The sequence below is a fragment of the Polaribacter sp. YIW18 genome (genome assembly GCF_057219325.1).
Genome location: NZ_JBXVVE010000007.1, coordinates 115,344 through 173,014, shown reverse-complemented (window position 1 = coordinate 173,014; position 57,671 = coordinate 115,344). Strand labels below are relative to the sequence as shown.

The window sequence follows — 57,671 nt, the reverse complement described above, 5'->3', positions numbered from 1 at the left end:
TTTAGAACCACCTGCTGCTTTTAAGATTACATCAAATTCTGTTTGCTCATCTGCACCACCGTCAGCACCACCTGCTGCTGGTCCTGCTACTGCTACTGCTGCTGCTGCAGGCTCAATACCATACTCATCTTTTAAGATAGTAGCTAATTCGTTAACTTCTTTTACTGTTAAGTTAACTAATTGTTCTGCGAAATCTTTTAAATCTGCCATTTTAATTGTTTTTAAAAATTTTGTTTATTTTAGTTTATTTGTGCGCGTAATTATTTTTCAGATAAAGTTTTAATAATACCTGAAAGTGTTTGTCCACCTGATTGTAATGCTGAAACAACATTTTTAGCAGGAGACTGTAATAATCCAATGATTTCTCCAATAAGTTCTTCTCTAGATTTAATATCTACTAAAGCATCTAATTGTTCATCTCCAATATAAATAGACTCTTCTGCAAAAGCCCCTTTTAATAATGGTCTATCTTTAGATTTTTTTCTAAATTCTTTGATTAATTTTGCAGGAGCATTTGCTGCTTCTGAAATCATCATAGAAGTGTTTCCTTTTAATACTGTTGGTAAGTCTCCAAAATCTTTGTCTGAAGCTTCCATTGCTTTTGCAAGTAAAGTATTTTTTACAACTGATAGCTGAATACCTGCTTTAAAACAAGCTCTACGTAAATTAGAGGTAGTTCCTGCATCTAAACCAGAAATATCTGCTAAATATAAAGTATTAGTATCTGCTAATGTTGCTGTTAAATCTTGTATTACTTGTGATTTCTCTTCTCTAGTCATAATTATAAGTTTTAACGTATTAAACAGATTTAAACTCAACAGCTACACTAGGACTCATTGTACTAGACATAAATACACTTTTTACATATGTACCCTTTGCAGTTGTAGGTTTCAATTTCATAATTGTTTGTAATAATTCATTTGCATTTTCTTCAATTTTCTTTGCATCAAAAGATACTTTTCCAATTGCCGCATGAACAATACCTGTTTTATCAACTTTAAAGTCGATTTTACCAGCTTTTACATCTTGAACAGCTTTTGCAACATCCATTGTTACAGTACCTGTTTTTGGGTTAGGCATTAAACCTCTAGGACCTAAAACTCTACCTAAAGGACCTAATTTACCCATAACACTAGGCATTGTTATAATAACGTCTACATCTGTCCATCCTCCTTTAATTTTTTGAAGGTATTCATCTAATCCCACATAATCTGCGCCAGCTGCTGTAGCTTCTGCTTCTTTATCTGGAGTTACCAATGCTAAAACTTTTACATCTTTACCAGTTCCGTGAGGTAATGTTACTACACCTCTAACCATTTGATTAGCTTTACGTGGATCTACTCCTAAACGTATTGCCAAATCTACAGATGCATCAAACTTTACATTAGTAATGTTTTTGACTAGCGCTGAAGCAGCAGCTAAATCATAAGATTTAGAGCTATCTAACTTTGCGTAAGCTTCTTTTTGCTTTTTTGTTAATTTTGCCATTTTACTACTTTTTATAAAGTTTATGCTGGTGCATTACCTTTTACTGTTAATCCCATAGAACGTGCTGTACCTGCAATCATTTTCATAGCTGAAGTAACTTCAAAGGCATTTAAATCTACCATTTTGTCTTCTGCGATTACTTTAATTTGATCCCAAGTAACAGATGCTACTTTTTTTCTGTTTGGTTCTCCTGAACCTTTTTTAATTTTGGCCGCTTCTAGTAACTGAACTGCTGCAGGAGGAGTTTTTACAACAAAATCAAACGATTTGTCTTTGAAAACAGTAATAACAACAGGTAAAACTTTACCTTGTTTGTCTTGCGTTCTTGCATTAAACTGTTTACAGAACTCCATAATGTTAACACCAGCAGCACCTAAAGCGGGTCCAACCGGCGGCGATGGATTCGCTGCGCCTCCCCTTACTTGTAACTTAACTACTTTACTAACTTCTTTTGCCATTTTAAAAATGTTTAATGATTTATTTTAAGTTGGAAGCCAAAAAATAAATCGATATATATTTGTGTAACAATTATATCTTTTCTACTTGCATATAGCTTAATTCTAATGGTGTTTTTCTTCCGAATATTTTCACCATTACCTCAAGCTTACGCTTTTCTTCATTTACTTTTTCTATAGTTCCGTCAAATCCGTTAAATGGACCATCTACAACTTTTACTGTTTCTCCAACGTTAAATGGAATTGCAATATTTTCATCTTGCACAGAAAGTTCATCAACTTTACCTAGCATTCTATTCACTTCTGATTTTCTCATTGGAACAGGTTCACCACCTTTGGTTTCACCTAAAAAACCAATAACACCAGTTATTGCTTTTATAACGTGAGGTACTTCTCCTGAAAGATTAGCCTCTACCATTATGTACCCTGGAAAATAAACTCTTTCTCTGTTTACTTTTTTACCATTTCTAATTTGTACAACTTTTTCTGTTGGTACAATTACTTGGTTTACGTAATCTGATAAACCTACTCTAGAAATTTCTGTTTCTATGTAAGCTTTCACTTTATTTTCTTGTCCTCCAATGGCTCTAACAACATACCATTTCATCACTGAATCAGCCATAATTTATTATTAAAATAATTTGAAAAAGTTATCTAACCCAGTTTGAAAAACATAATCTATACCTGCTACAGCTAATGCAAATAATATTGTAAAAACAGCTACAGTTACAGTAGTTTTTTGAGCTTCTTCTTTTGAGATCCAAGTCATGTGATTATTTAACTCTTCAAAAGAATCTTTGATATATTGTATAAAGTTCATCTTACTTTTATATTTTGCACGGATTGAGAGACTCGAACTCCCGACACCTGGTTTTGGAGACCAGTGCTCTACCAACTGAGCTAAACCCGTTTATTATTTCATTTATAAAGGCATCCCGAAAAAATCGGGACACCCTTTTAAATTATAATTAGTAAATTAAGTTACTCTTAATCTAATAATTCAGTTACTTGACCAGCTCCTACAGTTCTACCACCTTCACGGATAGCGAAACGTAAACCTACATTTAATGCAATCGGCTGTATTAAGTCTACTGTTATTGTTAAGTTATCACCTGGCATTACCATTTCAACTCCATCAGGTAAGTTAATAGTACCTGTTACATCTGTAGTTCTTACATAGAACTGTGGACGGTAGTTATTATGGAATGGCGTATGACGACCACCTTCTTCTTTCTTTAAAACATAAACCTCTGCTTTGAATTTAGCGTGTGGAGTTACAGAACCTGGCTTACAGATTACCATTCCTCTTTTGATTTGTGTTTTTTCTATACCTCTTAACAAGATACCTGCGTTATCTCCTGCCTCACCTCTATCTAGGATTTGACGGAACATTTCGATACCTGTAATTGTAGAAGTTAATTTTTCTGCACCCATACCAATAATCTCAACTGGATCACCTGTGTTTGCAATACCTGTTTCGATACGACCTGTAGCTACAGTTCCACGACCAGTAATAGAGAATACATCTTCAATTGGCATCAAGAAATCTTTATCAACTTCTCTTGTTGGCTCTTCAATCCAAGCATCACAAGATTCCATTAATTCTAAAACAGTATCAACCCATTTTTGCTCACCATTTAAAGCTCCTAAAGCAGAACCAGAAACAACAGGACCATTATCTCCATCATAATCATAGAAAGATAATAATTCTCTAACCTCCATATCTACTAATTCTAAAAGCTCCTCATCGTCTACCATATCAACTTTGTTTAAGAAAACAACGATACGTGGAATACCTACCTGACGACCTAATAAAATATGCTCTCTAGTTTGTGGCATAGGACCATCTGTAGCCGCAACTACTAATATAGCACCATCCATTTGAGCAGCACCTGTTACCATGTTCTTTACATAATCCGCGTGACCTGGACAGTCTACGTGAGCATAGTGACGGTTAGCTGTTTGATATTCTACGTGAGAAGTGTTAATTGTAATACCTCTTTCTTTTTCTTCTGGAGCATTATCAATCTGATCAAAAGATCTAGCTTCAGAGAAACCTGCATCAGCTAATACTTTAGTAATAGCCGCAGTTAAAGTAGTTTTACCGTGATCTACGTGTCCGATAGTACCAATGTTTAAGTGTGGTTTCGAACGGTCAAAAGTTCCTTTTGCCATAATTATTAATTTTAATTCTTAGTTTAAATATATTTAGTGTCTAATAATACTTTTTAAAGTGAGCCAATGATGGGATTTGAACCCATGACCTCATCCCTACCAAGGATGCGCTCTACCAACTGAGCTACATCGGCAATTAATTTACTACTGCCGATTTAGATTTACGATTTGTATTTCTTGTTTCGTAACTCGTAAATTATTTGAGCGAAAGACCGGGTTCGAACCGGCGACATTCAGCTTGGAAGGCTGACGCTCTACCAACTGAGCTACTTTCGCAATATGTAAATTGTGGGGAGAGCAGGATTCGAACCTGCGAAGACATAGTCAACGGAGTTACAGTCCGTCCTCGTTGGCCGCTTGAGTATCTCCCCTTTCATTTACTATTTCAATGAACTAAATTGCATTTGCAATTTATTTTACTTTAGAGCCGATGGAGGGACTCGAACCCACGACCTGCTGATTACAAATCAGCTGCTCTAGCCAGCTGAGCTACATCGGCTGTTTTAACAAAAAAACAATCCGCTATTTCTAACGGACTGCAAATGTATAAAGTTTTTTTATATTCTAAAACTTTTTATAATTTTTTTTTACTTTTTTTTATCATTTTATGATATTAATGAATCTCTTTGTTTTTCTTTGGATCTTTTGAGCTGTCTTTTAAGGTTTTCTACAGCTAAATTAATACCTTCTTCAAAAGTCTTTGTTTCTCTTTTTATGATTAATTCTTTACCTGGAATATTTATTTTAACTTCTGTAATTTTATTTTCTTTATCGCTTGTATTTTGAACTTTTAAAAAAACTTCTGCATCTACAATTTTGTCGTGAAATTTTGATAAGGCTGAAACTTTTGTTTTTACAAACTCAATTAACTTGTGATCTGCATTAAAATTTACGGATTGGGAGAATACTTTCATACGTTATCTTTTTTTTACGCTCTTTGGATGAGCTTGGTTATACACTTTTTTTATTGCATCAAGACTATTGTGCGTATAGACTTGTGTTGAGGCTAAGGACGAATGCCCTAGTAGTTCTTTTACAGAATTTAAATCTGCACCTTCGTTTAAAAGGTGGGTTGCAAAAGAGTGTCTTAATATATGAGGACTCTTTTTTACCTTTTCTGAGACTCTACTAAAATAAGAATTTATAATTCTATAAACAAGTGTTTCGTATATTTTATTTCCTTTTGATGTTATAAATAGGTATTCTGATTTTACTGAAATTTTATTTTTTTCTTCTTGATAACTCTTTAATAGTTGAATTACTGAAGCTAACAAAGGCACATACCTTTCTTTATTTCTTTTTCCTAGAACTTTTATTGTTTTGTCTATAAGGTTTATATCTCTTTCTTTTAAGTTAATGAGTTCTATTCTTCTAATTCCTGTAGAGTATAAAAGTTCTATTAAAAGTTTATTTCTTAAGCTTGTAAAATTGTCTTCTTCTGTAAAACTATTTATAGCATTATTTACTTCTTTTACTGTAAATGGTACTTGTACTTTTTTGGGTGTTTTTAAGGATTTATGTTTTGCTAATGGATTTTTTTCTATATGTGCTGTTTTTTGAAGAAATTTATAGAATGATTTTAGCGAACTAATTTTTCTATTTATGCTTCTATTAGTTATTTTTTGATTTACCAAAGCAACTATCCAAGTTCTAATTTGTGGATAATGCACCTCTGCTAAATCTTCTACCTTATACTCTGTTTCTATAAAATCTTTAAACGCTAGTAAATCGTTTTTATAGGCTGTTATAGTATGTGTAGCATATTTTTTTTCTAAAGACAAATATTCTAAGAAAGACTGTATCACAGTATTTGTTGTTGTTTGTGTAAAGCTACAAAATTTTGTATATAAAAAAATCCCTAGAAATAAATTCTACGGATTATTATTTTAAGCTAAAACTCTGATGTAAAACCGGGATTAGTTCAACTTACAATTTTGAATACGACCTTTGGTCTTTTTAAATTAGACACAAGAAAAAACCTCATACAAATTTTGTATGAGGTTTATATTTATAGATCCCGATGTAAAATCGGGATTAGTTCAACTTACAATTTTGAATGCGACCTTTGGTCTTTTCAAAATAAATGCAAAAAAAAATCTCATACATGTTGTGCATGAGATTTATTTGTATAAATCCCGATGTAAAATCGGGATTAGTTCAACTTACAATTTTGAATGCGACCTTTGGTCTTTTCAAAATTGAGTTTCACTAACCTACTTCTTCTTGTGTTCTTAATCTTTGAACGTAAGATGCTTTGATTCTTTGAGCTCTTTTAGCTACAGACGGCTTTGTAAAGTTTTTTCTGTTACGTAAGTTTTTCATTGTTTTTGTTCTGTCAAACTTTCTTTTGTAACGCTTTAACGCTCTATCTATATTCTCTCCATCTTTTACTGGTATAATTAACATAAGTTGGCACCTCCCTTCATAAGTATCTTTATATTTTTATAGTAATTAAACTATTTGTTTTTATTTTTTGGACTGCAAATGTAGTTATTAATTATGAATTACAATTTTTTTATTGATTTTATTTTAAAAACGTTACGCGTTAGGGATTGAAGTGGCATCCTTTTTTTTTATAAAATATAAAAGTTGCAATTCACATGACAATAAGCTTTTTAATAAAAAAATACTAAAATAAGTTCAAATTAAAAAAAAGATATAACGTAAAGCCCGACCTTTAGGGAACGCCCAAATAATTAGTTGTTAGTTGTTACTTTTTAGTTTTTAGTTTTTAGTTTTTAGTTTTTAGTTTTTAGTTTTTAGGAAGATGAAAATTACCTCACTAACATGAACTTTTTACACTAAATTACCATTTTTGCGATAACATAAGAATTATTTTCGCAAAAAGGCTAATTATAAAAACTAGGTTGCTGGCTTATACTCTTTACCATCAATTACCATTTTTGCGATAACGTAAGAATTATTTTCGCAAAAAGGCTAATTATGAAAACTACGTTGCTGGCTTATACTCTTTACCATCAATTACCATTTTTGCGATAATTTCTTTTAAAATTTCAGAAGTACCTCCTCCTATTGGGCCTAACCTACTATCTCTTAACAAACGAGCCATTGGATATTCTTCCATATAACCATAACCACCTAATAACTGTAAGGCATCGTAAATAACTTCGTCTGCCATTTTTGTTGATAATAGCTTAGACATACTTGCTTCTTTTACAACATAGTTACCTTGGTCTAATCTTTTTGCTATAGAGTAGTTGTACTCTCTACACATATCTACTCTACTTGCCATTTCTGCAATTTTGTGCCTAAGTGCTTGAAATTTATCTAAAGACTTACCAAACGCAACTCTTTCTTGCATGTATTTAATAACGTAATCTACTGCAAACTCTGCTCTTGCATGTGCATTTACTCCCATTAAAAGCCTTTCTAAGGCAAAATGTTGCATAATATATGGAAAGCCTTTCCCTTCTTCGCCTAATAAATTTTCTTGGGGAATTTCTACGTTATCGAAAGCAATTTCTCCGGTGTCTGATGCACGCCAACCTAATTTGTCTAGTTTGGTTGCAGATACACCTTTCGTATTTCTATCTACCACAAAAATACTAATCCCTTTATATTTTTCTGATGGGTCTGTTTTTGCAGCTACAATTAAATAGTCTGAATAAACACCATTTGTAATAAATGTTTTAGAGCCATTTAAAATATATTTATCTCCTTTTTTTATAGCTGTAGAACGCATGCCTGCAACGTCTGAACCACCAAATGGTTCTGTTACACATAAACAACCGATTTTATCACCCTCTACACTTGGTACTAAATATTTTTGTTTTATTGCTTCGCTTGCTTCTTTGTTTAAGTGCGTCATTGCTAAATACTCATGAGCCCACATTGCTGCAGCAAAACCCCCTGAATTTATTTTTTGCATTTCTTCTAAAAAAACAACTGTGTAAAAAAGGTCTAGATTTAAACCACCATATTCTTCTGGAGTAGATAAACCAAAGTAGCCCATTTCTCCAAATTTTTTCCAAATGAAACGTTCTATACTTCCGGTTTTCTCCCATTTTTCTACATAAGGAACTACTTCTTTTTGTAAAAAATCTTTGAAACTTGCACGAAAAGCTTCATGCTCTTCTGTAAAATACATACTTTTCATTCAGTGCTTTTTTTAGTTGTTTATTCAGCCACCAAATATAAGACTATTCTGTCATATTTATCTACAGGAAAACCCTTGATATTTATTAATTCTTTTATATCTTGAAGTTCAGCAACTTGATCTCTGTAATCTAAAATCTTTTTACAAAGCTCGTAATCTATATATGGATTTTTTAATAATTGCCTGAATGTTACTATGTTTACGTTCTCTTTTTTTATGATTGGCTTTTCTATAATTTTAAAAGTTTTTAATACCTTTTCTGCCACTTCTTTTTTTAAACCCCACACTTCAAAGAGTTGACTGTTCAAAGAAAATCCTTGTAATTTAGAACGATACTTAATAATTCTTTCTGACAACTTCTCTCCTACACCATATATAGTTTTAAAATCTTCTTGTGAAGCCTTATTAATATCTGCTGATGTTATTATATGTTTAGGGGTATTGTGGTATGAATTTCCTCTATATTTTTTTGTTTTACTAGTAATTGTATTTATACCGCTCTGTAGATTTTTATTTCTTTCCACTACCCAATCTGGAAATTTAAAATATGGAGCAATTTTATTTAGTAAGGTGTCTGAGACTTTGGTTACTTTTTGAAATTCTTCTTTTGAATTTATAAACTTATTCGTTTTCCTGAAAGTTAACAAACGATCTATCTCTTTTAAAGACATTCCTAATTGTTCTCCTTTATAGTCTGTTATGTAATTGGGGTTGAAAGGATATCTTTTAGGTTTTCTATGCTCTAGTTCAATTCTTTTTAAACTATCAATTTGGTTTCGAAATGCTACTACTTCTGGAGAGTTCATATCAATTTTTCCTTCAGAAGAAAAGTCTGTAAAGAAAATAATTGCTTGAAAAATCAAAATAATTATTACTAAAAGAAAAATCCCATTTCTTTGGCTTTTGTTATACCAGAAATGGGATTTTAATAATTTCATATAAATTGTTTTTTACATATGCTCATTGATATCAACAGCACCATCTTCTATTGCTTCTTCTTTTTTGTTGATAGCATTCATGTATTTACTAAGCTCTTTCTTAATAACTGGAGATAACATAATTACACCAATAATGTTTGGTACTACCATTGCAAAAATCATAGCGTCAGAAAAGTCGATTACTGCTCCTAAACTAATAGATGCCCCCACAACAACAAACATTAAAAATAATACTTTATAAACTAAATCTGTAATTTTACCTTTTCCGAATAAGAATTTCCAACCTTGCATACCATAGTAAGACCAAGAAATCATTGTAGAAAACGCGAATAGTATTACTGCAATTGTTAACACTACAGAGAAATGAGGTATTACAGAATCGAACGCTATAGCTGTTAACTCTACACCTTCTTTAATTTCTACTCCATATTGCATAAACTGACCATCGAAATTTGTTATAATAATTACCAAGGCAGTCATAGTACAAATTACTACTGTATCTACAAAGGGTTCTAATAAAGCAACAATCCCTTCACTTGCAGGGTATTTAGTTCTTACTGCAGAGTGTGCAATTGCTGCAGATCCCACACCAGCTTCGTTAGAAAATGCTCCTCTACGTATACCTTGTATCATCACCCCAATTAAACCACCTGCTATCCCTAAACCAGAAAAGGCACCTTCATAAATTAAAGCAAAGGCATCGTCTATTAAACTAAAATTAGCAAACAAGATAATTAAAGCCGCTAACACATAAATACCCGCCATAAAAGGCACTACTTTTTCTGTTACAGAAGCAATTCTTTTAATACCTCCAATAATTACAACTGCTACTAAAACAGCCATTACTATACCAAAATACAAACCTGCATTTGGTCCTGTTAGTTCAAATAATTTTGTAAACTGTGCGGCTGCTTGGTTTGCTTGAAACATGTTTCCACCACCAAATGAACCTCCAATTACAAAGATTGCAAATAGTACAGCTAAAACTTTACCAAAAACACCAGCTCCTTTTTCTTTTAATCCTTTGGTTAAATAGTACATTGGACCTCCATAAACAGTACCATCTTCACCAACATCTCTATATTTTACCCCTAATGTACATTCTGCAAATTTTGATGCCATTCCTAAAAGACCAGCAACTATCATCCAAAATGTGGCTCCTGGCCCACCAATGGATAAAGCTACTGCTACACCAGCAATATTACCTAAACCAACTGTAGCAGATAATGCTGCCGTTAAGGCTTGAAAGTGAGAAACTTCACCATCAGCACTTTCATCTCTAATTGTTTCAATTAAATCGCCGCCTGGAGTTTGATCTCCATATGCTTTTTCATTATTTTCTTCATCTACAATTTTTTGTTGAGCATTTTCACCATAAAGATTATCTACACCATGTTTTTCTATATCTTCATACTTACCTCTAACGACCTGTATCGCTGTTAAAAAACCTGTAAAATTGATAAACTTAAAATAAATTGTAAAAAATAAAGCACCACCAATTAATACAATTAATACCCATGGTATTTGAAAGGTATCAGAAAACGGAATTTCATAAAAAATAGCATCTACAAACCAGCCTGTATAATTTTTAAAAGTAGCATCAATGCTATCTGTTGTACTTTGTGCAAATGATATCATTGGAAATACTAAAAGCATTAACGAAAGAAATTTTTTCTTCATAATATGTTTAATTGTTTTTTAATTAGTGGCTTGCAATATCATAAAAAATTGCGCTTTTAACAACTTTTATGAGTTAAATGTGGTTTTTATTAATTGTTCTTTAAACCTTTTTAAGTCTTCTGTAAAGGATTTAGGGTAGAAACTTAATTGTGAATTTGTTTTGGTTAAATCGAAACCTGTTTTTGCAGGTCTTGGTGCTGTTTGATTTAAAGTTGCAGTTGAAATTGGTTGTATAAAGTTTTTATTTAAACCAAAACAATTGGCAATTTCTTGCGCAATTTGATAAACACTTAATAATGTATTGGATGCTATATTAAAAATTCCTATCGCTTTTTTATCGATAGCAATTTTACAAGCCATTGCTAAATCTACCACATAAGTTGGCATTCTATATTGATCATCTACAATGGTGATTTCTTGTTGGTTTTCTAACATTTTTTTTACCCAAAGCACAATGTTGTTTCTACTCATATTGTACACCTTACCATACACTAAAATGGTTCTTAAAATTGTAAAATCTATGGTTGAATTGGTTAACACCTCTTCTGATTTTAATTTAGACAAGCCATAATAGCTTAAAGGATTGGGCGCATCTGTTTCTTTATAATATCCTTTTTTACCATCAAAAATAAAATCTGTAGAAATTTGTATTAAATGGCAATTTATAGTTGATGATATTTCTGCCAACCATTTTACAACGTCTACATTTAAAGTATCACAGGCTTTTTTATTGGTTTCGCAATCATCTACCTGCGTCATTGCCGCTGTGTTTATAATAAAATCAGGGTTTATTTTTTCTACTTCGTTCTTTAGACGGTTTTTATCAGTAATATCAATAGAAACATAATCGAAATCGGTTCTACCAGTTCTATTTTTTCCTCTAGAAAAACCAAAAACTTGGTAGTTTTCTTTTTCTTGTAACAATAACTCTAACAAAGATTGCCCTAACAACCCATTACTACCTGTTATAATTACTTTTTTCATTAAAATAACTGTCTAAGTTTTATAATTTGTTCTGGTCTTCCTAAAACTATTAAATGTGAGCCTTCAATTAATTTTATATCTGCTTCTGGGTTTATTACATAATCCTTATCAGGATTTTTAAAGCCAATAACTGTACAACCTGTTTGTCTTCTTAAATCTAAATCTAAAATAGTTTGATTAATGTATTTTTTTGGTAAATCATCTACAGCGATTTCTTCTAAATTCGCAGTAGTTTCTCCTTCTATTGTTAAACGATCTACAAACTCAATAACATCTGGTGTAGTAACTAAAGACGCCATGTGATTACCTCCTAATTTATCTGGCATAATAACATTATTTGCACCTGCAATTTTAAGTTTACTGTAAGAAGATTCGTTAGAGGCTCTACTAATAATTGTACAATTTTTATTTAACTGACTTGCTGTTAAAACAACAAATAAATTATTAGCATCAGAAGGCAAGGCTGTAATTAAAAACGATGCATTTTTAATACCCGCTTTTAGTAAAGTTTCGTCTAAAGTTGCATCACCTTCTATGTTTAAAATATTTTCTGAGTCTAAAAAATCGACAATTTCTTTGTCTTTTTCTACAACAACAAATTTCTTGTTGTAATTATTTAACTTTACAATGGCTTGTTTACCGTTTCTACCAAAACCACAAACAATAGTATGGCCTTTTAAATATCCTATTTGCTTCTCCACTTTTCTGTGTTTAAAATGTTCAAATAATTTACCGCTTACCAAATATTCTGAAAATGCAGAAACTGCATAACCAAAAAGGGTAATACTGGTTAAAATTAAAAAAATTGTAAATACTTTTTCTTCTGGAGAAAAAGGTTTGAGTTCTCCAAAGCCCACTGTTGTTACTGTAATTACAGTCATGTAAACAGCATCTATAAAATTGTAATTAGACAAACCCATATACCCCATAATACCAATGGCTAATACAGAGGTTACCAAAATGGCTATTCTTTTTATTTTAGATTGTAGAATTGGCATATTTTATAAGTCGAAAACCGAACTTCTTTTTGTGTAAATTTTATCTTTTAATTTTAATAAAAATGCCATAGTCAAATACAAACCAAAAGACAAACCTACTGTAAAAAATGTAACATAAATAAAAAACAAACGTACGTTTACAGCTCTCATGCCTAATCTATCTGCCAATCTAGAAAAAACACCAAAACCATTTCTTTCAAAATAATGTCTTAGGGTATTGATCATTTTTATTAAAATATACGGCAAGATACTATTTATTAGAGTTTTTTCAATAAAAAAACAACTCCTTTCACATAAAAACATTGTTAAAGGTTTATAGTTTGGTATAGAAATTAAATATCTATTGATTAACTTTGCTTTTTTCTGAAAAAACCCACATTTGAAAGAGCAAGAATTTATAGAAGTTTACGGAGCAAGAGCACACAATTTAAAAAATATTGATGTAAAAATTCCTCGTGAAAAACTCGTTGTAATAACAGGTTTAAGTGGTAGTGGAAAATCATCTTTAGCTTTTGACACCATTTATGCTGAAGGACAAAGACGCTACATTGAAACTTTTTCTGCCTATGCAAGACAGTTTTTAGGTGGTTTAGAAAGACCTGATGTAGATAAAATTGATGGTTTATCGCCAGTAATTTCTATTGAGCAAAAAACCACCAATAAAAGCCCGCGTTCTACAGTGGGAACAATTACAGAAATTTACGATTTTTTACGACTTTTATTTGCAAGAGCTGCAGATGCTTATTCTTACAACTCCAACGAAAAAATGGTAAGTTATTCTGATGAGCAAATAAAACAATTAATTTTAAAGGATTTTAACGGAAAAAAAATAGCCGTCTTAGCACCTTTAATTAAGTCTAGAAAAGGACACTATCGTGAACTTTTTGAACAAATTTCTAAACAAGGTTTTGTAAGAGTTCGTGTTGATGGAGAAATAAGAGAGTTAGAAAAAGGCATGAAATTAGATCGTTACAAAACTCATGATATTGAGGTTGTAATTGATAGATTGGCTGTAAACAATTCTATAGGCAAACGTTTAGACGAAACCATAAAAACCGCCTTGTATTCTGGCAACAATATCATGATGGTTATCGATGTAGATACGAATGAACCTCGCTATTTTAGTAGAGAATTAATGTGTCCAACCACAGGAATTGCCTATCCAAATCCAGAACCGAATACATTTTCTTTTAACTCGCCAAAAGGCGCTTGTAGTTCTTGCAACGGGTTAGGAATTACCAATGAGATCAACCTAAAAAAAGTAATACCCAATGATGCTATTTCTATTAAAAATGGTGGAATTGCACCTTTAGGAGAACAAAAAAATAGTTGGATTTTTAAACAAATTCAAAACATTGCAGAGCGTTATCAATTTACATTAACAGACCCAATAAAAAATATTCCAAAACAAGCCTTAGAAATTATTTTAAATGGCGGAAACGAATCTTTTGAAATCGCATCTAAAACTGTTGGCGTTCGAAGAAATTATAAAATAGATTTTGAAGGTATTATCGCCTTTATTACAAATCAATATGATCACGCAGAAAGTACATCTATTAAACGTTGGGCAAAAAACTATATGGATGAAGTTACATGTTCTAACTGTAAAGGCAAACGTTTAAAAAAAGAAGCGCTTCATTTTAAAATTTTAGATAAAAACATAAGCGATTTAGCACAAATGGATGTGACTGAATTAGCTTCCTGGTTTAAAACTATAGAAAAAAAATTATCTAAAAAACAAATTACAATTGCCACAGAAATTCTAAAAGAAATAAGAACTAGAATTCAGTTTTTACTGGATGTTGGCTTAGATTATCTAACTTTAGACAGGACTTCTAAATCGCTTTCTGGCGGAGAAGCACAAAGAATACGTTTGGCTACACAAATTGGCTCTCAGCTTGTGGGCGTTTTATATATTTTAGATGAACCTAGTATTGGTTTACATCAAAGAGATAATCAAAAACTTATAGATTCTTTAGTAAAATTAAGAGATATTGGTAACTCAGTTTTGGTGGTAGAACATGACCAAGACATGATAGAAAATGCCGATTTTGTTTTTGATATTGGCCCAGGAGCAGGAAGACATGGAGGAGAAATTGTTTCTGCAGGCACTTTTAAAGAGCTTAAAAAACAAAGAACATTAACTGCAGATTATATTACAGGGAAAAAGAAAATTGAAGTTCCTGCTAAAAGAAGAGAAGGAAATGGAAAAACCATCAAACTAAAAGGTGCATCTGGTAACAATTTAAAAAATGTTTCTGTAGAATTTCCATTAGGAAAAATGATTTGTGTAACTGGGGTTTCAGGTAGTGGAAAATCTACATTAATTAATGAAACTTTATACCCAATTTTAAATGCACATATATACAAAGGTGTAAAAATACCAATGCCTTACAAGAAAATTGAAGGTTTAGAACATGTAGACAAAGTTATCGATATAGATCAATCTCCAATTGGCAGAACACCTCGTTCTAACCCAGCAACTTACACAAAAACTTTTGACGAAATTAGAAGCTTGTTTGCAAAAACTCCAGAAGCCGCCATACGTGGTTATAAACCTGGGCGTTTTTCTTTTAATGTAAAAGGCGGCAGATGTGAAACTTGTCAAGGTGGTGGAGTTCGCGTAATAGAAATGAACTTTTTACCAGATGTACAAGTAGAATGCGAAACTTGCCAGGGAAAGCGTTTTAATAGAGAAACTCTAGAAATTAGATACAAAGGAAAATCAATTTCTGATGTTTTAAATATGACCATTGAAGACGCTACAGATTTCTTTGAAAATATTCCTAAAATACATAGAAAATTAAAAACCATTAAAGATGTAGGCTTAGGTTATATTACTCTTGGACAACAATCTACCACTCTTTCTGGTGGTGAAGCACAACGCATAAAATTGGCTGCAGAACTTTCTAAAAGAGATACTGGAAACACCTTTTATATTTTAGATGAACCTACAACCGGTCTTCATTTTGAAGACATTAGAGTTCTCATGGAAGTTTTAAATAAATTAGCAAACAAAGGAAACACTGTACTCATTATAGAACATAATTTAGATGTTGTAAAATTAGCAGACTATGTTATTGATGTTGGTATGGAAGGTGGTAAAAAAGGTGGTAAAATACTAACTACGGGAACTCCAGAAGAAGTTGCTCTACATAAAAAAAGTTATACTGCTCAGTTTTTAAAGAAACTATTGTAACAATCTAATTCAACTATTAACTATTACTCCTTAAAGTACTTAAAAAAGAATTAAATTAGCATACTAATTTTAAAAAAAATTAGTTTTAAAAAATTTTTAAAATGACAAATGACGATAGAAAAATAAGAGAAAAATTACAGCAAAAAACCTGGAACGAAATAAAAACAAACGATTCTTGGGCCATTTTTAAAATTATAGCAGAGTTTGTAGAGGGTTATGAAACTTTAAGTAAAATTGGCCCTTGTGTATCTATTTTTGGTTCTGCAAGAACAAAACCAGATCATCCATATTATATTTTAGCAGAAGAAATTGCATTTAAATTAACTCAAAATGGTTATGGTGTAATTACAGGTGGAGGCCCAGGTATTATGGAAGCTGGAAATAAAGGTGCAAACAGAGGCAAAGGAATTTCTGTAGGTTTAAATATTGATCTTCCTTTTGAACAACACAATAATCCTTGGATTGACGCAGGTAAAAGTCTAGATTTCGATTACTTTTTTGTTCGCAAAGTAATGTTTGTAAAATACTCCCAAGGCTTTATTGTAATGCCTGGTGGTTTTGGTACTATGGATGAACTTTTTGAAGCAATAACCTTAATCCAGACTCATAAAATTGGACGTTTTCCAATAATTTTGGTAGGTAAAAAGTTTTGGGGAAGCTTATTAGATTGGATTAAAAATACACTTTTAGAAGAAGGAAGTATTAGTGAAAAAGACTTAAATCTTTTTAGATTAGTAGATACTGCAGAAGAAGCGATAGCTCACTTAAATAAATTTTATTCTAAATACCAATTAAAACCAAACTTTTAAAAGACTTTTAAAAGAATATGTCTTATTTTTTAATTGCTTATTCATGCTCTTCACATGGACAAACAAGTTAAAAAAACAAACCTAAAAAATTTATTAAAATATAATTGGCAAAATCTACTTACATATCTATTACGCTATTTCTTTGGAGTTTTTATTGCATGTCGCAACAAAACAACATCACTATTAAAGCAAGTTTAAACACAGATAAAAAAACACTTTTAATTCAACAAGAAGTTTTATATTTTAATAATTCTAAAGACACTTTAACACGTCTTTTTTTTCATAATTGGCCTAATAGTTTTAAAGATAGAAAAACACCTTTAGCTAAAAGATTTATTAAAGATTTTAGAAAAGACCTCTATTTTGCAAATCCAAAGAATTTAGGGTATACTTCTATCAAAAATATTTCTATCGATTTTAAAAGTGTTGTTTATAGCGAACTAAAGAACAAGCCAGACATTTTAGAGTTATTTTTAGACACCCCTTTATTACCAGGAAGTCAGAAAAAAATTACACTAACCTATTCTGTAAAATTACCCAACCATAAGTTTACCAATTACGGTTTTAGTAAAAATAAATTTAATTTAAGATATTGGTATATAAGCCCAGCAATTTACAAAAACGGTTGGCAATTAATGAGCAACTTAAATTTAGATGATCTATATGAAGATTTTACAACATTTAACATCCACTTTACACTACCAAAACATTTAAATTTAGTTAGTAGTTTAAAAGCAACTAAAACAAATAATATAACAACAAACACATATAACCTTAAGGGTACAAACGAAAAAGATGTTATCATTAATATTGCAGAAAATAATACTTTTAAAGAATTCATAACAGATAAAAATACTATACAAACTAATATTTTAGAAGAAGATATTGGCAAAGAACTTACAGAAAAAATTTTAAATAGAGAGTTACAGTTTTTAGAAAATCACCTGGGTAAACTCCCTATAAAAAATATTTTTATAGACGAGGTAATGCGTAAGAAAAACCCCATTTATGGATTAAGCCAATTACCTGAATTTATTAGTCCTTTTTCAGACGTTTTTACATATGATTTAACCCTCTTTAAAGTACTCTCTAAAAGATATATCAAAAAATCTTTATTGTTAAACAGCAGAAAAGAATATTGGTTGATAGATGGTATACAAAACTATTTGATAATAGAATATATTAACCAATATTACCCAGAAGTTAAATTGTTGGGTAAAGCATCAAACTCCTGGTTTTTAAAAAGATATAATATTTCTAAACTAAAATTTAACGAGAAATATCCTTTTGTATATCAATTTACAGCTAGAAAATTTTTAGATCAATCACTTACAACCTCTGCAGATTCTTTATCAAATTTTAATAGAAAAATTGTTAATACATACAAAGCTGGTTTGGGTTTTGTGTATTTGAAAGGTTTTTTAGGAGATACTGTTTTAAACAAATCTATTAAAGAATTTTATCAAAAAAATAAATGCAAAATTGCCTCTAGCAAAGAGTTTAAAAATGTATTACAAAAAAATACCACGAAAGATGTCGAATGGTTTTTTGGCGATTTTCTAAAAACAAACAAAAAGATAGACTACACAATAGAAGATGTTGAAAAAGATGGAGATAGCTTAAAAGTTACCATAAAAAACAAAAGAAACATTACTACACCTGTAGCTTTTTATGGTTTAAAAAACAATAAAATTACCTTAAAAAAATGGCTGCCTAATATAAAGGATCAAACCACTATTTCTGTTGCTAAAAATCAATTTGATCAATTGGCATTAAATTACGAAAACATATATCCAGAATACAATACGTTTGATAATTATTACAATATCAAAAAGAATTTTTTTAACAAACCGTTTAAATTTACATTAATAAAAGATGTAAAAGCGCCAGACTATAACCAACTATTTTACCAGCCTACTGTTTCTTATAATTTTTACGACGGATTAATTTTAGGAGTTAAATTGCACAACAAACCTTTAATAAAAAGGAATTTAGAGTTTAAAGTTTCTCCAGGGTTTGCTTTAAAAAGTCAAAAAGTAAATGGCTCTTTTAATGTTTTGTACAATCAATTTTTCGAAAAAACAAGTATTTACAAAATAGCTTACGGTGTTGTAGGAGGCACCTTACAATATGCACCAGATTTATCTTACAGTTCCTTAATACCTTATGTAGATGTAATTTTTAAAAGAAAATCTTTAAGAGATGCTTCAAATGAATTTATTAGAGCAAAAATGGTTCACATCAATAAAGAGGTTGCACCAACAGCTATAAAAACAGACCAAGACAATTACAATGTTTTCAGTGTAAGTTACAATTACATTAATCCAGATATTATAAAAGAAAACAGGTATATTTTTAGCACAGAGGTTTCTAAAAGTTTTTCTAAAATAGCTGCAGATATAAGGTACCGAAAACTAACAACCTCAGACACCCAATTAGATTTTAGAATTTTTGCAGGTGCTTTTTTGCACAACAATTCCAATGGCGATTATTTTAGTTTCGGTTTAGACAGAGCTAATGATTATTTGTTTGAATTAAATTATTACGGACGTTCAGAAGATTCGGGTATTTTTAGTCAACAATATATCATTACAGAAGGTGGTTTTAAAACGGTACTACCAACTAGGTTTGCAAATCAATACATGCTGTCTTTAAACTCTAGTATTGGTCTTTGGAGGTGGGTAGAGTATTATAATGATGTTGCTTTTTTAAAAAGTAAGCAAAAACCAGTATTTTTTGGGTATGAAAATGGTATTCGCTTAAACTTTATACACAATATATTTGAAATCTATTTTCCCTTATACTCCAATAACGGTTGGGAAATTTCTCAACAATCCTATTCACAAAAAATAAGATTTACTTTTACTGGCGAAATAAGTAGGGTTTTCAATTTTTTTAGGAGAGGTTTTTTCTAAAAATTAAAAACAAAGGTTTTTATTGCATTATTCTTAATAATTGAATAATTTTTCACAAAAACATTACAAAATGTTTAATATATTAATATATTTTTAAATATCAACTAAAAAAACTACCTTTGTAATAGTTAAAAAATAGGTTAAATGTTAGAACAAGAGCTTACTAAAAATAAAAAAGAACTTTCATTCGAAGATTTTAAAGCAGAGGTTTTAAACGACTATAAAATTGCTAAAATTAGTAGAGAATGCAGTTTGTTAGGCAGGCGTGAAGTTTTAACAGGAAAAGCAAAATTTGGTATTTTTGGCGGTGGTAAAGAAGTACCTCAATTAGCAATGGCAAAAGCCTTTAGAAAAGGAGATTTTAGATCCGGTTATTACAGAGATCAAACCTTTATGATGGCTATTGGAGAACTTACTGCTCAACAATTTTTTGCAGGTTTATATGCACACACAAATATCGAATTAGAACCTATGTCTGCTGGTAGACAAATGGGGGGGCATTTTGCAACTCATAGTTTAAATGAAGACGGCTCTTGGAAAAATTTAACAAAACAATACAATTCTAGTTCAGACATTTCTCCAACAGCAGGTCAAATGCCACGTTTGTTAGGGTTAGCTCAAGCATCAACAATATATAGAAACGAAAAAAGTGTTCAAAACGGCTCTAATTTTTCAATTAACGGAAATGAAGTTGCTTGGGGCACCATTGGAAACGCAAGTACAAGCGAAGGTTTATTTTTTGAAACCATTAACGCTGCAGGTGTTTTACAAGTACCTATGGTTATGAGTGTTTGGGATGATGAATATGGTATTTCAGTTCATGCAAAACATCAAACTACCAAAGAAAGTATTTCTGAAGTCTTAAAAGGGTTTCAAAGAGACCATAAACATGATGGTTATGAAATTCTAATAGTAAATGGCTGGGATTATGTACAATTAATTGATACTTATAATAAAGCTGGAAAAATAGCTAGAGAAGAACATGTACCAGTTTTAATTCACGTTAAAGAATTAACACAACCTCAAGGACATTCTACCTCTGGCTCTCATGAAAGATATAAAGGTAAACAAAGGCTTCTTTGGGAAAAAGAGCATGATTGTATTGCTCAAATGAGAAAGTGGATTTTAGAGTTTGAATTAGAAGCAGAAAATGGAGAAACTTTACGTTTTGTAGATTCTGAAGAAGATTTAATCATTTTAGAAAAAGAAGCCAAAAAGATAGTAACTACAGCGAAAAGAAATGCCTGGAGTGCTTATAGTAACGAAATTAGAGATGAAGTAGATAAAGCAGTAAACCTATTAGAGCAAGTTGCTAATAAAAGTAAAAACAGCGCATTTATTGAAAAAAATAAAGCCGATTTAGAAAAAATTATAGAACCTATTAGAAAAGATATTTTAACTACTTGTAGAAAAACATTAAGATATCTAAAAGATGAAAATTTTCCCGAAAAAAGAGCGTTACAAAACTTTATAAAAGCTAGTTTAAAAGACGCTGAAAAAAAATATTCAACTTTTCTTTTAAGTGAAAGTAATTTAAGTGCATTAAATGTTGTGGAAAAACGACCACAATATGCACAAGAAAAAAATATGGTAGATGCAAGAATTATCATGAGAGATAATTTTGACGCTATCTTAAAAAAACACCCTGAAGTTGTAATTTTTGGAGAAGATGCTGGTTATATTGGCGATGTAAACCAAGGTTTAGAAGGTTTACAAGAAAAATATGGAGACATTAGAATTTCTGATACTGGTATTAGAGAAGCAACCATTATTGGACAAGGAATTGGTTTAGCAATGCGTGGTTTAAGACCTATTGCAGAAATACAATATTTAGATTATTTATTGTATGCTTTACAAATAATGAGCGATGATTTAGCTACTTTACATTATAGAAGTTTTGGTAAACAAAAAGCACCATTAATTATAAGAACACGCGGCCATAGATTAGAAGGTATTTGGCATGCAGGTTCACCTATGGGTGGTATTATTAACAATGTAAGAGGTATGCATGTTTTGGTACCAAGAAACATGACCAAAGCTGCTGGTTTTTACAACACCTTGTTAGAAGGTGATGAACCAGCTTTAGTAATAGAATGTTTAAATGGTTACAGACTTAAAGAAGGATTACCTAAAAATTTAGGAGACTTTAAAACTGCAATTGGACTAGTAGAAACCATTAAAGAAGGTACAGATATTACGATAGTTTCTTATGGCTCTACATTGCGCTTGGTAGAAGAAGCTGCAAAAGAATTATTACAAGTAAATATTAATGTAGAAATTATAGATGCACAAAGTCTTTTACCATTCGATTTAAACCACGACTGTATAAAAAGTTTAGCAAAAACAAATAAATTATTGGTGGTTGATGAAGATGTACCTGGTGGAGCTTCTGCCTACATTTTACAAGAAATTTTAGAAGTGCAAGATGGCTACCAACATTTAGATAGCAAACCTAGTACTCTATCTGCAAAAGCACACAGACCTGCTTATGGTACAGATGGCGATTATTTTTCAAAACCCTCTACAGAAGATATTTTTGAAAAAGTATATAAAATTATGCACGAATACAATCCTGAAATATATAAGAGTTTATATTAAAAAGTAGTTTAAAATCTATAAAAAGAGCATAAAGGTTAAATTTTATGCTCTTTTTTTTTAACAATCCTATAAGAGTATTCTGCAATCAATTTAATAGTTTAGTATACTAAACTTAAACAAACCAACACATGAAAAAAATAATCTTTTTATCTTTTGCTTTATTAATATTTTTTGCGTGCTCACCACAAAATAGCAGAATTTTAAAAAAACAAACAACAGCAAAAACATCAACTTCTAAAAAGAAAAGAGCAAAAAAATATACCGACTTTGTAAAAAAAGAGACAAAAACAGATGATGGAGTATTTAAAGTTCATAACAATAAAGATTCGTATTTATACGAAATACCTAAAAACCTTTTAAATAAAGACATGCTTCTAGTAACCAGAATTAAAGATTTACCTACCGGTTTAGGAGGTGGTTATGTAAATGCGGGTTCTAAAATAAACACACAAGTTATTGTTTGGGAGCATTATAAAAACAAAATATTACTAAAAGTAAAATCTTACAATGCCATTGCAAACGACTCTTTACCAATTTACAAATCTGTAAAAGCAAATAACTTAGAACCTATTATTTATGCTTTTGATATCAAATCACAAAACATAGATTCTACAGCAGTTTTAATAGATGTTACAAAATTCTTTTCTACAGATGTAAAAGCAATTACTGGCTTACCATCGTATTATAGAAAAAGATATAAGGTTAGAAGATTAGATGCTTCTAGAAGTTTTATAAATAGCGTAAAAAGTTACCCAAAAAATATAGAAGTTGTACAAGATTTTACGTTTGATGCAGATGCACCACCGAGTAATTCTTCTACAAACACCATTACAATGCGCATCAATCAATCTATGATTTTATTACCAGAAAACCAAATGATGCCAAGAATTTACGATAAACGTGTGGGGTATTTTTCAATCGGAAATGTAGATTACAGTTCAGAAGCCTTAAAAGCAGAAAGTAAAAGATATATTAGACGTTGGCGTTTAGAACCAAAAGATTGGGCTGCCTATAATAAAGGTGAATTGGTAGAACCCGTAAAACCAATTATTTATTATTTAGACCCAGCAACACCCAAAAAATTAAGAAAATACATCAAACAAGGTGTAGATGATTGGGCAAAAGTATTTGAAACTGCTGGTTTTAAAAATGCAATTATGGCGAAAATGCCACCAACAAAAGAAGAAGATCCAGATTTTTCTATGGAAGATGTTCGTTATTCTTCTATAAGATATGTAGCAAGTACCACAAGAAATGCAGTTGGCCCAAGTGTATCAGATCCAAGAACAGGAGAAATTTTAGAAAGTGATATTATTTGGTATCATAACCATTTGCGTTCTTACAGAAACCGATATTTATTAGAAACAGGTGCAGCAAATCCTTCTGCCAGAACTTTAAACACTCCAGATGAAGAAATTGGAGATATGATGCGCATGGTAATCGCACATGAAGTTGGGCACGCGCTAGGTTTACCTCATAATATGGCAGCAAGTTATGCTTATGATACAGAAGATTTAAGAAATGGAGATTTTACTCAGAAAAATGGAATTGCAGCAACTATTATGGATTATGCTAGATATAATTATGTAGCACAACCAGGAGATAAAAACATCCGTTTTATAAGACAATTAGGACCCTATGATCATTATGCAATCAATTGGGGATATCGAAAAATACCATCAGCAAAAAAACCTGAAGAGGAAGTTGCTATTTTAAACAAATGGATTGAAGAGAAAGCAAACAATCCTATTTACAGATTTGGTGCGCAACGTTTTGACCCATCTGCACAAACAGAAGGTATTGGAAATGACCAAGTAAAATCAAGCACTTATGGGGTAAAAAATTTAAAAATTGTTGCTAAAAACTTACCAAAATGGACCTCTAATCAAACAAATAATTACGAAGATTTAAGTGAATTGTATGGAGAGTTATTAAGTGTTTGGGGCAGATATGTTGGGCATGTAGCCGGAAACATTGGTGGTGTTTATGAATTTCATAAAAAACCATCACAATCTGGAGATATTTATGTGCCAGTATCTAAAGATAAGCAAAAAGAATCTATGCAATGGTTGCAAGAAAATGTATTTAAAACTCAAGATTGGTTACTAAGTAAAAATATTTTAAATAAAATTGATGAAGCTGGTTACATATCAAAATTTGGAAGTTACCAAAACAGATATCTTAGAAGTATTTTAAGCACAAGAACTTTAAATAGAATGATAGATGCAGAGGTAATTCTAAACAACAATTACACTGTTGTAGATATGATTAGTGATTTAAGAAAAGGTATTTTCTCTGAAACAAAATCTATAAAAAATGTAACTGTTTATAGAAGAAATTTACAAAAGTATTTTATTGATAGAATGAAATCTTTAATGGAAGACAAATCTTTACAAAATACAGATATTTCATCTATTGTTCGTGGAGAATTAACTACTTTAAAATATCAGTTAAATGTAGCAAGTAAAAGAGCTGTAGATAAAATAACAAAATACCATTACAAAGATGCTTTTGTAATAGTTAACAATATTTTAGACCCAAAATAACTGAACTATTTATATAAAATAGTTTTTCCTATTGCGCATTGTAAACATTGTTTAGGTGCGCAATAGTTATTTTTAAGCTCTAACAAAGCCTGTGTATCAAAAGCATTTTTAGACCAAACGCCCAAATCAGAAAATTTAGAAATGATACTATTTTTTTCTGGTTTTATCTTTTTCAAAAGCTGCAAAAAAGAATCTTCATCTACTGCTCCTCTACTCTTTTGATAAAGAAATTTTAAAGGTAAAATGGTATTTATGATTAACAAATCTATAAAAGACTTTGTAAGCTTTTTATGAGATTTTTTTGAAACCGAATTAAAATGGTAATGTGTTTTCCAGAAAGGGTGCATTTCAATAGCAAACAAATCGTAAAACTCTTTTAGTTCTTTTAAATTTATCAGCTTAGAAAATAAATTTTTCTGTTTACTAAACAAAGCTACCAATTGTGCAATTCTAATAGTAGGAAAATTATTAGGGCGCATTCTAAAAAATGAAAATTGCGCTTTCAAAATTGGCTGTAAGTGATATTTATGTTGCAAATATTGAAACTCATTTTTAAGTTGTAAATGATAATCATTTTCCTGTACTTCCTCTAAAAAACCTGCCTGCCCAAATAACAAGGCTGCAAATTGATGCTCATTAAAGTTGACTTTTTGCACCACAGAAAAATCGATAGATTTGGCTAGTGTTAAAAACGCATCTCCATTTATTTTTAAACCAAAATTTTTAACTAAAAGCTGAAAAAGTACAGCTTCAAAATTATTATGTTCTTGTTCTAAAAGATTTTTTATAACTGATGATTTTTGTTCTAATCGTTCAAAAAAGAGGCGTTCTTTCCAATTTTCTAGTGTAAAATCATCTATTTTATCAATTGATTTCTCACAGGGAATCCAGTCTTTTTGGGTAAAAAGCAACGATCTGTAATTACTTAAAACAAGTGGATTTACCAATTTGTTTAAAACCAAAGTTGGCAAGGGTAAATTGTTTTTCATGAAAATTACAGCATCATTTTCCCAAACTATATGTAAAATAACTGCATCATAATTTGGGTCCGTTTCGTGTTTGTGTAAATACCAATCAGAAGATTTCAAATGAATTTCTATGTTACCAACCCAAACTTGTCCATCAATTTTAATCTGTGCGTTTAAAAAATCGGGACCTGCATTAAAATTATGTATCCCAAATTTTAAAATCTCTAAATCCTCATAAGAAGTTAAACGTAAATTATTGTTAGCAAACAATTTAAATTTCCAAACAAAGTGCAGAAAATCTTCATTCATAATTTTTTGTTTTCAAGGTACAAAAAAATTGATACTTGTATAAATTTATACAATAATCTACTTTTTACAAAATAACAATAATACCTTATTTTTGAGGTAAAATATAGATAAATGAATATTATAGACAATTTAAAATGGCGATATGCTGTAAAAAAATTCGACACAAATAAAAACCTTACTCAAGAACAGCTAAACCTTTTAAAAGAAGCGTTTAATTTAACTGCAACTTCTTATGGTTTACAACCTTTAAAATTAGTGGTTGTAGAAAATAAAGAAATTCAAGAAAAATTGGTTCCTCATTCTTGGAATCAACAACAAGTTGTACAAGTTTCTCATTTATTGGTTATCTGTGTAAAAGATAAGTATACCCCAAAAGAAGTAGAAACCTATTTTAATTTAGTACAGCAAATTAGAAACACACCAGATGACGTTATCAATCCGTTTAAAGAGTTTTTAACAGCTGAAATTGCAAAAAAAACACAAGAAGAATTATTTATATGGAATAAAAACCAAGCATACATTGCTTTGGGAAACCTTTTAACGGTTTGTGCTATGCAACAAATAGATTCTTGTCCAATGGAAGGTTTTAATCCAGAAAAATATGACGAAATTTTACAATTAAAAGAACGTAATTTAAAATCTGTTTTAGTTTTACCTGTTGGCTTTAGAGCAGAAGATGATTATATGAAAGATTTGAAAAAAGTTAGAAAAAATATTACTGAAACGGTTATAGAAATCTCTTAATTATTTAAAATAAAAAAAATAATCAACTCACTAAAAAAGTCTAAAAACAGTCTATTTTAGTGAGTTTTTAATTTTATTGAACCGCTTTAAAAACGTATTTTTGAGTATCGAAATATAAAAACATAATAATGAGCTTAGAAGTAAGAAATTTAGCACCAAAAGAAGTATGGAACATGTTTGCAGATTTAAATGCTGTACCTCGCCCTTCCAAAAAAGAGGAACGCATTATACAATTTATGGTCAATTTTGGTGAAAAACTAAATTTAGAAACTTTTGTAGATAAAGTAGGTAATGTCATTATAAAAAAACCGGCAACCAAGGGCTTAGAAAACCGAAAAACAGTCGTTTTACAAAGTCATTTAGACATGGTTCATCAAAAAAATAATGATACCAATTTTAATTTTAACACCCAAGGTATTCAAATGTTAGTTGATGGAGATTGGGTAACTGCAAATGGAACAACTCTAGGTGCAGACAATGGTTTAGGTGTGGCAGCAATTATGGCTATTTTAGCATCCAAAGAAATTGCACATCCAAACTTAGAAGCCCTATTTACTATTGACGAAGAAACTGGCATGACAGGCGCTATGGGTTTAGAAGCCGGTATTTTAAAAGGTGATATTCTTTTAAATTTAGATACAGAAGAAGATGATGAAATTGGAATGGGTTGTGCAGGTGGTGTAGATATTACAGCTAACAAAACGTATACTGAAGTTGATGTTTCTGATAATTTTATCGCTTACAAAATAGAAGTTAAAGGTTTAAATGGAGGACATTCTGGAATGGACATTATTAAAGGTTTAGGAAACGCCAATAAAATAATGAATCGTATTCACTACACAGCAATTAACGCTATTTATATTTGTGAAGTTGATGGAGGAAGTTTAAGAAATGCCATTCCTAGAGAAAGTACTTCTATTATTACAATAAACAAAAATGATAATCATGAGGTAGTTACTGCTTTTAATGCTGAAATAAAGAATATTAAAGCAGAGTTTAAAACAATAGAACCCAACTTAGAAATACATATTTCTACTTTTGAAACTCCCAAGAAATCACTAGATAAAAACACAAGCCAAAGTTTAATTCAGGCTATTTACGCAGCACATAATGGAGTTTACAGAATGAGTCCAGCTATTAAAGATTTGGTAGAAACATCCAACAACATTGCAAAAATCTCAGTAAAAAATGGCAATATAAAAATAAGTTGTTTAACACGTTCTTCTTTAGAAAGTGGTAAACAAGATTTGGCAAATAGTTTAAAATCTGCGTTTGAATTGGCTAATTTTACAGTAACTTTTTCTGGAGAATATCCTGGTTGGCAACCCAACATCAACTCAGAAATAGTAGAAATAGTTTCTAAATTATATGAAGATTTACATGGCGAAAAAGCACATATTTCAGCCTGTCATGCAGGTTTAGAATGTGGTATTTTAGGACAAAACTATCCAAAACTAGACATGATTTCTTTTGGACCAACCATTAGAGGAGCTCACTCTCCAGACGAACGTGCAAGTATTTCATCAACACAGAAATTCTGGAACTTTTTAAAAGAGGTTTTAAAGAATACCCCCATAAATTAATCCAAATAAAACTGTTTAAAACCGAAGTAAACCTTCGTTTTTTTAGACTTTAATTTGTGAAAAAAGAATAAAAAAAACAACATAAAACACTAAAATACAGTGTTTTAAAACTTTATTCTTTTGTTAACATCTTTAACTTTAAAAAATCATAAAAAAATGTAATTTTACATTTGTAAAACTAGAGGTATTTTAATGGGTAAAATTATTGCAATAGCAAATCAAAAAGGTGGTGTAGGCAAAACTACTACCAGTGTAAATCTAGCCGCTTCTTTAGGTGTTTTAGAAAAAAAAGTATTGTTAATAGATGCAGACCCACAAGCAAACGCATCTTCTGGTTTAGGTGTTGATGTAGAAAATGTAGAAGGGGGTACTTATCAAGTATTAGAGCACACACTTTCTGCAAAAGATGCTATTGTAAAAACAAGTTCGCCAAATGTAGATATTATTCCTGCCCACATAGACCTAGTAGCTATAGAAATTGAGTTGGTAGATAAGCAAGATAGAGAGTATATGTTAAAAAAATCTTTAGTAGAAATTAAAGATGACTATGACTATATTTTAATAGATTGTGCACCGTCTTTAGGGTTGATAACACTAAACTCTTTAGTAGCTGCAGATGCTGTAATTATTCCTATACAGTGTGAATACTTTGCATTAGAAGGTTTAGGGAAATTATTAAACACAATAAAAAGTGTACAAAAAATTCATAATTCAGATTTAGAAATAGAGGGCTTACTTTTAACAATGTTCGATTCTCGTTTGCGTTTGTCTAACCAGGTTGTTGATGAAGTTAGAAAGCATTTTTCTAGCATGGTTTTTGATACAATTATTAGACGAAATACTCGTTTAGGAGAAGCACCAAGTTATGGAGAAAGCATTATTGCGTACGATGCCACAAGCAAAGGTGCCGTAAATTACTTAAATTTGGCACAAGAATTATTAAAAAAGAATTCATAAAATGGCAAAAGCAACTAAGAAACAAGCTTTAGGAAGAGGATTATCTGCTTTGTTAAAAGAATCACCAAACATAAATTCTGCAAAAGATAAAAATGCAGATAAAGTGGTTGGAAATATAATAGAAATAGAATTAGATTTAATTGATGTAAACCCTTACCAACCAAGAACATATTTTGATGAAGATGCTCTAAGAGAGCTCGCAAGCTCTATAAAAGAGCTAGGTGTTATACAGCCAATTACTGTAAGAAAATTAGAAGGAAACCAATTTCAACTAGTTTCTGGAGAAAGACGTTTTAGGGCCTCTAAATTAATAGGTAATAAAACCATACCTGCGTATATTAGAATTGCCAACGACCAAGAAATGCTAGAAATGGCATTGGTTGAAAATATTCAACGTAAAAATTTAGACCCAATAGAAGTAGCATTATCCTATCAACGTTTAATTGATGAAATTCAATTAACACAAGAAGAATTAAGCACAAGAGTTGGTAAAAAAAGATCTACAGTAACTAATTATTTACGTTTATTAAAGTTAGACCCAATTTTACAAACAGGTATGAGAGATGGTTTTATCTCAATGGGGCATGGACGTGCAATGATCAATGTAGAAAATACAGAAGATCAACTAGCCATTTACGAAAGAATTTTAAGAGAAAAACTTTCTGTAAGACAAACAGAAGATTTGGTAAAAAGCTTAAAATCAGGTACCGTTACAAAACCAAAGAAAAAAGCAGTTCCTGCCTATATTAAAAGTGGCACAAAAGATATTAGCGATTTTTTTGGGCATGGAGTTACAATTAGTGTTTCAAGCAATGGTAAAGGTAAAATTTCCATTCCATTTGATTCAGAAGAGGATTTTAATCGCATAAAAAACTTATTAAAATAAGTGTTTTCAAAAAAAAACATATTCTTTTTTTCAATTATTTTTCTTTCTTTACAACTTTATAGTCAAATAGATTCTACAAAAGTAAAAGACATTAAAATTAAAGATGATGTGTTTGTTGCACAAGGTATTTACAAACCTTTAGCACCCGCAAAAGCTGCATTTTACTCTGCTATTTTACCTGGCTTAGGCCAAATTTATAACAAAAAATACTGGAAAGCTCCTATTGTTTGGGGTGCTTTAGCAATACCTACTTATTATTATTTAACAAATAATAGCAACTACAAAAGATATAGAACTGCTTACAAGTTAAGAAAAAATGGTTTTCAAGACGAATTTACAGATGATTTAGGAAACGAAAGAGTTTCTTTAGAAACCTTAGAAAGAGCACAAGAACAGTTAAGAGAAAACAGAGATATGTCTTTACTTTCTGGTGTTATTCTTTATGTTTTACAAATTGTAGAAGCAAGTGTAAACGCACACTTAATTCAATTTAATACAGACGATAATTTATCAATTAGACCAACAATGGTGCAAGATCCTATTCAGTTTGATGCTCCAAAAGTTGGTTTTACATTAAAATATACTTTTTAAAAATGAAAATTGCATTATTGGGTTATGGTAGAATGGGCAAAGAAATTGAAAAAATTGCAGTTTCTAGAGGCCATAAAATTGTTATAAGAAAAGATGTAGAAGATGTTATAGACATAACAATAGCTGATGTAGCTATTGATTTTAGTGTGCCCACTTCTGCATTTGATAATATTTCTAATTGTTTAAAAAATGGGGTTCCAGTTATTTCTGGTACAACCGGTTGGTTAGCTAAATATGAGGATGCTGTAAACCTTTGTAAAAAAGAAAAAGGTGCATTTATTTATGCCTCTAATTATAGTTTAGGTGTAAATATATTTTTTGAGCTAAACAAACAATTGGCTAAAATGATGGAAAATTTAGAAGATTATGACATTTCTATGGAGGAAATTCATCATACTAAAAAATTAGATGCACCAAGTGGAACAGCCATTACTTTAGCAGAAGGAATTATAGATAACTCATCTAAAGAAAAATGGGAGTTAGACCATAAAACATCAGAAAACAACATACCAATTGTAGCTAAAAGAATACCAGAAGTACCTGGCACACATACTGTTTGGTATAATTCTGAAGTAGATTCTATAGAAATAAAACATACAGCACACAACAGAAAAGGGTTTGCCTTAGGCGCAGTAGTTGCTGCAGAATGGATTTTAGATAAAACGGGTGTTTTTTCTATGAAAGATGTATTAAACATTAAATAATATTGTAACAAAATACACGCAAAACCTACCAATAAAAAATGGTTTTGTTTCCTTAAAAGCAATAAAGAGTTCTTATTAAGTAATTTATAATGAATTCTTAACTAAGATCAAGTTGACATCAATAAAATAAAACAGTATGACATTTACAGAATGGTTTATATTTTTTTTAGTAGTACAGGTACTTCACTTTTTGGGGACTTGGAAGCTATATGTAAAAGCAGGTAGAAAAGTATGGGAAGCAGCCATACCAATTTATAATGGAGTGGTTTTAATGCAAATGATAAAACGCCCAAAATGGTGGATTATCTTGTTATTTATACCTGTAGTGAATCTGTTAATGTTTCCAGTAATATGGATAGAAACCATCAGAACGTTTGGTTTTTACAAAAAGATAGATTCTCTTTTAGTAATTCTAACTTTAGGTCTGTACATTTACTATATCAATTACACTGCAGATGCTTCGTTTCATGAAAACAGAAGCTTAAAACCACGTTCTGAGTTAGGAGAATGGATAAGCTCAATTACCTTTGCAGTAATTGCTGCAACACTGGTACACACCTATTTTATACAGCCATTTACCATACCAACATCCTCTTTAGAAAAAACACTTTTGGTGGGCGATTATTTGTTTGTGAGCAAGTTTCATTACGGGGCTAGAGTTCCATCAACAGTAATTGCAGCGCCTATGGTACACGATTCTATACCTTTAACTGGTTTGGCATCTTACTTAAAAAAACCTCAACTACCTTATACACGTTTACCTGGTTTGCAGAAAATTAAAAACAACGATATTGTTTGTTTTAATTGGCCTGTAGATTCTTTAAAAACAATGTGGGGAGATAACTCTGGCGAGTTTACCTACAAACCAATAGATAAAAGAACCAACTATGTAAAACGTTGTGTTGCTATTGCTGGCGATTCTTTAGAGCTAAGAGATGGGTATGTATATATTAATGGTAAGAAAAATGTATTACCAGAAAGAGCCAAACTACAATTTTACTATACCTATGAAGCTAAGGGGCCTATTACTAGAAATACGTTTCCAAAGTTTGTAATTAGCAAAGAAAGAACAGGTGTCTATAAAGTTTTAAACAAATATTGGAAAGATACAAGAGTACAAGAAGCTTTTGAAAAAGCTGCCAACTTAACTAAAATTAGCAACGATTCTTTATACACAGAAGTTGCTGGTGGTGTAAGTCAAGGTTTAGCTGCAAAACTTAAAATAGTTTCTGTAGAAAATAAAATAAATATCAATTTAACTGAAGAAGAGGCTGCTAGATTAAGAAAACACCCACAAACTGCATCTTTAACAAAATTAACGTTTGGAGCTGACAAAGCCATTTTTCCTCATGTTGAAAAACTAGGGTGGAGTCAAGATAATTTTGGACCAATTTACATACCAAAAGCTGGGGCATCTGTACAGTTAAATACAGAAACTTTACCTTTTTATGAGCAAATTATTAAAAACTACGAAAATAATAGCTTATCAGTTGTTGGAGATGATATTTTTATCAACGGAGAAAAAGCAGATTTTTACACTTTTAAACAAGACTATTATTGGTTAATGGGAGATAACAGACACAACTCTTTAGACGCAAGATATTGGGGGTATGTTCCTTTTGATCATGTTTTAGGAAAACCTGTAATGGTTTGGTTTAGTTGGGACGCCAATGCACCTAGTTTTGGGGCAAAAATTAAATCGATTCGATGGGACAGAATGTTTACCACTGTAGGTGGAGATGGAAAACCTGTTTCTTACAGATACATTGTATTTGCACTAATTGCTATTTATATTGGGTATAGCTTTTTTAAACCGAAGAAAAAAGCCACAAAAAAATAAACAATGGCGTTGTTTATTCCTACTTACTTCTCTCCTATTTCTCAATATACTGCAATGGCAGATTATAGAGCAATAACTTTTGAAGTAGAAGATAATTTTCAGAAACAAAGTTATAGGAATAGATGCTACATTTATAACACAAATGGCAAACAATTATTAAATATTCCTGTTAAACATCCTGTCACAAATGGCAGAAAAAAAACAAAAGACACACGTATAGAAAACAATGTGCCTTGGCAAGATCAACATTTAAAATCGTTAAAAACAGCTTACCATAACTCACCTTTTTTTGAGTTTTATATTGATGATTTGTTGCCCATATTTACCAAAGAATACAACTTTTTACAAGATTTAAATATCGATACTTTTTTATTTGTTAAAGATGCTTTGCAATTAGACATTCAATTCAAGAAAACAAACACTTATGGAACTGAAAATATAAAGAATGATTTTCGGTTTTTAGCAGATGTAAAACATCAACCAGAAAACACTTTTAAGAAGTACATTCAAATGTTTGATGACAAACATGGCTTTATACCCAATTTATCTATTCTAGATTTAATTTTTATGGAAGGTCCTAATACATTAAGCTATCTATAAATAGGGCTTATTTTTAAAATATGATTGATTTAAAATTTACAATACATTACTCTTTACATTTTATTGCCCCTTTCTTAATAGCTTTTTTCTTTTTTAGAAAAAAATGGAAATTAGTGTTTCTTATATTTTTAGCTTCTATGTTGGTAGATGTAGATCATTTATTAGCAAATCCTATTTTTGATGAAAATAGATGTAGTATCAATTTTCACCCATTACATAGTTATATTGCTATTGGTGGTTACTTTATAGCCTTATTTTTTAAGAGAATTAGAATTTTAGCCATTGCTTTATTGTTTCATATGGCTACAGATTATTTAGATTGTTACTTATAAAATTTATAAAACTTCTGTAGTAAAGCATCAAACTCGTTAGATACTTTTAGTTTTAAAACTAAATAAACATACACCACCGTAATTAAAACTGTTTTAATTAAAATATTTATAATTGGTGTTATTGAAAAATTTTGTACTTCTATAGCAGGTAAATTAAAATCCCAAAAATAAAACCCTAAAAATAGCACCAAAATTATGAACCCCATTTTTATAGATTTGGGTGTAAATGGTGTTATAGAAAATTTACGATGCACAAACCACAACTTAAAAGAATTAAACAATAAAATTGTTAATAATGTTGCCAAGGCTAGACCATCTGTGCCAAATTCTAAATTAAAATAAAATAACTGATTTAATAGATACACACAAACAGACATACCTATAGCAATTGGCAAAGTAACTTTATAAAACTTAGAATTATTTATAATAGCTCCGTTACTACCTAAAAACATAGTGTATAATTTTGCTAAAGAAATCATTAAAACAACCAACTCACCACCTGCATATCCTTTTTCTGGCATTAATTTAAATAATTCCCTAACCCCACAATTGACTAATAAAAAAAACAAACCACCTACCAATAATAGATTAATAGAACTCTTTTTATATAAACTTTCTACTTCTTTGGTATTAAATTCGTTTAAAGATTTAGAGGTTAAAGGTTGTAAAATCTGAGTCATAGCTCTACTGGGTGCTTCTATAAAAGAACCAATAAAAACAGCTACAGAATAATAAGCTGCTTTTTCTATGGTGTCTTTTCCAGGAATCATAATTTTATCAATATCTAATAAAATGGCACCTGCAGAACCTGCTAAAATGATATATAAAGAATATTTAATAATTTCTGTAAAGTTTGCTGGGAGTTTAAAATAAAACTTTGGTAAATACATGTAAAATGCATAAAACATCATTACAAATGCTCTAAGAATATACGCAAACGTTAAGTACCAAATAAATTCTGTTTTAGCTATAAAGCCCAAAAAAACAGCTAAAAGCAATAACATTACTACTACTCTATTCCATAATTCTTTTAAAACATTCCCAAAAACGGTTTGTAGCTGAACTTTGGTCCAAGAATAAAAAAGCTCGAAATACGCACAAGCAATAGCAATTAAGTAAATGGAAAAAGTATAACTTTCTATAATTTCATTTTCTTTGGTTACGCTTCTCATAATCCAATCATGTGCATTATCCCACATAAAACCCAGAGGCAGCGCAATTAATAAGGGTAAAAAAATGACCGAAGATAAAAACTTGTCTTTTTCTTCTTTGCTATTATAAGATGAAAAAAACTTTACAATGGTATATTGAACACCAAATGCAGTTAAAGGCATTACCAAATTAGAAGCAGACAACAAAAAGGTTACCATACCGTAAAATTCAGATTTTAAAATTCTAGGATAAAAAACAATTGTATTGATACCCCCCACTAAAAATGCTCCATAAATAATTATGGTATTTCTAAAAGACTGTTTTAAAACAATGCCCATTTATTTTATAAATTTTTAATGATTGTTGCCAATTGTTGCGTTAACTCTTTTCTATGATATTGATTTATATTTTTAGAAGAAACCTCTAAACTACCTGTTTTATATTGTTGATATAAGTGTAAAATTTCTACTTTTAATTTTACTGAATTATTAAAATCTGAAATTACACCAGCATTGGTTTCTTTTAAAATTGTTGCCAAATCTCCATCTTCTGGACCGATGGCTAAAATAGGTCTTTTTGCGGTTAAATATTCGAATAATTTACCAGTTAAAATTCCTTTACTATTTACTACATTGGGTATTAACAACAACAAAACTTGGGCTTTTCTCTGAAATTCAATAGCTTTTTTATGAGCAACATATCCTGTAAACGATGCGGTTTCTAATAAATTATTATTTTCTATTTCTAAGCGAACCTCATCAGCAATATCTCCAATAAAATTTAATTGTAAATCCTTTTTAAAATCTTTGTTTTCTAGACAAAGTTGATTTAAAACACCAAATAAAACCTTTGGATTGCTTTGTTTGGCTAGCAAACCAATATAAGAAATGGTGAATTTTTTATCTAAAACGAAAGTATTTTCAGATAAAACCTCATCATCAAAACCATTGGTAATTACTTCTACGTTTTTTGCAATGGCAGCAAACTGCTTTTTTAAATGATTGCTAACAGTTACAACACAATCTGCATTTTTTAAAACTGAAGTTTCTAACTTCTTATTTTTATTTTTAGCAAATGATAATTGTTTAAAATCTTTATTGTAATACAAATCTGTCCAGGGATCTCTAAAATCTGCAATCCATTTTATGTTATTTTTTTGATGGATTTTTTTTGCAATTAAATGCATGCTGTGTGGTGGTCCTGTAGAAATAATGGTATCAATTTTATGCTCTAAAATATATTTTTGAAGAAACTTTACTGAAGGTTTTACCCAAAACACTTTAGGGTCTGGAATAAAAAAATTACCTCTTATAAAAGATAAAAAACCACCTTTACTTACATTCGATATTCCTTTTTTAACAGCATTTTTCTTTTTCCAAAACAATAAATTAGTAGGCTCCCAAATTGGTTGTTTTAAAATTTTAATATTTTCAGGAACTTCTTTTAATAATGTACTATCTTCATTAGGGTAATTGGCATTATCTACCGTATAAACTATGGGTTCTATGCCAAAATCTTGTAAATATTTTACAAACTTTAACCAACGTTGTACGCCAGATCCGCCAGCAGGTGGCCAATAATATGTAATTATTAATACTTTCAAGCTTGTAAATTATCGTATAAATGTAGTAGTTTTTTTGAGGTTTCTTCCCAACAAAATTCATTTTGCACAAATTCTTTTCCGTTTTTACCTAAAACTGTTCTTAAATCTTCATTTTTATAAAGCTTTAAAACTTTATTGGTAAAATCTGTAATATCTCTATCTATATGTACCAAGCCTGCATTTACTTTTTCAATTAGCTTTTGTTGGGCTGTTGCATTACTTACCAGCAAAGGCTTTGCAAAACTCATATATTGAAATATTTTATTTGCGTAGGCAACATCGTGCTGTAAATTTCTATGTAAAGGAGAAATACAAATACTACTTGCTAAAATATAAGACTGAAATAAAGATACATTTTGCCAACCTTCAAAATCTATATAATCTGCAATTTCTAAATCTCTAACCTGTTTTTTTAAAATAGTATCTGTGGTATTTTTACCAACAATTACCAACTTAATATTGGGTATGCTAATTTTTAAAGTGGCTACTGCTGCAATCGCAGTTTGTAAACCTCTTCTTAAATGGGTATCTCCCAAATACAGAAGCACAAAATTATTTTTATACTTTTCTAAAATACTTTGCTCTACTATATAATCTTTAAAAAAAGAAGTTCTAATTGTATTAGGTACTAAAATCAGTTTCTCTTTTTCTTTGGGCAATCTTATAGCCAATGTTTCTAAAAACTCTGGAGAAACTGAAATTACTTTATCTGCTTTACGTATAAACTCCTCTTCTTTAATTTTCCATTTTTTAGGAGAAATAATATACTTTCCAGGAAATTTCTGTAAATGTGGATACAATTTCATCACTTCTGGCATGTTGTCATGCAAATCTAAAACTACTGGTAAATTAAAATTTTTATTCGCTTTAAAAACAGCTTCTGCTACTTTAATATCGTGTATGTGTAATGCTTCAATATCATGGTTTTTTATAAAATTTTTAATCTTTTTTTTCATCAAAAAAGAATAAATAGGAATTGTATAGGCTAGAGCAGATAATTTGTATTCTAATTTGTTAGATGGATATCTTTTTATAAGAATTCCGTTAATAATTTCATCTTCTTGTTTTTTATTATATTTTAAACAAAAAAGAAAAACCTCATGTCCATTTTTAACTAAGGAAACCGCTTCATTTTCTACTCTTGGATCTGGAGGAAAAGAAGCATCTAAAATCATACCTATTCTCATAATTGTTTAGGCTTCTTCTTTTCTTTATAAAAAAACCATCCCAAACCCATCAAAATTAACAACCCATAAGAAGAAAATGATATTATTTTTCCTTGCTGAATCACCTTTGGCTCAAATTTAAACTCTACAGTGTGTGTGCCTGCTGGTATTTTCATTCCTCGCAAAACATAATTTACTCGGTAATGTGGCACCAGTGTTTTATCTATGTAAGCATTCCAACCATCTTGGTAAAATATCTCTGAAAAAACAGCAAATTGAGGTTTTTGAGATTGCGTTTTATAGACCAAACTTGTCAAACTATATTTCTCTAAACTGATGGTTGCTGTAGTATCTTTTTGTAAAGAAAAATTGTTTTCTTTTTTAAGCTGATTGTAATCACTCTCTATAATTACAGCTGCTTTTTTAGTATCTAAGGAGTCTAATGCTTTTATTTCTTGATTGGCAGTCTTGGCTATTAATAAATTATCTACAAACCAAGCGTTTCCATTTGCATCTTGATTTATTTGCGGTTGCAAATTGCCTTCTTTATCTGGTATAATAAAATATTTGGTATTTAACATGTTTAAAACTTGCATGTTATTTTTTGCAATTTGATACTCAAACAACTCGTTATAACGCCCTAACTTGGCTGCATGATAACCTCCAATAGAATTATGAAAATAGGATGTACTTCCATCATTGATAGGATCTACAGCTAAATTTAAAACTCTAAAATGTCCTTTATCTTGTTGTATGGCTTTGTCTGCATTTGTAGCTATAAAAGGTTTTTCAATTTTTCTTACGGATTTAAAATCGTCTGCATTCACGTATTTTTTATCCACAGAAATCAAATCGAAAAGTAGTAAAACTAACAATCCTAAAATTACAGGAACTTGCTTTAATTTTTCTTTTAATAAATACCATAAAAATCCTGCAGAAATAAGCATCAAAATTAAAGAACGAATCGTATCTGTTAACAACATAGCTTTTCTATCTGCAATAACTGCATCTACTGCATTCTTAATCCCATATTGACTTTCAAAGCTTAAATAAGTATTATCTCTTAATCCTTCAAAAGTACCAATCATATGTGCTAATAAAAAACCAGCAACAATCAATCCTCCAAAAGTGTAAACCGCTTTTTTAAGCGCTTCTTGTTTTTCTTTTTTAGCAATTTTACTAGAAAAGAAAGCTTGTAAAGCCAAAATCCCTAAAATTGGCACACACAATTCTGCAATCACTTGTATAGAAGAAACTGCTCTAAATTTATTATATAAAGGAACATAGTCTATAAAAAAGTTGGTGACTACTTCAAAATTTCTACCCCAACTTAAAATGATTGAAAATATGGTAGCTGCTACTAACCATTGTTTTAACCTCCCTTTTACCAAGAAAAATCCTAAGAAAAATAAAAAGAAAAATACAGCTCCAATATATGCAGGCGCTTCTATAATAGGTTGATCTCCCCAATAAGTTAAAGATTGTTCTGTAAGGTAATCAGCTCCTTTTTTTCCTAATTTATATTCAATAGTTTTATACAAATTAGAATTTTCTCCTAATTTTTCTACGGTTCCTCCCCCCATAAAACGTGGCACAAACAAATTAAAAGTTTCTAATTTTGAATAACTATATTGCGTTATGTATGCTTTATCTAATCCTTTTGTAGCTTCTTTTGGGGTTCCATCTGCATTGATGGTTAATTCAGATTTACCTCTGGTAGAATGGTCTGAATATTCTTTCATTGCCATTAAACGTGGTGCATTTGCCCCCAGACCTAAAACAACTGCTGCTAAGATAACTGCTGCTTTTTTAATAAAAGAAGACAATACTTTTTCTTTTAAGGCGTATATAAATTCTACAATTCCTAAAATTAAAAGACAAAAACCTAAATAATAGGTCATTTGAATGTGGTTTGCATAAATTTCTAAAGCCATTGCCACCCCTGTTACTATAAAACCGAGTACAAATCGTTTTTGAAAAACCCATAAAACTCCTGCTAAAACCAAGGGCATATAAGCAATTGCATGTGCTTTTGCATTGTGTCCTGCTCCAAAAATTATAATTAAATAAGTAGAAAAACCAAAGCCTAAAGCTCCTAAAATTGCCAATCGCCAATTTACTTTTAAGGCCATCATCAATACAAAAAAACTTAAAAAATATAAAAAAGTATAATCTGCTGGTCTTGGTAAAAAACGTAATAATTTATCTAAGCTTCTTACAAAATCATTTGGGTAATATGCGCTTACAGAGTATGCAGGCATTCCACTAAAAGAAGCTGCTGTCCAATAAGGTTCTGCATTATATTCTGCTCTGTAATCATTAATATCTTTTACCATACCTCTAAACTGAGTAATGTCTGATTGATTTAATTTTTGTCCTTTTAATACAGGATGAAAGTAAATTACAGACGCTACAGTAAATATTACAATGGCTAGTAAGTAAGGATATATTTTAGTAAATTTCAAAGCTTTTATTTTTTTTGATTAATGTATGAGTAAGAAAATAGTTACTAGTCTATTTCTTCAAAATCTACGTAATCTCCAACAGATTTGTTAGTTTCTTTATGGCTACCAGGTTTTTTATCAATAATTGTTTCACCATTTTTTACAGTAGATGATTGCTGTCTATGCTCTCCTTTAAATTGTTGTGCGGCTTTTTTCTGAATGGTTTCTGCGGCTTTTTTCATTAAAAAAGGGGCAAATAACCTTGCTAAAAATTTAAAAGCATAATAAAAGATGAGAATAAAAAAGATTGTTTTAAGTAAACCCATTTAAAAATATAATTAAAAATATATCAAAAATAACAATTTGAACACAATTGAAGCGTTATGAATCTATAAAACTTTCTTAAACCTAAAAAAGTAGGGTTTGCCTTTATAAAATAGCTTTTTTTACCCTATGTTTGTGTAACCTGTTAAACTTAATACATTAACTCTTTACAATACGTATGAACTTAAAAAAACCACAACTTACTCTTGTATTCTGTTTTTTGAGTTACCTTGCTGTAAATGCGCAGTATACAGATCTTATCAACTCTAACAAACCTGGTTTTTCTGAAAGCCCATATAGTGTTGGCTCGGGAGTTTATCAGTTTGAAAGTACTCTATTTTTTAGAAATACTACTATTGAACCCACCTTTTCTAGACCACAATCTTTGGGTTTCGATTTGCTTTTTAGAACTAGTTTTTTATCTGAAAACTTAGAATTAAACACACAATTAACTTATCAAAGAGATAAAGTTGCTTTTAAAAACATCTATACCTCTCATTATTTTACGTCGGGTTTAAGCAGAGCTACTATTGGTGCAAAATATTTAGTATATCAACAAGAATACGAAGATAAATCAAAAGAAGTTAGAAGCTGGAAAAGAAGAAATGCTTTTGATAAAAAAAGATTAATACCTTCTGTAGCTATCTATTTAGGGATGAATACAGATTTTGTAAATGACATACACAAAACAGGAAACATTACCCCAAAAGTAGGTGTTTTATTACAACATAATTTAACTAGAGATTTTAATGTGATTACCAATGTTTTCTATGACAATATTGGGAGTGATTTTGCCGAATTTTATTACATAATTACAGCAACACAAAACTTTAGCAACCAATGGTCTGCTTTTTTTGAAAACCAAACCGTTTTTCAAGAATATCAAAATAACATAAATCTTGGTGCAGGTTTTGCATATTTATATAATAGAAATTTACAGATTAATACTTCTGCAAGAATGTTGTTTGAGGGAAAAACTCAGGGTTTTTACGCTAGTTTAGGTGTTTCTTACAGAATAGATAAACACTATGATAATTTTAAAGAACTAGGTGACGATGGTTTAGAAATAAAAGACAGCCCAATTGATAACTTCAACAAAAAACAAAATAGCTTTTTTAGTAAATTGTTTCGTGTATTTAAGAAGAAAAATTAAAATAGACGAACAAGACCTAAAAGAAATAGAAAAGAAATTAAAGAGCTAGAAGAAAAAATGAAAAAGGAAGAAAAGAAGAAGAAAAAAAACAGCAACAAATAGAAACTCTTTTTTGCAATGATTACAATCAAAAAAATTACGACTAAAAAAGAAATGAAACAGTTTGTTACATTTCCTTTTTCACTATACAAAAATAACAAATTTTGGGTACCTCCTATTATTAAAGACGAAGTTGATAACTTTGACCCTAATAAAAATCCTGTTTTTAAAAATGCAGATGCTCAGTTTTTTATCGCTTTAAAAGATGGTAAAATTGTGGGTAGAGTTGCAGCAATTATCAATTGGTTTGAAGTTGAAAAGCAACAAATAAAAAAAATGCGTTTTGGTTGGTTTGATGTAATTAATGATTTAGAAGTAACCAAAGCACTACTAAATAAAGTTAGCGAAATTGGTAAGCAACATAAACTTGAGTATTTAGAAGGTCCTGTAGGGTTTAATAATTTAGACAAAACTGGGGTTTTAATAGATGGTTTTAATCATTTAGGCACCATGATTACTTGGTACAACCACCCCTATTTTAAAGACCATTTAGAAGAATTAGGGTTTGTAAAAGAAAAAGAATATTTAGAAAATAAATTTAAATTCGAAAAGGTAAATGCTACTTATTACAAGAGAATTAGCAATATTTTACAAAAAAGATTACAACTAAAAGCGTTAGATTTTACCAAAACAAAAGACATTTTACCTTATGTGGATGAAATGTTTAAAGTGTTTGACAAATCGTACTCTAAACTTTCCACATTTGTACCTATCTCTGACGATCAGATTGAGTTTTTCAAGAAAAAATATATTAGTTTTATTAATCCAGAATATATAAAATTTGTAGTTGACAAAGAAGATAAATTAGTTGCTTTTGCTATTGTAATGCCTTCTTTTTCTAAAGCTTTACAGAAAGCGAAAGGAAAATTATTTCCCTTTGGATTGTTTCATTTATTAAATGCTAGAAAAAATGCAAAAGACGTTACTTTTTATTTAATTGGTGTAGATCCTGCTTATCAAAACAAAGGTGTTCATGCTATTATTTTTGACCAATACACAAAAACATTTGCAGAAAAAGGAATTGTAAATTGTATTAGAACCCCTGAATTAGAAGACAATGAAGCCATTAAAAAAATATGGGAAGATTTTGATCCTACAACTCATAAAAGAAGAAGAACCTATAAAAAAAGCATTCTTTAAATCAATTGGAAGTTGGATGAGGGAAGTTGGAAGATGAGAGTTAACAAATTTATTTTAGGTTAGCTTTTATTTAAATGTTGTTAGATCGAATGATTTCGATTTTTTATCGAAATTGTATCGAGAACAACTTTGAAACTAAAACATCAAAATCATTTTAAATACCTAACTTTGATTATTCAACTTTAAATTTAGAACCACTAGTGCAACTATTCTATAATTCAGACATTTCTACAGAAACACAACAAATTACGTTTGATAAAATTGAAAGCAAACACATTGTACGAGTTTTACGCAAAAAAGAAGGCGATGTTTTAAAAATAACCAATGGAAAAGGTTTTTTGTTTGATGCCGAAATTAGTTTTGCAAACGATAAAAGATGTGCTGCCACGATTATAAAAAGCGAAGTAAAACCAAAGCCTTGGAATTATTTCTTACACATAGCTATTGCACCTACAAAAAATAATGATAGAACAGAGTGGTTTTTAGAAAAAGCCACAGAAATTGGTATTGATGAAATTACCCCCATTATTTGCAGCAACTCAGAAAGACGCATTGTAAAAACAGAACGTTTTGAAAAAATCATTCAGTCTGCCATGAAACAGTCTTTAAAATTCACCTTGCCAAAAATAAATGCTCCTGTAAAATTCAATGAGTTTATCAATCAAGGTTTTGACGGAAAAATTTGTATAGCACATTGTGAAGATCAAAGTGATAAAAACCACTTAAAAAACGTCATCAATCCATCTGAAAAAACCACTATTTTAATTGGTCCAGAAGGCGATTTTTCTATAGATGAAATTAAAAAAGCGTTAGAAAAAAAATGCATTCCAATTTCTTTGGGAGAAAGTAGATTACGCACAGAAACTGCTGCTTTGGTAGCTGTTAATTTGGTTTCTTTTATCAATGAATAATTTACTATCTTGCTTAAAATTCGTAAGATGAAAATTTTTATTTTTCTTTTTTTCTCTATAATTTCAATTTGCACAAACGCACAAGATGTTGCCATTTTAAAATACAATGGTGGTGGAGATTGGTACAGCAACCCAACTGCTATACCTAATTTAGTGCAATTTGCCAATACAAATATTAAAACCAGTATTTCTAAAAACCCGCAAACCGTAGCTGTTGGTAGTGAAGATGTTTTTAATTTCCCTATGCTTTTTTTGACAGGTCATGGAAATGTATTTTTTACAGATGATGAAGCCGAAAACCTAAGAAATTATTTAATTTCTGGTGGATTTTTACACATTTCAGACAATTATGGTTTGGATAAATTTATTAGAAACGAAATGAAAAAAGTATTTCCAAAACTAGCATTTAAAGAAATACCAAGCAATCATTCTATATACAATCAAACATTTAAATTCCCAAATGGTATCCCAAAAATACACGAACACGATAAAAAACCTGCACAAGGTTTTGGTATTTTTTACGAAGGTAGATTGGTTGTTTTTTATGATTATGAAACCGATTTAAGTGATGGTTGGGAAGATGAAATTATACACAACAATCCTAAAAGTGTAAGAGAAAAAGCTTTAAAAATGGGTGCAAATATTATAGAGTTTGCTTTTAAAAATTAGGTTTTGTCTGGTAGATTTTGGTAGCAATAAAAAATTAGAGCAATTTAATTAAAACTCACAAAAATCAACAACTTTGAAACTTTGAAACTTTGAAACTTTGAAACTAAAAATATGCAAAACCCAATAGATATAGATTCCATAAAAATAAATTTTGATACCAGTAGTTTATGGATATTAAACATTGCTATTGCTATTATTATGTTTGGGGTAGCTCTGGGTATTTCTATTGATGATTTTAAACGTCTTTTTAAAAATCCTAAAATTCTCTTTGTTGGGGTTTTATCGCAATTTGTTTTATTACCTGCATTTACTTTTATAGCAATTTTAATTATAAAACCTTATCCAAGTTTTGCTTTGGGCATGATGATGATTGCTGCTTGCCCTGGAGGAAATGTGTCTAATTTTTTCAGCAAAATGGCTGGTGGTAATGCTGCTTTATCTGTAAGCTTAACAGCTTTTGCAACCTTAATTTGCATTTTTATGACTCCTTTTAATTTACAATTTTGGGGCAGTTTGTACGAGCCTACAAATGCTATTTTGCAGACTGTAGAATTAAATTGGGTAGATCTATTAAAACTGGTTTCTTTAATTTTAGGAATTCCCTTATTTTTAGGAATGCTGATTAATCATTACCACAGTATAATGGCAAACAAAATAGAAAAAGTGCTTAAACCACTTTCTATGTTAGTTTTTATTGCATTAATTTTTATTGCATTTTCTCAAAATTTAGATGTATTTGTTAATCATATACATCATGTAGTTTACTTAGTGGTACTTCACAATATTTTTGCTTTTATTTTAGGTTTTTATACTGCAAAAAGCTTTGGCTTAAATAAAAAAGATACCAAAACTATAGCTATGGAAACTGGCATACAAAATGGTGGTTTGGGTTTACTTTTAATATTTGGCTTTTTTGATGGTTTAGGTGGCATGGCTTTATTAGCTGCTTTTTGGGGAATTTGGGATGTGTTTTCTGGAATGGCATTGGCTACTTTTTGGGGAAGAAAAAAAGAGAAAAACACCATAGTAAAAGACAAAATTACATAAAATTAAAAACACATTGTGAAAGCTATTTGGTATTTCTTATGGAAATGTTTTTTAAAAACAAGTTTATTTTTTTACTCCAAAAAAATAAAGGTAAATGGTCTAAAAAATATCCCTACAAAAGGAGCTATTTTGTTTATGGCAAACCACCCAAATGGTTTGATAGACCCTTTATTTATAACTACAAACAACCCTAGAACCAATCACTTCTTAGTTAGAGCTGCCGTCTTTAAAAAACCATTGATTAAAAAGTTTTTAAGTACTTTAAATCTAATGCCAATATACAGAATTAGAGATGGTATAAAAGAATTAGAAAAAAATAAAGCTATTTTTAACGATTGTTTCGAGATTTTTAAACGAGAAGAAACCCTTTTAATTTTTCCAGAAGGCAGTCATAATAGTAGAAGAACAATTAGACCATTAAGCAAAGGTTTTACCAGAATTGTTTTTGGTGCTTTAGAAAAATACCCTGATTTAAAAATTACCATAATTCCTGTAGGGATTACTTACCAAAATACAACAAATTACCCAAGTAAAGTAGCTATAAATTATGGCGAACCCATACTTGCAAATTCATTTTTAGAAAAAGACGAATTAACAACTGCTACTATAAAAATTAAAAATGCAGTAAGTGCACAACTAAAAAAATTGACTGTACATATTACTAATGATGACGATTATGCATATAAATTAGAACTACTAAACAAGGGGCAAGTAGATTTCACAGAGGTTGATAAGATTAACAAACTTTTAGAAAACGAAAAACTCCCAACAGCAAAAGAAGTTAATAAAAATAAGTTTCAACTTTTATATTTTATTTTAATATTAAATAATTTGATTCCTTTTTTAATTTGGAAACAAGTTTCTAAAAAAATAGATGAACTTGAATTTATAGATACTTTTCGTTTTGCTGTAAGTGCAATTTGTGTTCCTATTTTTTTAGGTTTACAAACTGGTTTGATTTCTTATTTTTATGGTGCAAAAATTGCTTTTTGTTATACAATTCTTTCTTTATCAATTATTTTAGCATATACTAAAATAGCGCCTACAAATACAAAAAGTAATTCTTAAAATTAGTTAATTAACAAATCTGTTAATCCAGAATGAACATTTTCATCAAGATCAATACAGACTATTTATTGGAGCTCTTTTTTAGCTAAATTAAATTTAACAAAAAAAAATGACTGTAAAAAAGGAAGACTACTCAACAATGGCATCTTGTATAACTTCTTGAATCTTTGTGCGCATGTTGCTTTTAAGCAAACCTATATTTTCCATATTTGGATATACTCTGTTAGATAAAAACACATATACCAAACCACTTTTGGGGTCTGCCCAAGTGTAAGTTCCTGTAAATCCAGAATGACCAAAACTTTCTTCGGAAACACAACCACAAGTAGCTTTTACATCTGGATTTAGCTGCGGTTTATCAAAACCTAAACCTCTTCTAACTTTTTTATCAGAATAATATCTACGGTTAAATTTATCTATAGTTTCTGATTTTAAATAGCGTTTGCCTCCATAAAAACCTTTTTGCAAATACATTTGCATAATTTTACCAACATCGTTTGCATTGGCAAATAAACCCGCATGACCGCCTACACCACCTAACATAGCTGCTCCCATATCATGTACATAACCTTGTAAAAGTTGTTTTCTGAAATAGGTATCTATCTCTGTAGGTACAATTTGGTTTCTAGTAAATTTTTTAAGTGGTAAATAGGTGGTTCTGTCTGCTCCTAAAGATTTGTAAAACACGTCATCTACTAACTTATCTAACGGTTTTTGGTATTTTGCTTCTAAGGCTTCTTTAAATAAGTAGTACCCTAAATCACTATATTTATAGCCTTCGCTATCTCTTTGATCTACATTTTTTATGTGTTTATAAATGCTGTCTTTATAGTGTTTGTTTAAAAACAGATTTTCTGCAACTTTTATATTATAGATATTCGATTTCTTTTTTCTATAAAATACAGATAAATTTTTATGAGAAATACTGTCTTGTGTACCCAAATAAAAAGGAATCCAGGCTTTTAAACGCCCAAAGTGCGATAGAATTTCTTTTACAGTAACTGTATCTTTATTTGAGTTAGAAAAACTTGGTAAAATATCTCTTAAACTTGCAGATAATGATATTTTTTTTTCTTCTTCTGCTTTCATTATTAAGGGTAAAGAAGCTAAAATTTTTGTTAGTGAAGCCAAGTCATAAACATCTGTATTTTTTACTTTTATTTTTTTATCATGTGTATGATAGCCATAGCTTTTTTCTAACACAACTTTTCCATTTCTTGCTACAAAAACCTGAAAACCTGGTGCCATTTTTTCATCCATAATGGTATCAGCAATTTTGTCTATGAGTGCTAATTTTTTAGATGACATACCTACTGCTTCTGGTATTGTATATTCAAACCTACTTAAATTAGATGTTGTAATTCCAAAGCCTTCTTTAAAATTATCGCCAATAGAAACTGGTAATTTTCCATTTGCTTCAAAAGCACCAAATAACATTTGAGCAGAAAGCTCTTGTGCCAATTTACTATTTTGGTAAGATACGACAACCCCCTCTATATTCTTAAAACTTTTTATTTGCAACAAACTATATGGACTTGTAAAAACATCTAAAACCACCTTTTTTTTTCTTGCAATTTCTTGCAACCAAACCAGATCTTTATTAGAAAACTTATAACTTTTCCAAGGATGTAAATTAGATTTATGAAAACCAATAATTACGTAATTATAAGGTTTTAGCTTTTTTATAATTCCGTTTAAATTTTTATCAGAAACAACCTCTACTTTTGTGTAATTTTTAAGCATGTTTACAAAAGCATTGTTTTCTGCATCACCCAATTTCACATAAGCAATTTTCTTGTTTTCTAAGGTTCTTACAGGAAGGCTTAAGTCGTTATTTTTTAAAACGGTTAATGAGTTTTTCACCAATTCTCTATGCAACAACTCATCTTCTACCCTATTTAAATCTTCTTGTAAATGATCTAATACAATGGGTTTGTAATTGTGTAAACCTGCCCAATATTTTGCTTTTAAAATTTTTCTTACAGAAAAATCTAAACGTTCTTCTGTTAACGTATGCATTTTTAAAGCTGTTTTAATTAAAGAAACAGATGCTGGTATATCTTGCGGAATTAACAATAAGTCGTTACCTGCTTGTATGGCTGCCAAATCTATTTCTGCAGAAGTTGCATAGTTGGTAGCGCCTTTCATATTTAAACCATCTGTAATAATTAGACCTTGAAAACCAAGTTGCTGTTGCAATAAATTTGTTACAACACTTTTAGATAAAGAGGTTGGTAAATTAGTATCACTTTCTAAACTAGGTATGTTTAAATGGGCTGTCATTACACTTGCCAAACCAACATCAAACGTTTTTTTGTAAGGGTATAATTCTATGGAATCTAAACGCGCCAAATCAAAATTTAAAACTGGTAATGTGTGATGCGAATCTGCAGCAGTATCTCCATGTCCAGGAAAATGTTTTCCGTTTGCTAAAACACCTTCACTTTGCATACCCTTTATAAAAGCAATGGCTTTTTGAGTGACGTTTTCTTTGCTTTCTCCAAAAGATCTATTACCAATAATTGGGTTTTCTGGATTTACATTAATATCTATAACAGGCGCAAAATTTACGTGAATGCCTAATCTTTTTGCATGTTGCCCTAAATGCTTTCCAAATTGTTCAATTAAAGCATCGTTTTTAATAGCACCTAAAGTCATGTTCCAAGGAAAACGATATGTGCTATCTAAACGCATATCTAAACCCCACTCACCATCAAAACCAATTAGCAAAGGTACTTTTGCTGTATCTTGATATTTATTATTTAATTGGGCTTGTTTTTGTGGTGTTCCTTGCATAAAAATCAAACTACCCACATGATATTTTGCAATCATTTCTGTAATAAACTCTTCGTGCTTTTTATCTAAATTAGAATAAGCTTGCACCATAAAAAGTTGGCCAATTTTTTCATCAATAGACATCGTACTCATAATACTATCTACCCAAACATTTTGCGCATCAAAATCTTTAGTTCTTAAAGGATCTAATCTTTGTGCGCTTAAATTGTAAGCAAATACAATAAGTATAAAAAGAAGTATATTTTTTTTCATTTTAATTTTTACAAATGTTTTATTGGGCGTTTTAACAGGCTTTCCATTATATCTTTTTTTTTGATTCCCAAAACGTCATTGCTAGTTTACAAAGCAATCTCATTTTAGAGAAAGAAATTACTTCATTCGTTCCTCATTCGTAACAACGCTTATTTAACAATTAAAAAAAAGGATGCCATTTCAATCCTTAACGCAACTTGTTTGGCAATGTATTTTCTTTTTTTAAATCAATTGTTATACCAAAAAACGCTTGTGCCAACTATTTTTTGCGGGTATTTCCCAATTGTTTTCTAAATCTTCTTTGGTATTTACCATATTATTAAAAACAATGGTTTCTGCAGTTACCTTTTCATCTTTAGCATATTTTTGAAAGTCTGCTAATTTTACCAAGTTAATATGATTATTATCTTTAAAAGTAACATTCATTTTATCCATTAAATCTATATTTAGCTCATTTTCTAATTGTTGCACAAAACGAACAGAACTATCTATAGAACAGCCAGAAACATTGTTAAAACTCTCATCTACAGCCAATATTAAAAATTGATTGTATTTAATGGTAAAAGAGCCTTTTAAGTCATCTCCATGACGTGTCCAACTATTTATAAACGCTTCTGCTTGCTCAGAAATTATTGCTATTTCTTTCACTGTAAATTCTCTGTCTGCTTGGTAAATCCAAACTCTAGAGTTATTTGGTAAATTTTTATAATCTGTAAACATGTTTTTTAATAATAGGTGCCTAACTAAGTAAGAATAACAATTGCATTATTTTAAATTAAATTTTTGTTGCAATGCTTGTAATTTTTCTTCGTCTGTCATTGTATTTTTTGGAGCAGACATACGTTCTTTGATTTCTCTTAAAACCTTTTTAGTGTATAAAGGAAAATCTGCATTCTGAATCCAATTATTATAACCAGGATTTTCTTTTAAAACCTCTTCTACGGTTCTGCCTTTGTATTTTCCAAAAGAAAAAATTTCTTGTTTGTCTTCATTCATCAAAATAAAGCCTGCAAAATCTGCTCTTTCTCCATGAGTAGAGTATTCACTTAAAGCGTCCACTGAATTCTCTATATCATCGTACTTATCTAATTGGGCTAACAAAATCTCGTATGTAGCATTGGTATCTGCTTCTGCACCATGCGCTCCTTCTAATTCTTTACCGCAATAAAATTGATAACCAGCACTTAAAGTTCTTTGTTCTTTTTTATGAAAAATAACCTGCACATCTATGGCTTTTCTGTTTTTCATATCAAAATCTATACCTGCACGCATTAATTCTTCTGCCAACAATGGAATATCAAATCTGTTTGAATTAAAACCAGCTAAATCGCAACCTTCAATCATTTTATTAATCGCTGGGGCCAATTCTTTAAATGTAGGTTCTGTAACTACTTTTTCGTTTGTAATACCATGAACATCTGTGGCGCCTTGTGGTATTTCAATTTCTGGATTTACCAACCACGTTTTACTTTCTTTATTTCCGTTTGGAAAAACTTTTAGAATTGCAATTTCTACAATTCTGTCTGTTGCTATGTTAACACCTGTTGTTTCTAAATCGAAAAATACAATAGGTTTTTCTAGTTTTAAATTCATATATTATTGTGAAACCTACTAAAACAGGTTTTTTTAATTTGATAATTATTTATGTTTAATTCTTTTTCTAGTTGCACTTTAGATTCCTTTATTCTATTTCTTCTTTAGAATGCTCTGAGTACGTTCGCCATTTTTCTAGACAGTTTTGGATGTCTTTTGGCACTTCTGAGTTGAATTGTAAAAACTCTCCTGTTGTTGGATGCGTAAATCCTAATGTTTTTGCGTGTAAAGCTTGTCTTGGCAATACTTTAAAGCAATTTTGAACAAACTGTTTGTATTTCGTAAATGTGGTTCCTTTTAAAATATCATTTCCTCCATAACGTTCATCATTAAAAAGTGTATGACCAATATGTTTAAAATGGGCTCTTATTTGATGTGTTCTACCAGTTTCTAATTTACATTGTACTAAAGTTACATAGGTTAAGCGTTCTAAAACCTTAAAATGTGTAACTGCGTGTTTCCCAAAATCACCATCAGGAAAAACTGCCATTTGTAACCTATTTTTTAAGCTTCTACCAATATTGCCTTCAATAGTTCCTTCATCTTCTTCTATATTACCCCAAACCAAAGCGTAATACAAACGCTCTGTAGTTCTATCAAAAAATTGTTTTGATAAATGTGCCATAGCAAATTCGGTTTTGGCTACTACTAATAAACCACTTGTATCTTTGTCTATTCTATGCACCAAACCTGGACGTTCATTAGAGTTTGTTGGTAAGTTCTCTATGTGATAAATTAAGCCATTTACCAAAGTTCCTGAATAATTTCCGTGTCCTGGATGCACTACCATTCCTGCTGGTTTGTTTACTACTATTACTGCATCATCTTCGTAAATAATGTCTAAATGAATATTTTCTGCAACCAATAAATTTTCTGCTGGTGGATAGGCCAAAACAACTCTAACTATATCTTTAGGTTTTACTTTATAATTGGATTTTACAGCAACATCATTAACTAAAACATTACCCGCTTTTGCAGCTTGTTGCACTTTATTTCTGGTTGCATTTTCTACAAAGTTCATTAAAAATTTATCTACACGTAAAGGCTCTTGTCCTTCACCTGCAACAAATTTGTAATGCTCATATAAATCGTCGTTTTCTAAATCTTGATTTTTTTCTTCCTGCAAAATGCTATCTTTCTTAAAAAATTAATACTCCTTTCAACTTCTCACTCTCACCTAATTACCTTTTCCATCACCTAAAACCAAATCTACCACAGAGTTTAGAGGTAATTTGTCGCCTTCATGTAAAATTTTATCATTGTATCTTAAACCACGAACTACATCTTTACCAATATCATTTACATAGGTATAGTTTGTATCTACTTTTAAACCCATTGCCCTTAGCTGAGAACTAGCCTGTCTTTTTGTACGACCATTTAAATCTGGTATGGTAATATCTCTATATTTAGACGGATTTAAAGTCAAATAAATTTTACGCTTTTCTTTTACAAAATCTCCTGCTTCTGGAGTTTGCTCTATAACAGTTTTTTTTGGGTAATCTGGGTTATAACTTGCGCTATCAATCACTCTACTATCTAAATTTAATTCTTTTAACTTTCTATTTACTTCTTCTAAAGAAAGTTTTTGTAAGTCTGGAACCTGTATTTTTTGATCGTGATTTGTAGTAACTCCCAACCAAAATTTTAGGCCAAAAACAAACAATAATAAAACAATAATAGCTATTGCTATTTGAACAAAAAAAGTTTTACTTTTTAAAAATTGAACCAAACTCATAATCATTTTTTTTATCACACAAATATATAAAAACTAAACGTTGCTGTTTCTATTTATATTTTGATAAATTTGTTTTATTATTTTTATATAAATGAAACAAAACATTGCCATTGTAATGGGTGGTTATTCATCCGAAAAACAGATTTCTCTAAAAAGTGGAAATGTGGTTTACAACCATCTAAATAAGTTGAAATACACTATTTTTCGTGTTTTAATTTTACAAGAAAAATGGGTTGCTTTAGACGATTCTGAAAATGAATACCCTATCGATAAAAACGATTTTTCTTTTATCATTAATCAGAAAAAAATAATTTTTAATTGTGTTTTTAATGCAATTCATGGTGCACCTGGAGAAAATGGGCTATTATTAGCGTATTTTAAGCTCATCAATTTAAAACATACTTCTGCCCCATTTTATCAAATGGCACTAACTTTTAATAAAAGAGATACGTTAAGTGCAGTAAAAGCATATGGTATAAAAACAGCAATGTCTATTTATTTAAATAAGGGAGATGAAATTCAACTTGATAAAATTATTAACAAAGTTGGCTTACCTTGTTTTATAAAACCAAATAATGCCGGCTCTAGTTACGGAATCTCGAAAGCACACAAAAAAGAGGACATTTTACCTGCAATAGAAGTTGCTTACAAAGAAGATAATGAGATTTTAATTGAATCTTTTTTAAACGGTACAGAAGTTTCTGTGGGAGTGATACAATATAAAGGAGAAACCAAAGTATTGCCTATTACAGAAATTGTTTCAGAAAATGATTTCTTTGATTACGAGGCTAAATACGAAGGAAAATCAAAAGAAATTACACCAGCTAGAATTACCAAAACACAACAAAAAAAGGTAGAAAAAATAGCCAAAAAGGTGTATAAAGTTTTAAATATGACAGGTTTTTCTAGATCGGAATATATTTTTGTAAATGATGAACCTTACTTTATAGAAATGAATACTGTACCAGGTTTAACAGAAGAAAGTATTTTACCACAACAAGCAAAAGTTGCAGGTATTTCTTTATCAGAATTATTTGAAAATTCGATTGAAGAAGCTTTAAAAAATTAGAAACAGGATGTTTTTTGAAACAAGAAACAGGATATTTTTTGAAATAAGAAACAGGAGATATCCTTGATGGAAATGAAACAAAATATTTTGAGTCATGATAAAAGAAACAGAAAAATTAATATCAATTAATGAATAAAACAGTTTTTGAAAAGAGAATTCAAAAATTACAACAAAAAACATCTAATTTTATAGATAAATTAGATATCTAAACTTATCATGTTTCGTGATTCTAAAAAAACATCAAAACACAAAAAAATCAAAATATAAAAACAATGAAAAGAGCAATTTTTCCAGGATCTTTTGACCCAATCACTTTAGGCCATTTTGATATTATAGAAAGAGGTGTTACGCTTTTTGACGAATTAATTATTGCTATTGGTATAAATGCAGATAAAAAATACATGTTTTCTTTAGAGGAACGCAAACGATTTATTGAAGCTTCTTTTGAAAATAATCCTAAAATTAAAGTAGTTACTTACAAAGGTTTAACCGTAGATTTTTGTCAGAAAAATGATGTTGATTTTATTTTAAGAGGTTTAAGAAATCCTGCTGATTTTGAATTTGAAAAAGCCATAGCACATACCAACCGAGATTTATCATCTATAGAAACTGTATTTTTATTAACGGATGCAAAAACATCTTATATTTCTTCATCTATTGTTAGAGATGTCATTAGAAATCATGGAGATTATACCAAATTAGTACCAAAAACCGTTCGTGTAAAATAAAAAAATCATGAAAAATATTGTTCTTATTGTTTTTTTAGCTTTTATCATTTCCTGTAATGATTCCACAAACAATAAAGTAGATTTTACTACCACTTTTGAAAAATCTGCTGGAACAAAAACACCAGAATACAAAGATGTAATTTCTTATTACGAACAATTAGCAGAAGCATATTCTCAGATTTCTTTATTTTCTTTCGGGCAAACAGATGCAGGTAAACCTTTACATTTGGTAGTGTACAACAAAGAAGGTATTTACAATATTGAAGAGATTACAAATTCTAAAAAAAATAAAATTCTAATTAATAACGGAATTCACCCAGGAGAATCAGATGGTATAGATGCCTCTATGATGCTTTTAAGAAATATTGTACAGAATGATTCTTTGAAAAAGAAATACAAAAATTGTTTAATTGCTATAATTCCTGTGTATAATGTTGGGGGCTCTTTAAACCGAAATTCGCACACAAGAGCTAACCAAAATGGCCCAAAAGAATATGGCTTTAGAGGCAATGCTAGAAATTTTGATTTAAATAGAGATTTTATAAAACAAGACACAAAAAACGCAACTACTTTTGCTGAAATTTTTCATACTGTAAATCCAGATGTTTTTATAGACAATCATGTAAGTAATGGTGCAGATTACCAATATGCAATTACCCATTTATTTACCCAACACAACAAATTAGGTGGTAATTTAGGTTCATTTTTAGAAAACGAAATGAGACCACAATTAGAAAATTCTCTACAAAAAAAGAATATTATTATTACACCTTATGTAAATGTTTGGGGCAATACACCAGAAACTGGTTTTTCTCAATTTTTCGATTCTCCAAGATACTCTACAGGTTATACAACTCTGTTTCATACACTGGGTTTAATGATAGAAACACACATGCTAAAACCTTACAAAACTCGTGTTAAACAAACCTATGAATTCATGTTTTCTGCTTTTGATGTTACAGAAAAAAACTCTAACAAAATTAAAGAACTACGCTCTAAGGCTTTAGGTGAAATTTTAAGTAAAAAAACCTATCCTATTACTTACAAAATTGATAGCATAAACCCAACAACTTTAAATTTTAAAGGGTATGAAGCATCTTATATTGATAGCAAAGTAACTTCTGGAAAACGTTTATTTTATGATGTAAATCAACCTTTTGAAAAGGAAACTAAATACTACAATAATTTTTTAGTTGATCAAGAAGTAACCATTCCAAAAGCATATATTTTACCTCAAGGTTGGCACAAAGTTATCGATCGATTAGAAGCTAATAAAATAGAATTTACACATTTAAAAAAAGACACCATTATTACTGTTGAAGTTAGCCATATTAATGATTACAAAACAAGAAATGCAGCTTATGAAGGGCATTATTTGCACTACAATACAACTACAAAAAAATCTACAAAAACAATTCAGTTTAGAAAGGGCGATGTTTATATACCCACCAATCAAAATGGTGTGCGCTACTTGCTAGAAACTTTAGAAGCAGAAGCAACTGATTCTTTTTTCAACTGGAATTTTTTCGATACAGTTTTACAAAAAAAAGAAGGCTATTCTGCCTATGTTTTTGAAGATATTGCAGAAACTATTTTAGCTAAAAACCCAAAAATTAAAGCTGCTTTTGAAGAAAAACTAATAAAAGACAAAGTTTTTGCCAACAACCCAAGAATGCAGTTAGATTTTGTGTACAAAAATTCACCACATTACGAACCTGCACATTTAATGCTACCTGTTTTTAAAATTTACTAAAATGTACAAATTTTCTATTCTTTTTTTAGCGATTATTTTTGTTGGATGTAAAACAAAGTCATCACCCAAAAAAAATACACAAATTAATAATTTTATGACTTTCTATGTAGGTACTTATACAAAAAAAGATAGCAAAGGTATTTACAAATATCAAATTTCTAATGATGGAAAGTTATCTAAAATTGGCTTGATAGCTCAAGTTACCAACCCTACTTTTTTAACAAAATCTAAAGACAAAAAAACATTGTTTACTGTTGGAGAAACAGATGATAAAGGGAAAGGTATTATAAGAGCTTACAAAATAGAAAAAGATAGCTTACAACTAATAAACAAAGCAGAAACAGGTGGTGCTGACCCATGTTTTGTAGCTATTAATAATGATAATTATATTGTAACTGCCAATTATACTGGTGGAAATGTAGGACTTTTAAAAGCAGAAAAATCAGGAAAACTTTCTCCTTTATTATATGTACAACAACATACTGGAAAAGGTACTACAAGCAGACAAGAAAAACCACATGCACATTCTGCTTGGTTTCATCCCACAAAAAAT

At 30.2% G+C, this 57,671-nt stretch carries 51 protein-coding genes and 5 tRNA genes (2 of these 56 cut by a window edge); 24 read left to right on the top strand and 32 right to left on the bottom strand.

The annotated features are described in order from the left end of the window. From rplL to AC2D6T_RS09110, 21 genes are all read right to left on the bottom strand, one after another. A protein-coding gene (gene rplL / locus AC2D6T_RS09210) for a 50S ribosomal protein L7/L12 (protein WP_298948522.1) crosses the window boundary here: on the bottom strand, nt 1-210 show its 5' portion. Its footprint begins 168 nt before the window's first position; the window shows 210 of its 378 coding nt (coding positions 1-210); the start codon lies at nt 208-210; the stop codon falls past the left edge of the window. 50 nt (nt 211-260) lie between these two features. Continuing rightward, a complete protein-coding gene (rplJ, locus tag AC2D6T_RS09205) occupies nt 261-779 on the bottom strand; it encodes a 50S ribosomal protein L10 (protein ID WP_298948519.1) in 519 nt (172 codons plus the stop codon). Between the two features lie 19 nt (nt 780-798). Beyond that, the gene (gene rplA, locus AC2D6T_RS09200) at nt 799-1,488 is read right to left on the bottom strand and encodes a 50S ribosomal protein L1 (RefSeq protein WP_438988808.1); all 690 of its coding nucleotides are present in this window, start codon (nt 1,486-1,488) and stop codon (nt 799-801) included. Between the two features lie 20 nt (nt 1,489-1,508). Further along, a complete protein-coding gene (gene rplK / locus AC2D6T_RS09195; RefSeq protein WP_015480733.1) occupies nt 1,509-1,946 on the bottom strand; it encodes a 50S ribosomal protein L11 in 438 nt (145 codons plus the stop codon). 70 nt (nt 1,947-2,016) lie between these two features. Then, complete coding sequence (gene nusG / locus AC2D6T_RS09190; protein ID WP_298948510.1) at nt 2,017-2,565, bottom strand: transcription termination/antitermination protein NusG; 549 nt, start codon at nt 2,563-2,565, stop codon at nt 2,017-2,019. 9 nt (nt 2,566-2,574) lie between these two features. Then, complete coding sequence (gene secE / locus AC2D6T_RS09185) at nt 2,575-2,763, bottom strand: preprotein translocase subunit SecE (RefSeq protein ID WP_138534161.1); 189 nt, start codon at nt 2,761-2,763, stop codon at nt 2,575-2,577. A gap of 17 nt (nt 2,764-2,780) precedes the next feature. Further along, nucleotides 2,781-2,853: transfer RNA gene (locus AC2D6T_RS09180), tRNA-Trp, on the bottom strand. 77 nt (nt 2,854-2,930) lie between these two features. Then, complete coding sequence (tuf, locus tag AC2D6T_RS09175) at nt 2,931-4,118, bottom strand: elongation factor Tu (protein WP_438988809.1); 1,188 nt, start codon at nt 4,116-4,118, stop codon at nt 2,931-2,933. Between the two features lie 61 nt (nt 4,119-4,179). After that, nucleotides 4,180-4,252 (bottom strand) — tRNA-Thr (locus tag AC2D6T_RS09170). A gap of 69 nt (nt 4,253-4,321) precedes the next feature. Continuing rightward, nucleotides 4,322-4,394 (bottom strand) — tRNA-Gly (locus AC2D6T_RS09165). A 13-nt stretch (nt 4,395-4,407) separates the two neighbouring features. After that, nucleotides 4,408-4,489: transfer RNA gene (locus AC2D6T_RS09160), tRNA-Tyr, on the bottom strand. A gap of 54 nt (nt 4,490-4,543) precedes the next feature. Continuing rightward, nucleotides 4,544-4,617: transfer RNA gene (locus AC2D6T_RS09155), tRNA-Thr, on the bottom strand. Nucleotides 4,618-4,723: 106 nt separating this feature from the next. Continuing rightward, complete coding sequence (gene hpf / locus AC2D6T_RS09150; protein ID WP_438988810.1) at nt 4,724-5,032, bottom strand: ribosome hibernation-promoting factor, HPF/YfiA family; 309 nt, start codon at nt 5,030-5,032, stop codon at nt 4,724-4,726. A gap of 3 nt (nt 5,033-5,035) precedes the next feature. Further along, complete coding sequence (locus AC2D6T_RS09145) at nt 5,036-5,923, bottom strand: tyrosine-type recombinase/integrase (protein ID WP_438988811.1); 888 nt, start codon at nt 5,921-5,923, stop codon at nt 5,036-5,038. A 403-nt stretch (nt 5,924-6,326) separates the two neighbouring features. Beyond that, nucleotides 6,327-6,524, bottom strand: a complete 198-nt coding sequence (gene rpsU, locus AC2D6T_RS09140; RefSeq protein ID WP_298948443.1) for a 30S ribosomal protein S21 — start codon at nt 6,522-6,524, stop codon at nt 6,327-6,329. A gap of 544 nt (nt 6,525-7,068) precedes the next feature. After that, nucleotides 7,069-8,235: an acyl-CoA dehydrogenase family protein gene (locus tag AC2D6T_RS09135; protein ID WP_484681282.1), complete on the bottom strand. Its 1,167-nt coding sequence runs from the start codon at nt 8,233-8,235 to the stop codon at nt 7,069-7,071. Between the two features lie 20 nt (nt 8,236-8,255). Further along, on the bottom strand, nt 8,256-9,173 hold the full coding sequence (locus tag AC2D6T_RS09130) for a helix-hairpin-helix domain-containing protein (protein WP_484681281.1): 918 nt from the start codon (nt 9,171-9,173) through the stop codon (nt 8,256-8,258). Between the two features lie 12 nt (nt 9,174-9,185). After that, complete coding sequence (locus AC2D6T_RS09125) at nt 9,186-10,853, bottom strand: alanine/glycine:cation symporter family protein (protein ID WP_484681280.1); 1,668 nt, start codon at nt 10,851-10,853, stop codon at nt 9,186-9,188. Between the two features lie 66 nt (nt 10,854-10,919). After that, entirely contained in the window at nt 10,920-11,837 is a 918-nt protein-coding gene (locus AC2D6T_RS09120) for an SDR family oxidoreductase (protein WP_438988818.1), read from the bottom strand. Then, nucleotides 11,837-12,835: a potassium channel family protein gene (locus AC2D6T_RS09115; protein ID WP_438988819.1), complete on the bottom strand. Its 999-nt coding sequence runs from the start codon at nt 12,833-12,835 to the stop codon at nt 11,837-11,839. The genes AC2D6T_RS09120 and AC2D6T_RS09115 overlap by 1 nt, the downstream gene beginning before the upstream one ends. Before the next feature lie 3 nt (nt 12,836-12,838). Next, complete coding sequence (locus tag AC2D6T_RS09110) at nt 12,839-13,060, bottom strand: PspC domain-containing protein (protein WP_298948430.1); 222 nt, start codon at nt 13,058-13,060, stop codon at nt 12,839-12,841. Between the two features lie 154 nt (nt 13,061-13,214). Between AC2D6T_RS09110 and uvrA the strand changes: the two genes are divergently transcribed. The 5 genes from uvrA to AC2D6T_RS09085 all read left to right on the top strand — a co-directional run bounded on the left by uvrA (nt 13,215) and on the right by AC2D6T_RS09085 (nt 24,902). Next, on the top strand, nt 13,215-16,034 hold the full coding sequence (gene uvrA, locus AC2D6T_RS09105) for an excinuclease ABC subunit UvrA (RefSeq protein WP_484681279.1): 2,820 nt from the start codon (nt 13,215-13,217) through the stop codon (nt 16,032-16,034). A gap of 101 nt (nt 16,035-16,135) precedes the next feature. Next, nucleotides 16,136-16,843, top strand: a complete 708-nt coding sequence (locus AC2D6T_RS09100) for an LOG family protein (protein WP_484681278.1) — start codon at nt 16,136-16,138, stop codon at nt 16,841-16,843. A gap of 158 nt (nt 16,844-17,001) precedes the next feature. Further along, the gene (locus AC2D6T_RS09095) at nt 17,002-19,758 is read left to right on the top strand and encodes a gluzincin family metallopeptidase (RefSeq protein WP_484681277.1); all 2,757 of its coding nucleotides are present in this window, start codon (nt 17,002-17,004) and stop codon (nt 19,756-19,758) included. A gap of 144 nt (nt 19,759-19,902) precedes the next feature. Further along, nucleotides 19,903-22,356 (top strand): alpha-ketoacid dehydrogenase subunit alpha/beta, encoded by a 2,454-nt coding sequence (locus tag AC2D6T_RS09090; RefSeq protein WP_484681276.1) that lies wholly within the window; start codon nt 19,903-19,905, stop codon nt 22,354-22,356. Nucleotides 22,357-22,484: 128 nt separating this feature from the next. After that, the gene (locus AC2D6T_RS09085) at nt 22,485-24,902 is read left to right on the top strand and encodes a zinc-dependent metalloprotease (protein WP_438988824.1); all 2,418 of its coding nucleotides are present in this window, start codon (nt 22,485-22,487) and stop codon (nt 24,900-24,902) included. Between the two features lie 5 nt (nt 24,903-24,907). Here the strand turns inward: AC2D6T_RS09085 and AC2D6T_RS09080 are convergent, their stop codons facing one another. Next, nucleotides 24,908-26,179, bottom strand: coding sequence for a DUF2851 family protein (locus tag AC2D6T_RS09080; protein WP_484681275.1), 1,272 nt, complete (start codon nt 26,177-26,179; stop codon nt 24,908-24,910). 111 nt (nt 26,180-26,290) lie between these two features. Between AC2D6T_RS09080 and AC2D6T_RS09075 the strand changes: the two genes are divergently transcribed. From AC2D6T_RS09075 to AC2D6T_RS09035, 9 genes are all read left to right on the top strand, one after another. Then, entirely contained in the window at nt 26,291-26,923 is a 633-nt protein-coding gene (locus AC2D6T_RS09075; RefSeq protein WP_484681274.1) for an NAD(P)H-dependent oxidoreductase, read from the top strand. Nucleotides 26,924-27,051: 128 nt separating this feature from the next. Beyond that, nucleotides 27,052-28,506 carry an aminoacyl-histidine dipeptidase gene (locus AC2D6T_RS09070; protein WP_484681273.1) on the top strand — a complete coding sequence of 485 codons (1,455 nt, stop codon included), beginning with the start codon at nt 27,052-27,054 and terminating at the stop codon, nt 28,504-28,506. Between the two features lie 192 nt (nt 28,507-28,698). Continuing rightward, complete coding sequence (locus AC2D6T_RS09065; protein WP_438988828.1) at nt 28,699-29,463, top strand: ParA family protein; 765 nt, start codon at nt 28,699-28,701, stop codon at nt 29,461-29,463. Nucleotide 29,464: 1 nt separating this feature from the next. Continuing rightward, complete coding sequence (locus tag AC2D6T_RS09060) at nt 29,465-30,349, top strand: ParB/RepB/Spo0J family partition protein (RefSeq protein ID WP_484681272.1); 885 nt, start codon at nt 29,465-29,467, stop codon at nt 30,347-30,349. Continuing rightward, nucleotides 30,350-30,940, top strand: coding sequence for a DUF5683 domain-containing protein (locus tag AC2D6T_RS09055; RefSeq protein ID WP_484681271.1), 591 nt, complete (start codon nt 30,350-30,352; stop codon nt 30,938-30,940). Between the two features lie 2 nt (nt 30,941-30,942). Next, complete coding sequence (gene dapB, locus AC2D6T_RS09050) at nt 30,943-31,644, top strand: 4-hydroxy-tetrahydrodipicolinate reductase (protein WP_484681270.1); 702 nt, start codon at nt 30,943-30,945, stop codon at nt 31,642-31,644. Between the two features lie 136 nt (nt 31,645-31,780). Next, nucleotides 31,781-33,484 carry a signal peptidase I gene (gene lepB, locus AC2D6T_RS09045; protein ID WP_484681269.1) on the top strand — a complete coding sequence of 568 codons (1,704 nt, stop codon included), beginning with the start codon at nt 31,781-31,783 and terminating at the stop codon, nt 33,482-33,484. 3 nt (nt 33,485-33,487) lie between these two features. After that, complete coding sequence (locus AC2D6T_RS09040) at nt 33,488-34,084, top strand: WbqC family protein (RefSeq protein WP_438988832.1); 597 nt, start codon at nt 33,488-33,490, stop codon at nt 34,082-34,084. Nucleotides 34,085-34,104: 20 nt separating this feature from the next. Beyond that, a complete protein-coding gene (locus tag AC2D6T_RS09035; protein ID WP_298948399.1) occupies nt 34,105-34,416 on the top strand; it encodes a DUF6122 family protein in 312 nt (103 codons plus the stop codon). Here AC2D6T_RS09035 and AC2D6T_RS09030 read toward each other — a convergent pair. Genes AC2D6T_RS09030 through AC2D6T_RS09010 form a run of 5 tightly spaced genes read right to left on the bottom strand, consistent with a single transcriptional unit; the run spans nt 34,407 to nt 41,107 of the window. Further along, nucleotides 34,407-35,906 carry a lipopolysaccharide biosynthesis protein gene (locus tag AC2D6T_RS09030; RefSeq protein WP_484681268.1) on the bottom strand — a complete coding sequence of 500 codons (1,500 nt, stop codon included), beginning with the start codon at nt 35,904-35,906 and terminating at the stop codon, nt 34,407-34,409. The genes AC2D6T_RS09035 and AC2D6T_RS09030 overlap by 10 nt on opposite strands. 5 nt (nt 35,907-35,911) lie before the next feature. Continuing rightward, on the bottom strand, nt 35,912-37,171 hold the full coding sequence (locus AC2D6T_RS09025) for a glycosyltransferase family 4 protein (protein ID WP_484681267.1): 1,260 nt from the start codon (nt 37,169-37,171) through the stop codon (nt 35,912-35,914). Beyond that, entirely contained in the window at nt 37,168-38,358 is a 1,191-nt protein-coding gene (locus AC2D6T_RS09020) for a glycosyltransferase family 4 protein (protein ID WP_484681266.1), read from the bottom strand. The genes AC2D6T_RS09025 and AC2D6T_RS09020 overlap by 4 nt, the downstream gene beginning before the upstream one ends. Beyond that, complete coding sequence (locus tag AC2D6T_RS09015) at nt 38,355-40,811, bottom strand: YfhO family protein (RefSeq protein WP_484681286.1); 2,457 nt, start codon at nt 40,809-40,811, stop codon at nt 38,355-38,357. The genes AC2D6T_RS09020 and AC2D6T_RS09015 overlap by 4 nt, the downstream gene beginning before the upstream one ends. 35 nt (nt 40,812-40,846) lie before the next feature. Then, complete coding sequence (locus tag AC2D6T_RS09010) at nt 40,847-41,107, bottom strand: DUF4834 family protein (RefSeq protein WP_298948395.1); 261 nt, start codon at nt 41,105-41,107, stop codon at nt 40,847-40,849. Nucleotides 41,108-41,283: 176 nt separating this feature from the next. Here AC2D6T_RS09010 and AC2D6T_RS09005 point away from each other — a divergent pair, with 176 nt between their 5' ends. The 6 genes from AC2D6T_RS09005 (at nt 41,284) to AC2D6T_RS08980 (ending at nt 47,192) form a co-directional block, all read left to right on the top strand. Continuing rightward, nucleotides 41,284-42,258, top strand: coding sequence for a transporter (locus AC2D6T_RS09005; RefSeq protein WP_484681265.1), 975 nt, complete (start codon nt 41,284-41,286; stop codon nt 42,256-42,258). A 117-nt stretch (nt 42,259-42,375) separates the two neighbouring features. Continuing rightward, nucleotides 42,376-43,497, top strand: coding sequence for a GTP cyclohydrolase (locus tag AC2D6T_RS09000; protein ID WP_484681264.1), 1,122 nt, complete (start codon nt 42,376-42,378; stop codon nt 43,495-43,497). 200 nt (nt 43,498-43,697) lie between these two features. Next, a complete protein-coding gene (locus AC2D6T_RS08995; protein WP_438988838.1) occupies nt 43,698-44,408 on the top strand; it encodes a 16S rRNA (uracil(1498)-N(3))-methyltransferase in 711 nt (236 codons plus the stop codon). 27 nt (nt 44,409-44,435) lie between these two features. Continuing rightward, nucleotides 44,436-45,077 (top strand): DUF4159 domain-containing protein, encoded by a 642-nt coding sequence (locus AC2D6T_RS08990; RefSeq protein WP_484681263.1) that lies wholly within the window; start codon nt 44,436-44,438, stop codon nt 45,075-45,077. Between the two features lie 111 nt (nt 45,078-45,188). Further along, a complete protein-coding gene (locus AC2D6T_RS08985; RefSeq protein WP_484681262.1) occupies nt 45,189-46,124 on the top strand; it encodes a bile acid:sodium symporter family protein in 936 nt (311 codons plus the stop codon). A gap of 15 nt (nt 46,125-46,139) precedes the next feature. Continuing rightward, a complete protein-coding gene (locus AC2D6T_RS08980) occupies nt 46,140-47,192 on the top strand; it encodes a lysophospholipid acyltransferase family protein (protein ID WP_484681261.1) in 1,053 nt (350 codons plus the stop codon). Between the two features lie 129 nt (nt 47,193-47,321). Here the strand turns inward: AC2D6T_RS08980 and AC2D6T_RS08975 are convergent, their stop codons facing one another. The 5 genes from AC2D6T_RS08975 to AC2D6T_RS08955 form a co-directional block, all read right to left on the bottom strand. Then, nucleotides 47,322-50,240 carry a serine hydrolase domain-containing protein gene (locus tag AC2D6T_RS08975; RefSeq protein ID WP_484681260.1) on the bottom strand — a complete coding sequence of 973 codons (2,919 nt, stop codon included), beginning with the start codon at nt 50,238-50,240 and terminating at the stop codon, nt 47,322-47,324. 234 nt (nt 50,241-50,474) lie between these two features. Next, complete coding sequence (locus AC2D6T_RS08970; RefSeq protein WP_298948384.1) at nt 50,475-50,960, bottom strand: ABC transporter ATPase; 486 nt, start codon at nt 50,958-50,960, stop codon at nt 50,475-50,477. Between the two features lie 45 nt (nt 50,961-51,005). Then, a complete protein-coding gene (locus AC2D6T_RS08965) occupies nt 51,006-51,833 on the bottom strand; it encodes an exonuclease domain-containing protein (protein ID WP_347186965.1) in 828 nt (275 codons plus the stop codon). An 88-nt stretch (nt 51,834-51,921) separates the two neighbouring features. Then, a complete protein-coding gene (locus tag AC2D6T_RS08960) occupies nt 51,922-52,959 on the bottom strand; it encodes an RluA family pseudouridine synthase (RefSeq protein WP_484681259.1) in 1,038 nt (345 codons plus the stop codon). A 51-nt stretch (nt 52,960-53,010) separates the two neighbouring features. Next, nucleotides 53,011-53,568, bottom strand: a complete 558-nt coding sequence (locus AC2D6T_RS08955) for a PASTA domain-containing protein (protein WP_438988843.1) — start codon at nt 53,566-53,568, stop codon at nt 53,011-53,013. Nucleotides 53,569-53,659: 91 nt separating this feature from the next. Here AC2D6T_RS08955 and AC2D6T_RS08950 point away from each other — a divergent pair, with 91 nt between their 5' ends. The 4 genes from AC2D6T_RS08950 to AC2D6T_RS08935 form a co-directional block, all read left to right on the top strand. Next, the gene (locus AC2D6T_RS08950) at nt 53,660-54,637 is read left to right on the top strand and encodes a D-alanine--D-alanine ligase (RefSeq protein ID WP_347186964.1); all 978 of its coding nucleotides are present in this window, start codon (nt 53,660-53,662) and stop codon (nt 54,635-54,637) included. A 272-nt stretch (nt 54,638-54,909) separates the two neighbouring features. Continuing rightward, nucleotides 54,910-55,365, top strand: a complete 456-nt coding sequence (gene coaD, locus AC2D6T_RS08945) for a pantetheine-phosphate adenylyltransferase (RefSeq protein ID WP_484681258.1) — start codon at nt 54,910-54,912, stop codon at nt 55,363-55,365. Between the two features lie 7 nt (nt 55,366-55,372). Next, complete coding sequence (locus AC2D6T_RS08940) at nt 55,373-57,118, top strand: M14 family metallopeptidase (protein WP_484681257.1); 1,746 nt, start codon at nt 55,373-55,375, stop codon at nt 57,116-57,118. 1 nt (nt 57,119) lies between these two features. After that, nucleotides 57,120-57,671, top strand: the beginning of a protein-coding gene (locus tag AC2D6T_RS08935) for a lactonase family protein (RefSeq protein WP_347186988.1). It continues 567 nt past the right edge of the window; the window shows 552 of its 1,119 coding nt (coding positions 1-552); its start codon is at nt 57,120-57,122; the stop codon falls past the right edge of the window.

Bases quoted from the DNA above. Each gene is read 5' to 3' on its own strand.
- AC2D6T_RS09070 (WP_484681273.1), top strand. From the start codon at position 27,052: ATGAGCTTAGAAGTAAGAAATTTAGCACCAAAAGAAGTATGGAACATG.
- rplJ (WP_298948519.1), bottom strand. From the start codon at position 779: ATGACTAGAGAAGAGAAATCACAAGTAATACAAGATTTAACAGCAACA.
- AC2D6T_RS09060 (WP_484681272.1), top strand. From the start codon at position 29,465: ATGGCAAAAGCAACTAAGAAACAAGCTTTAGGAAGAGGATTATCTGCT.
- AC2D6T_RS09090 (WP_484681276.1), top strand. From the start codon at position 19,903: ATGTTAGAACAAGAGCTTACTAAAAATAAAAAAGAACTTTCATTCGAA.
- AC2D6T_RS08950 (WP_347186964.1), top strand. From the start codon at position 53,660: ATGAAACAAAACATTGCCATTGTAATGGGTGGTTATTCATCCGAAAAA.
- AC2D6T_RS08970 (WP_298948384.1), bottom strand. From the start codon at position 50,960: ATGTTTACAGATTATAAAAATTTACCAAATAACTCTAGAGTTTGGATT.
- secE (WP_138534161.1), bottom strand. From the start codon at position 2,763: ATGAACTTTATACAATATATCAAAGATTCTTTTGAAGAGTTAAATAAT.
- AC2D6T_RS08975 (WP_484681260.1), bottom strand. From the start codon at position 50,240: ATGAAAAAAAATATACTTCTTTTTATACTTATTGTATTTGCTTACAAT.
- coaD (WP_484681258.1), top strand. From the start codon at position 54,910: ATGAAAAGAGCAATTTTTCCAGGATCTTTTGACCCAATCACTTTAGGC.
- AC2D6T_RS08990 (WP_484681263.1), top strand. From the start codon at position 44,436: ATGAAAATTTTTATTTTTCTTTTTTTCTCTATAATTTCAATTTGCACA.
- AC2D6T_RS08985 (WP_484681262.1), top strand. From the start codon at position 45,189: ATGCAAAACCCAATAGATATAGATTCCATAAAAATAAATTTTGATACC.
- AC2D6T_RS09135 (WP_484681282.1), bottom strand. From the start codon at position 8,235: ATGAAAAGTATGTATTTTACAGAAGAGCATGAAGCTTTTCGTGCAAGT.
- rplK (WP_015480733.1), bottom strand. From the start codon at position 1,946: ATGGCAAAAGAAGTTAGTAAAGTAGTTAAGTTACAAGTAAGGGGAGGC.
- AC2D6T_RS09100 (WP_484681278.1), top strand. From the start codon at position 16,136: ATGACAAATGACGATAGAAAAATAAGAGAAAAATTACAGCAAAAAACC.
- AC2D6T_RS09125 (WP_484681280.1), bottom strand. From the start codon at position 10,853: ATGAAGAAAAAATTTCTTTCGTTAATGCTTTTAGTATTTCCAATGATA.
- nusG (WP_298948510.1), bottom strand. From the start codon at position 2,565: ATGGCTGATTCAGTGATGAAATGGTATGTTGTTAGAGCCATTGGAGGA.
- AC2D6T_RS09035 (WP_298948399.1), top strand. From the start codon at position 34,105: ATGATTGATTTAAAATTTACAATACATTACTCTTTACATTTTATTGCC.
- AC2D6T_RS09085 (WP_438988824.1), top strand. From the start codon at position 22,485: ATGAAAAAAATAATCTTTTTATCTTTTGCTTTATTAATATTTTTTGCG.
- AC2D6T_RS08965 (WP_347186965.1), bottom strand. From the start codon at position 51,833: ATGAATTTAAAACTAGAAAAACCTATTGTATTTTTCGATTTAGAAACA.
- AC2D6T_RS08940 (WP_484681257.1), top strand. From the start codon at position 55,373: ATGAAAAATATTGTTCTTATTGTTTTTTTAGCTTTTATCATTTCCTGT.
- AC2D6T_RS09030 (WP_484681268.1), bottom strand. From the start codon at position 35,906: ATGGGCATTGTTTTAAAACAGTCTTTTAGAAATACCATAATTATTTAT.
- AC2D6T_RS09075 (WP_484681274.1), top strand. From the start codon at position 26,291: ATGAATATTATAGACAATTTAAAATGGCGATATGCTGTAAAAAAATTC.
- AC2D6T_RS09065 (WP_438988828.1), top strand. From the start codon at position 28,699: ATGGGTAAAATTATTGCAATAGCAAATCAAAAAGGTGGTGTAGGCAAA.
- AC2D6T_RS09120 (WP_438988818.1), bottom strand. From the start codon at position 11,837: ATGAAAAAAGTAATTATAACAGGTAGTAATGGGTTGTTAGGGCAATCT.
- rpsU (WP_298948443.1), bottom strand. From the start codon at position 6,524: ATGTTAATTATACCAGTAAAAGATGGAGAGAATATAGATAGAGCGTTA.
- tuf (WP_438988809.1), bottom strand. From the start codon at position 4,118: ATGGCAAAAGGAACTTTTGACCGTTCGAAACCACACTTAAACATTGGT.
- AC2D6T_RS09110 (WP_298948430.1), bottom strand. From the start codon at position 13,060: ATGATCAATACCCTAAGACATTATTTTGAAAGAAATGGTTTTGGTGTT.
- AC2D6T_RS09020 (WP_484681266.1), bottom strand. From the start codon at position 38,358: ATGAGAATAGGTATGATTTTAGATGCTTCTTTTCCTCCAGATCCAAGA.
- AC2D6T_RS09010 (WP_298948395.1), bottom strand. From the start codon at position 41,107: ATGGGTTTACTTAAAACAATCTTTTTTATTCTCATCTTTTATTATGCT.
- AC2D6T_RS09000 (WP_484681264.1), top strand. From the start codon at position 42,376: ATGATTACAATCAAAAAAATTACGACTAAAAAAGAAATGAAACAGTTT.
- dapB (WP_484681270.1), top strand. From the start codon at position 30,943: ATGAAAATTGCATTATTGGGTTATGGTAGAATGGGCAAAGAAATTGAA.
- AC2D6T_RS09040 (WP_438988832.1), top strand. From the start codon at position 33,488: ATGGCGTTGTTTATTCCTACTTACTTCTCTCCTATTTCTCAATATACT.
- AC2D6T_RS09005 (WP_484681265.1), top strand. From the start codon at position 41,284: ATGAACTTAAAAAAACCACAACTTACTCTTGTATTCTGTTTTTTGAGT.
- AC2D6T_RS09115 (WP_438988819.1), bottom strand. From the start codon at position 12,835: ATGCCAATTCTACAATCTAAAATAAAAAGAATAGCCATTTTGGTAACC.
- AC2D6T_RS09130 (WP_484681281.1), bottom strand. From the start codon at position 9,173: ATGAAATTATTAAAATCCCATTTCTGGTATAACAAAAGCCAAAGAAAT.
- rplA (WP_438988808.1), bottom strand. From the start codon at position 1,488: ATGGCAAAATTAACAAAAAAGCAAAAAGAAGCTTACGCAAAGTTAGAT.
- lepB (WP_484681269.1), top strand. From the start codon at position 31,781: ATGACATTTACAGAATGGTTTATATTTTTTTTAGTAGTACAGGTACTT.
- hpf (WP_438988810.1), bottom strand. From the start codon at position 5,032: ATGAAAGTATTCTCCCAATCCGTAAATTTTAATGCAGATCACAAGTTA.
- AC2D6T_RS09095 (WP_484681277.1), top strand. From the start codon at position 17,002: ATGTCGCAACAAAACAACATCACTATTAAAGCAAGTTTAAACACAGAT.
- AC2D6T_RS09080 (WP_484681275.1), bottom strand. From the start codon at position 26,179: ATGAATGAAGATTTTCTGCACTTTGTTTGGAAATTTAAATTGTTTGCT.
- AC2D6T_RS08955 (WP_438988843.1), bottom strand. From the start codon at position 53,568: ATGAGTTTGGTTCAATTTTTAAAAAGTAAAACTTTTTTTGTTCAAATA.